At 71.0% G+C, this 56738-nt stretch carries 51 protein-coding genes and 3 tRNA genes (2 of these 54 cut by a window edge); 40 read left to right on the plus strand and 14 right to left on the minus strand.

The features are described from left to right. Nucleotides 1–1137 carry the 5' portion of an ABC transporter ATP-binding protein gene (locus Q9S36_RS25985; RefSeq protein WP_311287728.1) on the minus strand. The gene continues 747 nt to the left of window position 1, outside the view, so the window shows 1137 of its 1884 coding nt (coding positions 1–1137); it begins with the start codon at nucleotides 1135–1137; its stop codon lies beyond the left edge, outside the window. A gap of 71 nt (nucleotides 1138–1208) precedes the next feature. Next, a complete protein-coding gene (gene nemA, locus Q9S36_RS25990; protein ID WP_311287729.1) occupies nucleotides 1209–2303 on the minus strand; it encodes an N-ethylmaleimide reductase in 1095 nt (364 codons plus the stop codon). Nucleotides 2304–2448: 145 nt separating this feature from the next. Between nemA and Q9S36_RS25995 the strand changes: the two genes are divergently transcribed. Both Q9S36_RS25995 and Q9S36_RS26000 read left to right on the plus strand, forming a co-directional pair. Beyond that, nucleotides 2449–3390 (plus strand): pirin family protein, encoded by a 942-nt coding sequence (locus tag Q9S36_RS25995; RefSeq protein WP_311287730.1) that lies wholly within the window; start codon nucleotides 2449–2451, stop codon nucleotides 3388–3390. 4 nt (nucleotides 3391–3394) lie between these two features. Beyond that, the gene (locus tag Q9S36_RS26000; RefSeq protein WP_311287731.1) at nucleotides 3395–3979 is read left to right on the plus strand and encodes a DNA-3-methyladenine glycosylase I; all 585 of its coding nucleotides are present in this window, start codon (nucleotides 3395–3397) and stop codon (nucleotides 3977–3979) included. Between the two features lie 21 nt (nucleotides 3980–4000). Here Q9S36_RS26000 and Q9S36_RS26005 read toward each other — a convergent pair whose 3' ends face one another. Next, nucleotides 4001–4732 carry a class I SAM-dependent methyltransferase gene (locus tag Q9S36_RS26005; RefSeq protein WP_311287732.1) on the minus strand — a complete coding sequence of 244 codons (732 nt, stop codon included), beginning with the start codon at nucleotides 4730–4732 and terminating at the stop codon, nucleotides 4001–4003. Nucleotides 4733–4818: 86 nt separating this feature from the next. Between Q9S36_RS26005 and Q9S36_RS26010 the strand changes: the two genes are divergently transcribed. From Q9S36_RS26010 to Q9S36_RS26040, 7 genes are all read left to right on the plus strand, one after another. After that, nucleotides 4819–6225, plus strand: coding sequence for an amidase (locus tag Q9S36_RS26010; protein ID WP_311287733.1), 1407 nt, complete (start codon nucleotides 4819–4821; stop codon nucleotides 6223–6225). Between the two features lie 59 nt (nucleotides 6226–6284). Further along, a tRNA-Thr gene (locus Q9S36_RS26015) sits at nucleotides 6285–6357 on the plus strand. 35 nt (nucleotides 6358–6392) lie between these two features. After that, nucleotides 6393–6469 (plus strand) — tRNA-Met (locus tag Q9S36_RS26020). A gap of 47 nt (nucleotides 6470–6516) precedes the next feature. Next, nucleotides 6517–6687, plus strand: coding sequence for a 50S ribosomal protein L33 (rpmG, locus tag Q9S36_RS26025; protein WP_311287734.1), 171 nt, complete (start codon nucleotides 6517–6519; stop codon nucleotides 6685–6687). An 88-nt stretch (nucleotides 6688–6775) separates the two neighbouring features. Further along, a complete protein-coding gene (locus Q9S36_RS26030; RefSeq protein WP_311287735.1) occupies nucleotides 6776–7189 on the plus strand; it encodes a MaoC family dehydratase N-terminal domain-containing protein in 414 nt (137 codons plus the stop codon). Then, the gene (locus Q9S36_RS26035) at nucleotides 7186–7584 is read left to right on the plus strand and encodes a MaoC/PaaZ C-terminal domain-containing protein (RefSeq protein ID WP_311287736.1); all 399 of its coding nucleotides are present in this window, start codon (nucleotides 7186–7188) and stop codon (nucleotides 7582–7584) included. The genes Q9S36_RS26030 and Q9S36_RS26035 overlap by 4 nt, the downstream gene beginning before the upstream one ends. Continuing rightward, nucleotides 7577–8629 (plus strand): UDP-N-acetylmuramate dehydrogenase, encoded by a 1053-nt coding sequence (locus Q9S36_RS26040; protein WP_311287737.1) that lies wholly within the window; start codon nucleotides 7577–7579, stop codon nucleotides 8627–8629. The genes Q9S36_RS26035 and Q9S36_RS26040 overlap by 8 nt, the downstream gene beginning before the upstream one ends. On the opposite strand, the gene Q9S36_RS26045 is transcribed toward Q9S36_RS26040, so the two are convergent. After that, nucleotides 8630–9670 carry an adenosine deaminase gene (locus Q9S36_RS26045; RefSeq protein WP_311287738.1) on the minus strand — a complete coding sequence of 347 codons (1041 nt, stop codon included), beginning with the start codon at nucleotides 9668–9670 and terminating at the stop codon, nucleotides 8630–8632. A gap of 129 nt (nucleotides 9671–9799) precedes the next feature. On the opposite strand from Q9S36_RS26045, the gene Q9S36_RS26050 reads away from it, so the two are divergent. From Q9S36_RS26050 to Q9S36_RS26075, 6 genes are all read left to right on the plus strand, one after another. After that, nucleotides 9800–9872: transfer RNA gene (locus Q9S36_RS26050), tRNA-Trp, on the plus strand. Between the two features lie 43 nt (nucleotides 9873–9915). Next, entirely contained in the window at nucleotides 9916–10173 is a 258-nt protein-coding gene (gene secE / locus Q9S36_RS26055; protein WP_311287739.1) for a preprotein translocase subunit SecE, read from the plus strand. A 51-nt stretch (nucleotides 10174–10224) separates the two neighbouring features. Continuing rightward, entirely contained in the window at nucleotides 10225–11055 is an 831-nt protein-coding gene (nusG, locus tag Q9S36_RS26060) for a transcription termination/antitermination protein NusG (RefSeq protein WP_311287740.1), read from the plus strand. Nucleotides 11056–11275: 220 nt separating this feature from the next. Beyond that, nucleotides 11276–11704, plus strand: a complete 429-nt coding sequence (rplK, locus tag Q9S36_RS26065) for a 50S ribosomal protein L11 (protein ID WP_056907132.1) — start codon at nucleotides 11276–11278, stop codon at nucleotides 11702–11704. 63 nt (nucleotides 11705–11767) lie between these two features. Beyond that, complete coding sequence (gene rplA / locus Q9S36_RS26070) at nucleotides 11768–12490, plus strand: 50S ribosomal protein L1 (RefSeq protein ID WP_311287741.1); 723 nt, start codon at nucleotides 11768–11770, stop codon at nucleotides 12488–12490. 172 nt (nucleotides 12491–12662) lie between these two features. Then, nucleotides 12663–13520: a hypothetical protein gene (locus Q9S36_RS26075; protein WP_311287742.1), complete on the plus strand. Its 858-nt coding sequence runs from the start codon at nucleotides 12663–12665 to the stop codon at nucleotides 13518–13520. Between the two features lie 37 nt (nucleotides 13521–13557). On the opposite strand, the gene Q9S36_RS26080 is transcribed toward Q9S36_RS26075, so the two are convergent. Further along, a complete protein-coding gene (locus tag Q9S36_RS26080; protein ID WP_311287743.1) occupies nucleotides 13558–14547 on the minus strand; it encodes a DnaB-like helicase C-terminal domain-containing protein in 990 nt (329 codons plus the stop codon). 286 nt (nucleotides 14548–14833) lie between these two features. Between Q9S36_RS26080 and rplJ the strand changes: the two genes are divergently transcribed. The 3 genes from rplJ to Q9S36_RS26095 all read left to right on the plus strand — a co-directional run bounded on the left by rplJ (nucleotide 14834) and on the right by Q9S36_RS26095 (nucleotide 16943). Beyond that, the gene (gene rplJ / locus Q9S36_RS26085; protein ID WP_311287744.1) at nucleotides 14834–15484 is read left to right on the plus strand and encodes a 50S ribosomal protein L10; all 651 of its coding nucleotides are present in this window, start codon (nucleotides 14834–14836) and stop codon (nucleotides 15482–15484) included. A 77-nt stretch (nucleotides 15485–15561) separates the two neighbouring features. After that, nucleotides 15562–15957, plus strand: coding sequence for a 50S ribosomal protein L7/L12 (rplL, locus tag Q9S36_RS26090; protein ID WP_311287745.1), 396 nt, complete (start codon nucleotides 15562–15564; stop codon nucleotides 15955–15957). A gap of 143 nt (nucleotides 15958–16100) precedes the next feature. After that, nucleotides 16101–16943, plus strand: a complete 843-nt coding sequence (locus Q9S36_RS26095; RefSeq protein ID WP_311287746.1) for a methylenetetrahydrofolate reductase — start codon at nucleotides 16101–16103, stop codon at nucleotides 16941–16943. Here Q9S36_RS26095 and Q9S36_RS26100 read toward each other — a convergent pair. From Q9S36_RS26100 to Q9S36_RS26120, 5 genes are read right to left on the minus strand one after another with little or no spacing between them, the layout of a single operon-like run. Then, entirely contained in the window at nucleotides 16940–17533 is a 594-nt protein-coding gene (locus tag Q9S36_RS26100) for a DUF1638 domain-containing protein (protein WP_311287747.1), read from the minus strand. The two genes, Q9S36_RS26095 and Q9S36_RS26100, sit on opposite strands and share 4 nt — an antisense overlap. Continuing rightward, nucleotides 17526–19514: an ASKHA domain-containing protein gene (locus Q9S36_RS26105; protein WP_311287748.1), complete on the minus strand. Its 1989-nt coding sequence runs from the start codon at nucleotides 19512–19514 to the stop codon at nucleotides 17526–17528. The genes Q9S36_RS26100 and Q9S36_RS26105 overlap by 8 nt, the downstream gene beginning before the upstream one ends. Beyond that, nucleotides 19511–20392, minus strand: coding sequence for a dihydropteroate synthase (locus Q9S36_RS26110; RefSeq protein WP_311287749.1), 882 nt, complete (start codon nucleotides 20390–20392; stop codon nucleotides 19511–19513). The genes Q9S36_RS26105 and Q9S36_RS26110 overlap by 4 nt, the downstream gene beginning before the upstream one ends. Continuing rightward, complete coding sequence (locus Q9S36_RS26115) at nucleotides 20389–21054, minus strand: corrinoid protein (protein WP_311287751.1); 666 nt, start codon at nucleotides 21052–21054, stop codon at nucleotides 20389–20391. The genes Q9S36_RS26110 and Q9S36_RS26115 overlap by 4 nt, the downstream gene beginning before the upstream one ends. Then, nucleotides 21051–21854, minus strand: coding sequence for an IclR family transcriptional regulator (locus tag Q9S36_RS26120; RefSeq protein ID WP_311287752.1), 804 nt, complete (start codon nucleotides 21852–21854; stop codon nucleotides 21051–21053). Before Q9S36_RS26120 ends, Q9S36_RS26115 begins: the two co-directional genes overlap by 4 nt. 42 nt (nucleotides 21855–21896) lie before the next feature. Here Q9S36_RS26120 and Q9S36_RS26125 point away from each other — a divergent pair, with 42 nt between their 5' ends. Further along, nucleotides 21897–23468, plus strand: coding sequence for a trimethylamine methyltransferase family protein (locus tag Q9S36_RS26125; protein WP_311287805.1), 1572 nt, complete (start codon nucleotides 21897–21899; stop codon nucleotides 23466–23468). A gap of 214 nt (nucleotides 23469–23682) precedes the next feature. On the opposite strand, the gene Q9S36_RS26130 is transcribed toward Q9S36_RS26125, so the two are convergent. Continuing rightward, nucleotides 23683–25362, minus strand: coding sequence for a formate--tetrahydrofolate ligase (locus tag Q9S36_RS26130; RefSeq protein WP_311287753.1), 1680 nt, complete (start codon nucleotides 25360–25362; stop codon nucleotides 23683–23685). A gap of 37 nt (nucleotides 25363–25399) precedes the next feature. Beyond that, on the minus strand, nucleotides 25400–26248 hold the full coding sequence (gene purU / locus Q9S36_RS26135; RefSeq protein WP_311287754.1) for a formyltetrahydrofolate deformylase: 849 nt from the start codon (nucleotides 26246–26248) through the stop codon (nucleotides 25400–25402). A 110-nt stretch (nucleotides 26249–26358) separates the two neighbouring features. Here purU and Q9S36_RS26140 point away from each other — a divergent pair, with 110 nt between their 5' ends. The 12 genes from Q9S36_RS26140 to Q9S36_RS26195 all read left to right on the plus strand — a co-directional run bounded on the left by Q9S36_RS26140 (nucleotide 26359) and on the right by Q9S36_RS26195 (nucleotide 44241). Continuing rightward, nucleotides 26359–27132, plus strand: coding sequence for an IclR family transcriptional regulator (locus Q9S36_RS26140; RefSeq protein WP_311287755.1), 774 nt, complete (start codon nucleotides 26359–26361; stop codon nucleotides 27130–27132). Nucleotides 27133–27222: 90 nt separating this feature from the next. Continuing rightward, nucleotides 27223–28701 carry an aldehyde dehydrogenase family protein gene (locus Q9S36_RS26145; RefSeq protein WP_311287756.1) on the plus strand — a complete coding sequence of 493 codons (1479 nt, stop codon included), beginning with the start codon at nucleotides 27223–27225 and terminating at the stop codon, nucleotides 28699–28701. Next, the gene (gene betA, locus Q9S36_RS26150; protein WP_311287757.1) at nucleotides 28698–30410 is read left to right on the plus strand and encodes a choline dehydrogenase; all 1713 of its coding nucleotides are present in this window, start codon (nucleotides 28698–28700) and stop codon (nucleotides 30408–30410) included. Before Q9S36_RS26145 ends, betA begins: the two co-directional genes overlap by 4 nt. Nucleotides 30411–30456: 46 nt before the next feature. After that, nucleotides 30457–32493: a choline BCCT transporter BetT gene (betT, locus tag Q9S36_RS26155; protein ID WP_311287758.1), complete on the plus strand. Its 2037-nt coding sequence runs from the start codon at nucleotides 30457–30459 to the stop codon at nucleotides 32491–32493. Nucleotides 32494–32799: 306 nt separating this feature from the next. After that, the gene (locus Q9S36_RS26160; protein ID WP_311287759.1) at nucleotides 32800–33825 is read left to right on the plus strand and encodes a glycine betaine/L-proline ABC transporter ATP-binding protein; all 1026 of its coding nucleotides are present in this window, start codon (nucleotides 32800–32802) and stop codon (nucleotides 33823–33825) included. Next, complete coding sequence (locus Q9S36_RS26165) at nucleotides 33822–35918, plus strand: ABC transporter permease subunit (protein ID WP_311287760.1); 2097 nt, start codon at nucleotides 33822–33824, stop codon at nucleotides 35916–35918. The genes Q9S36_RS26160 and Q9S36_RS26165 overlap by 4 nt, the downstream gene beginning before the upstream one ends. Nucleotides 35919–35954: 36 nt before the next feature. After that, nucleotides 35955–36947 carry an ABC transporter substrate-binding protein gene (locus tag Q9S36_RS26170; RefSeq protein WP_311287761.1) on the plus strand — a complete coding sequence of 331 codons (993 nt, stop codon included), beginning with the start codon at nucleotides 35955–35957 and terminating at the stop codon, nucleotides 36945–36947. Nucleotides 36948–37082: 135 nt separating this feature from the next. Continuing rightward, nucleotides 37083–38819, plus strand: coding sequence for a BCCT family transporter (locus Q9S36_RS26175; protein ID WP_311287762.1), 1737 nt, complete (start codon nucleotides 37083–37085; stop codon nucleotides 38817–38819). A 125-nt stretch (nucleotides 38820–38944) separates the two neighbouring features. Further along, the gene (locus tag Q9S36_RS26180) at nucleotides 38945–41485 is read left to right on the plus strand and encodes an FAD-dependent oxidoreductase (protein WP_311287763.1); all 2541 of its coding nucleotides are present in this window, start codon (nucleotides 38945–38947) and stop codon (nucleotides 41483–41485) included. Beyond that, complete coding sequence (locus Q9S36_RS26185; protein ID WP_311287764.1) at nucleotides 41482–42252, plus strand: electron transfer flavoprotein subunit beta/FixA family protein; 771 nt, start codon at nucleotides 41482–41484, stop codon at nucleotides 42250–42252. Before Q9S36_RS26180 ends, Q9S36_RS26185 begins: the two co-directional genes overlap by 4 nt. Continuing rightward, nucleotides 42249–43232 carry an electron transfer flavoprotein subunit alpha/FixB family protein gene (locus tag Q9S36_RS26190; protein ID WP_311287765.1) on the plus strand — a complete coding sequence of 328 codons (984 nt, stop codon included), beginning with the start codon at nucleotides 42249–42251 and terminating at the stop codon, nucleotides 43230–43232. Before Q9S36_RS26185 ends, Q9S36_RS26190 begins: the two co-directional genes overlap by 4 nt. A gap of 40 nt (nucleotides 43233–43272) precedes the next feature. Beyond that, nucleotides 43273–44241 (plus strand): hypothetical protein, encoded by a 969-nt coding sequence (locus Q9S36_RS26195; RefSeq protein ID WP_311287766.1) that lies wholly within the window; start codon nucleotides 43273–43275, stop codon nucleotides 44239–44241. 47 nt (nucleotides 44242–44288) lie between these two features. Here the strand turns inward: Q9S36_RS26195 and Q9S36_RS26200 are convergent, their stop codons facing one another. Continuing rightward, nucleotides 44289–45644 (minus strand): DUF222 domain-containing protein, encoded by a 1356-nt coding sequence (locus Q9S36_RS26200; RefSeq protein ID WP_311287767.1) that lies wholly within the window; start codon nucleotides 45642–45644, stop codon nucleotides 44289–44291. A gap of 438 nt (nucleotides 45645–46082) precedes the next feature. Beyond that, a complete protein-coding gene (locus Q9S36_RS26205) occupies nucleotides 46083–46637 on the minus strand; it encodes a hypothetical protein (protein WP_311287768.1) in 555 nt (184 codons plus the stop codon). 409 nt (nucleotides 46638–47046) lie between these two features. Between Q9S36_RS26205 and Q9S36_RS26210 the strand changes: the two genes are divergently transcribed. The 9 genes in view from Q9S36_RS26210 to Q9S36_RS26250 are tightly spaced (at most 7 nt apart) and all read left to right on the plus strand, a layout consistent with a single transcriptional unit that may run on beyond the window. Then, on the plus strand, nucleotides 47047–48003 hold the full coding sequence (locus Q9S36_RS26210; RefSeq protein ID WP_311287769.1) for an ABC transporter ATP-binding protein: 957 nt from the start codon (nucleotides 47047–47049) through the stop codon (nucleotides 48001–48003). Between the two features lie 6 nt (nucleotides 48004–48009). Beyond that, on the plus strand, nucleotides 48010–48795 hold the full coding sequence (locus tag Q9S36_RS26215; protein WP_311287770.1) for an ABC transporter permease: 786 nt from the start codon (nucleotides 48010–48012) through the stop codon (nucleotides 48793–48795). After that, nucleotides 48792–49622 (plus strand): MlaE family ABC transporter permease, encoded by an 831-nt coding sequence (locus Q9S36_RS26220; RefSeq protein WP_396653850.1) that lies wholly within the window; start codon nucleotides 48792–48794, stop codon nucleotides 49620–49622. The genes Q9S36_RS26215 and Q9S36_RS26220 overlap by 4 nt, the downstream gene beginning before the upstream one ends. A gap of 7 nt (nucleotides 49623–49629) precedes the next feature. Continuing rightward, on the plus strand, nucleotides 49630–50904 hold the full coding sequence (locus Q9S36_RS26225; RefSeq protein WP_311287772.1) for an MCE family protein: 1275 nt from the start codon (nucleotides 49630–49632) through the stop codon (nucleotides 50902–50904). Beyond that, a complete protein-coding gene (locus Q9S36_RS26230; protein ID WP_311287773.1) occupies nucleotides 50901–51938 on the plus strand; it encodes an MlaD family protein in 1038 nt (345 codons plus the stop codon). The genes Q9S36_RS26225 and Q9S36_RS26230 overlap by 4 nt, the downstream gene beginning before the upstream one ends. Further along, nucleotides 51935–52897 carry an MCE family protein gene (locus tag Q9S36_RS26235; protein ID WP_311287774.1) on the plus strand — a complete coding sequence of 321 codons (963 nt, stop codon included), beginning with the start codon at nucleotides 51935–51937 and terminating at the stop codon, nucleotides 52895–52897. The genes Q9S36_RS26230 and Q9S36_RS26235 overlap by 4 nt, the downstream gene beginning before the upstream one ends. A gap of 2 nt (nucleotides 52898–52899) precedes the next feature. Then, entirely contained in the window at nucleotides 52900–54045 is a 1146-nt protein-coding gene (locus tag Q9S36_RS26240) for an MCE family protein (protein WP_311287775.1), read from the plus strand. Further along, nucleotides 54042–55484: an MCE family protein gene (locus Q9S36_RS26245; RefSeq protein WP_311287776.1), complete on the plus strand. Its 1443-nt coding sequence runs from the start codon at nucleotides 54042–54044 to the stop codon at nucleotides 55482–55484. The genes Q9S36_RS26240 and Q9S36_RS26245 overlap by 4 nt, the downstream gene beginning before the upstream one ends. Further along, nucleotides 55481–56738, plus strand: partial view of an MlaD family protein gene (locus Q9S36_RS26250; RefSeq protein ID WP_311287777.1) — the 5' portion only. 56 nt of this gene lie beyond the right edge of the window; only the first 1258 of its 1314 coding nucleotides appear in the window; the start codon lies at nucleotides 55481–55483; its stop codon lies off the right edge, out of view. Before Q9S36_RS26245 ends, Q9S36_RS26250 begins: the two co-directional genes overlap by 4 nt.

The raw sequence follows: 56738 nt of genomic DNA on the forward strand, positions 1-56738 counted from the left end.
CACCGCGCTCACCACGACGGTGAGCAGCCCCGGGGTCACCGTCAGCCCGCTCGCGGCGTCGTGCAGCGCGGCCGTGCCGTCGAGCGCCACCGGGTCGGCGGGGTCGCGCCACGGAGGACGCTGCTCGAAGATCGCGATCGCCTTGCGGGCGCTCACCAGCGAGCGGACGCCCTTCTGGGCGAGCTCGAAGAAGGTCCGGATCGGGCCGACCATGAACAGGCCGTAGCCCAGGAAGGTGACGAGCTGGCCGACGGTGAGGTCGCCCGCCTGCACCTCGCGGGTGCCCAGCCAGACCAGGGCGACGAGGAAGAGGCCCGACAGCAGCACGCCGACGGCCTCGACCACCGCCTGCCAGATGCCCGCGGCGACGCCGGCGTCCCGGGCGGACCGGGACTGGCGGTCGTAGTTGGCGCCGAAGGTCTGCTCACCGCCGATGCCGCGCAGGATCCGGAGCCCGGCGACGATGTCCGTGGCGAGCGAGGTGAGGTCGGAGGTCCGGGACCGCTCGACCTGCTGGCGGCGGTGGAGCGGGCGCAGCAGCGGCAGCGCGGCACCCACCAGCACGGGCGCGGCGACCAGCGTGAGCAGGCCGAGCTGCCACGACATCGTGAGCACGATGAAGGCCACGGTGAGGTACGACGCCAGCTGGCCCGCCGCGCGCGCCACGATCTCGGTCAGCGCGCCGAACTCGTCGGAGTCGCTCGACGCGACGCTGAGCACCTCGCCGGTGGGGGAGCGGCGCGGGAGCACGTGCCCCATCTGCGCCACCTTGCGGGTGACCATCTCGAGGGTCCCGTAGAGGCCGACCAGCCAGCTGCGGACCACCAGCGTGTGGGACACGATGCCGAACACCGACCCGACCACGACGACGGCGAGCAGCAGCGCCGCCCAGCCGGCGAGCGCCGTCGTCGAGCCGCCGACGATGCCCTGGTCCACCGCCCGTCCGAAGATCCACGGTCCGAGCGTCATCGGCAGGAACCACAGTGCGTAGCACAGCGAGGAGAGGGCGATCAGCGCCTTCTGCTGGCCGAGGACCCAGCGGAGGAACGCCGCGGGTGACCGGGTGTCGGGGTCCGGGGTGGGGGCGTCGTCCGTGCCGGTGAAGAACGTCGCGATCCGGGGAGGGAAGTCCTGCATGTCGTGGATGACCCTAGGCGCCGGACCCACGTCGGCTCGACGCAATATCCGGCTGCCCGTGCGGTCTCCGCTCAGGCCGCGCCGTACGTCGGGTAGTCGGTGTATCCGGACTGGTCCCCGCCGTAGAAGGTCTCCGGCTGGGGCACGTTCAGCGGCAGCCCGTCGGCGAGGCGGCGCGGCAGGTCCGGGTTGGCGATGAAAGAGCGGCCGAAGGCCGCGGCGTCGACCAGCCCGGCCCGGAGCAGCCGCTCGGCCTTCTCGCGGTCGTAGTTGCCCGCCCCGACGATCGGTCCGGGGTGCGCCTCGCGGAGCGCACGCCGGTAGTCCTCGTCCAGCACCGGGCCGCCGGCCCAGTCGGGCTCGGAGAGGTGCAGGAACGCCAGGCCGCGCGCCCCGAGCTCGCGGGCGACGTACAACCCGGCCTCGGCGCCATCGGGGTCGGTCGTGCCGTTGAACGAGCCGACCGGCGAGATCCGCACCGCGACCCGGTCCGCCGACCAGGCGCCGATGACGGCGTCGGTCACCTCGAGCATCAGGCGGGCGCGGTTGGCGAGCGAGCCGCCGTACTCGTCCGTGCGCTGGTTGCTGTCGGCGGCGAGGAACTGGTGGAGCAGGTAGCCGTGGGCGCCGTGGATCTCGACGAGGTCGAACCCGGCCTCGCGGGCGTTCACGGTCGCGCGGCGGAAGTCCTCGAGCAGCCGGGGGATCTCGTCGAGCCCCAGCGCCCGCGGGGTCGGGCAGGCCACCCGGGTCGGGCGGCCGTCCTCCCCGCGCACGGTCGTGCGGTTGCGGTAGGGGAGCGCGCTCGCCGACACCGGCAGCGCGCCGTCCTGCAGCGACTCGTGCGAGACGCGGCCGACGTGCCACAGCTGGGCCGCGATCAGCCCGCCCGCCTCGTGGACGGCGTCGGTGATCCGCCGCCACCCCGCGACCTGCTCGTCGCTGTGGATGCCCGGGGTGTCCATGTAGCCCTTGCCCTCCGGGCTGACCTGCGTGCCCTCGGAGATCAGCAGTCCCGCACCGGCCCGCTGCACGTAGTACTCGCGCATCAGGTCGTTGGGCACGTCACCGGGGGCCGTGGCGCGCATCCGGGTGAGCGGCGCCATGAGGACGCGGTTGCGGGCGCGCACCGCGCCGAGGGTCAGGGGCTCGAAGAGGGAGGGCACGAGGGCTCCCAACCGGGGTCGCGCACCGGCTATTCCACCGTTCGTGCCCGGTGGGACGCAGGTCACGGCGGCCGGGCTGCGACCAAAGTCGGGGTTGCCCGGACTCTCCCCCACGGATTGCCGAGGCCGGGTACCGTGGCGGTCGATGACGGACGTCGAGGTGCTCACTCCGCGCGAGGTCCCGCTGGGCGGTCCCCGGGCGATGCGCGTACGACGCACGCTCCCGCAGCGCCACCGCTCGCTGATCGGCGCGTGGTGCTTCGTCGACCACTACGGCCCCGACGAGGTCGACGAGACCGGCGGCATGGTCCTCCCCGCCCACCCGCACACCGGCCTGCAGACCGCGAGCTGGCTCTTCGACGGCGAGCTCGAGCACCGCGACTCGGTCGGCAGCCTCGCCACCGTCCGGCCGGGTGAGCTCAACCTGATGACCGCCGGCCGGGGGATCAGCCACACGGAGGTCTCCACCCCCGGCACGTCCGTGCTGCACGGCGCACAGCTGTGGATCGCGCTCCCCGACGAGAGCCGCCACGTCGAGCCGCGCTTCGAGCACTTCGTCCCCGAGCCGGTGCGCGGCCCCGGCTGGGAGGCCCGCGTCTTCATCGGCTCGCTCCTCGGCGCCTCCTCGCCCGTCGTCACCCACACGCCGCTCCTCGGGGCCGAGCTCATGCTCGCCCCGGGCCGGACGCTCGAGGTCGACGTCGACGAGACGTTCGAGCACGGTGTGCTGCTCGACGTGGGCGCGATCGACGTCGACGGCCAGGAGCTCGCCCCGAGCGACCTCTGCCACGTCCCCGACGGTCGCTCCACGATCACCGTCACCGCCCACGAGGAGGCGCGGCTGCTCCTCCTCGGCGGCCCGCCCTTCGGCGAGCCCATCGTGATGTGGTGGAACTTCATCGGCCGCAGCCACGACGAGATCGCCGGCTACCGCCAGGAGTGGCAGGAGCAGATCGCCGCCGGCGGCGGCGACGTCGTCGCCGACGGGCGCGAGGTCGCGGTCGGGCGCTTCGGCGTGGTCGACCTCGAGCTGCAGCCGATCCCGGCGCCGGCGCTGCCCAACGTCCGCCTCAAGCTCAGGCACTGACCGCGTGGGGACACCCGCGGTCGTCGGTGACGACGGCGTCGCCCGCTGCCCGTGGGGCGCCGGCGACCCGGTCAGCCGGGCCTACCACGACACGGAGTGGGGGATGCGCGTCTCGGGCGAGGCGGCGCACCTCGAGCGGCTGACGCTCGAGGCGTTCCAGTCGGGGCTCTCGTGGCTGACGATCCTCAACAAGCGCCCGGCCTTCCGCGCCGCCTTCGCCGGCTTCGACGCCGACGTCGTCGCGGCCTACGGACCGGCCGACGTCGAGCGGCTGATGGCCGACGCGGGCATCGTGCGCAACCTGCGCAAGGTCGAGGCGGCCATCACCAACGCCCGCGCCACCGTCGCGCTGCGCGAGCAGGGCGGCCTCGAGGCCTTCCTCTGGTCGTTCCGCCCCGAGCCCGGTCCGGCCCCCGTCACCACGGCGGACGTGCCCACCACCTCCCCGGAGTCGGTGGCGATGTCCAAGGCGCTGAAGAAGGCCGGCTTCGCCCACGTCGGGCCCACCACGATGTACGCCCTGATGGAGGCCATCGGCCTCGTCGACGACCACCTCGCCGGCTGCCACCGCCGCGGCTGCGCGGGCTGACGCCGGCAGGGTCGGCGTACGTCAGGCGGGCCTGCGCCACACCGACACGTGGCTCTCGCTGTCGTTGGTGAACGGCGCACCGTGCCAGTCCGCGACCCGTCGCTCGAGCTCCATGCCGGCGAGCTGTGCCATCAGGTCGCACTCGGCGGGCCAGATGTAGCGGAAGTTGCTCTCCCCGTAGGTGACCGTGCCGTCGTCGTGCCGGCGGTAGTGGTGCGACGTGCCCTGCTGCGTGGTCATGTCGTAGGTGTCGAAGCCGACGTGGTGGCGCCCGACGTGGAACGGCACCGCGGCCTGGCCCGGCGGGAAGCGCCGGATGCCGGGCACCCAGAGCTCGACGACGAACCGGCCGCCGGGCGCGAGGTGCCGGGCGGCGTTGCGGAAGGTCGCCACCTGCTCGGCCTGGGTGCGGACGTTGCCGATGCTGTTCCACACGACGTAGACGAGGCTGTACTCGCCCTCCACGCGGGTCGTGGCCATGTCGCCGACGGCGACCGGGAAGCCGGGGCGCTTGCGGAGGAGCTCGTCGGTCATCGGCTGCGACAGCTCGATGCCGGTGACCCGGACGCCGCGGTCGGCCAGCGGGATGGCGACGCGGCCCGTGCCGATGGCGAGCTCCAGTGCCCTGCCCTCGCCCGCCAGTGCGGCCAGGAAGTCGACCGCCGGGTCGAGCACCTCCGGGTCGAACATGAACGCCGAGTCCTCGTCGTACGTCGCCGCGGTCTCCGCGGTCCAGTAGTCGCTGCTGCTCATGGCGACCACGCTGCCCCAGGCGGTCGCCGGACTCCACCGAATTCACCCCTGCCGCACCGCCGCGGCAGTCCGTAGGCTGCGCGTCCATGACCCGCCTGCACGCCTTCTCCGCCGACGACGCCCTCGCCGAGCTCGACGCCACCGGGCTGGTCGAGGCGCTGCGCGCCGGCACCGTCTCGGTGCCCGACGTGGTGGAGGCCGCCATCGCCCGGACGGAGCAGGTGGACAAGGCGCTCGGGGCCGTGGCGTACGCCGCCTACGACCGGGCGCGCGAGGAGGCCCGGAACCCGCGCGGCGGCTGGTTCGCCGGGGTGCCGACGTTCGTCAAGGACAACGTCGACGTGGCGGGCATGCCGACCCAGCACGGAGCCGACGCCTTCACCGCGGCGCCGAAGGAGGCCGACGGCGACTTCGCCCGGATGTACCTCGCCACCGGCCTGATCCCGCTCGGCAAGACGCAGCTCTCCGAGTTCGGCTTCTCCGGCGCCGCCGACCACGTCCGACTCGGTCCGGTGCGCTCGCCGTGGAACCCCGACCACTACGCCGGCGCCTCGTCCGCCGGGTCGGCTGCCCTGGTCGCGGCCGGGGCGGTGCCGATCGCGCACGCCAACGACGGCGGTGGCTCGATCCGGATCCCCGCCGCTGTCAACGGCCTGGTCGGGCTCAAGCCCACCCGCGGCCGGCTGGCGCAGGACCGGATGATGCGCGACATGCCGGTGCGGATCGTCTCCGACGGCGTGCTGACCCGCACGGTCCGCGACACGGCCGCCTTCTACCGCGAGGCCGAGAAGGTGTGGCGCAACCCGTTGCTCGCGCCGGTCGGCGACATCGCCCGCCCGAGCCGCGCGAGGCTGCGGATCGCGGTGGTCACCCAGGGCATCGGGCGCGACTGCAGCCCCGAGGTGCGGGAGCTGACGCTGAGGACGGCGGCGCTGCTGGAGTCGCTCGGCCACCACGTCGAGGAGATCGACAACCCGGTGCCGGCGAGCTTCCCCGACCACTTCGTGCGCTTCTGGTCGATGCTGGCGCTGGTGATCGTGCGGCGCGGCAAGAAGGACTTCGGCCCGTCGTGGGACCCCACCAGGCTCGACAACCTCACGCTCGGGCTCGCCCGTCACGCCGCCCGCAACCTCCACAAGCAGGCCCTGTCGATCGCGGTCCTGCGCGCCTCGCAGAAGGTCGCCGCCCGCCACCGGGCCCAGTACGACGTCACGCTGACGCCGACCCTCGCCACCGAGACCCCCCGCGTCGGCCACCTGCGCCCGGACCAGGACTACGACGAGATCATGGACCGGCTGATGGACTGGGTGGCCTTCACGCCGCTCCAGAACGCCACCGGCGAGCCCGCCATCTCCCTGCCCCTGGCGACGACCGCGGCGGGGCTGCCCCAGGGCATGATGCTGGGCGCCGGTGCGGGCCGCGAGGCGAGGCTCCTCGGCCTGGCCTACGAGCTCGAGGAAGCCGTCGGCTGGCCCCGGATCCAGGCCGTCTGAGGAGGGTGCAGGAGCCGATTTCTCATCCGTCGTGGGCCTGTGTATCGTTCTCCGTCGTTGCCCCTTTAGCTCAGTCGGCAGAGCGTCTCCATGGTAAGGAGAAGGTCTACGGTTCGATTCCGTAAAGGGGCTCTGGGTCGGACCCCCACGGGGCGTCCGTCCTCCGCGGCGGGGTAGCTCAGGTGGTTAGAGCACACGGCTCATAATCGTGGTGTCGCGGGTTCGAGTCCCGCCCCCGCTACCACCAAGTCGGCAAGCCTCCGCACCACCCGCAACGAAAAGGTTCTTCCCATGGCCAGCAAGTCTTCTGACGTTCGCCCCAAGATCACGCTCGCGTGCACCGAGTGCAAGGAGCGCAACTACATCACCAAGAAGAACCGTCGCAACGACCCCGACCGGATCGAGCTGAAGAAGTTCTGCCCGCGCGAGCGCAAGCACACGATCCACCGCGAGACCCGCTGACGCCGTTCCTCGTCGCACCCGACCCGTCCGAGCACTCGGACGGGTTGTCGTGTTTGTGGGCCCGCCCCCCGCGACTAGGGTCGTGACCATGCCCGTCGACCAATCCCTGGTGGGACGTGAGTTCCCCGCGCCGGCACCCCTGACCGTGACCTCCGAGCGGGTCGGCGCCTTCGCCGCGGCCGTCGGCCACCCCGGTGACGGCCACGACCCGGTGCCGCCGACCTTCCCGATCGTCCTCGCCTTCGACGCGATGCAGGCCTTCCTCGACGCCGAGCAGATCGACCTGCACCGCATCGTCCACGGCGAGCAGCGCTTCGCCTACGTGCGGCCGCTGGCCGTCGGCGACGAGCTGAGCGCCACGCTCACCGTCACCGGGCTGCGCCAGATCGGCGCCGCCGACATCATCGCCACCACCAGCGAGATCACCGACGCCAGCGGTGCCGTGGTCTGCACCGGCAAGGCGACCCTCGTCCACGCGTCCGGGGCGGGGGCCGACCAGTGACCGCCCTCGAGGCCGGCCACGCCCTGGAGCCGCGGACCTTCACCGTCACCCGCGCGGACCTCGTCGCCTACGCCGAGGCCAGCGGCGACCACAACCCGATCCACCAGGACGAGGACGTCGCACGCAGCGTCGGCCTGCCCGGGGTGATCGCGCACGGCATGTACACGCTCGCCCTGGTCGGGCGCGCCGTGGCCGAGTGGACCGACGGCGCCGAGGTCGTCGACCTGGGGGCGAAGTTCACCAGCCCCGTCGTCGTACCGGCCGAGGGCGGCGCCGAGGTCGTCGTCGCCGGCACGGTGAAGTCGGTCGCCGACGGGCTCGTCACCCTCGTGCTCGAGGTGACCTGCGAGGGCCAGAAGGTGCTGGGCATGCCGAAGGCGGTCGTGCGTGCCTGAGGCCCTCAGCGCGCACACCTCGCTCCGTCTCGGCGGACCCGCACAGCGGTGGGTCCGCGCCACCACCGAGGACGAGCTGGTCGCCGCGGTCGGCGAGGCCGACGCAGCGGGCGAGCCCGTGCTCGTGCTCGGCGGCGGGTCCAACCTGGTCGTCGCCGACGAGGGCTTCCCCGGCACCGTCGTCGAGGTCGCGACGCGTGGCATCACCGCCGACGTGGACCGCTCCGGCGACCCCTCCTGCTCGGGGGCGACGGTCACCGTCGCGGCGGGCGAGTCGTGGGACGACCTGGTGGCCGAGGCCGTCGACCGCGGCTGGATCGGCGTCGAGGCGCTGTCCGGCATCCCCGGCTCGGTCGGCGCGACCCCCATCCAGAACGTCGGCGCCTACGGCCAGGACGTTTCCCAGACCATCGCGCGGGTCCGGGTCTGGGACCGGGTGCTGCGCGGCGTGCGCACCTTCGCCGCCGCCGACTGCCACTTCGGCTACCGCACCAGCCGGTTCAAGGCCGACCCCGGCCGCCACGTCGTCCTCGACGTGACCTTCCAGCTCCGCCAGGGCGTGCTCGGCGCCCCGGTCGCGTACGCCGAGCTCGCCCGCACGCTCGGCGTCGCGGAGGGCGGGCGCGCCCCGCTGCGCGACGTGCGCGAGGCCGTCCTCGGGCTGCGGCGCGGCAAGGGGATGGTCCTCGACCCGGACGACCACGACACCTGGTCGGCGGGGTCGTTCTTCACCAACCCCTTCCTCACGCCCGAGCAGGCCGCCGCGCTGCCCGCCGAAGCACCCCGGTGGGAGCAGCCCGACGGGACCCTCAAGTCGAGCGCGGCGTGGCTGATCGAGCGCTCCGGCTTCGGCAAGGGCTACACCAGCACGGCCGCAGGGGACCGGGTCGGCCTCTCCACCAAGCACACCCTCGCCCTCACCAACCGCGGCGGCGCGACCACCGCCGAGCTGCTGACGCTGGCCCGAGAGATCCGCGACGGCGTCGAGGCGTCGTACGGCGTCCGGCTGGTCAACGAGCCGGTCACCATCGGCTGCACCCTCTGACTACCCGGCGAGCCAGGCGGCGATGTCGCGGCGGGCGGCCTCCCGCACCTCGGGCGGCGCCTGGGAGGCCTCGAACGACATCGTCGCCAGCCGGGCGAGGGTGGCGTCGTCGAGGTCGTGCGCGGCCCGCATGGTGGCGTACTGCCCCGCGAGCCGCGAGCCGAACAGCAGCGGGTCGTCGGCGCCCAGGGCGACCGTCGCGCCGGCGGCGAGCAGGTCCGGGAGCGGGACCGAGGTGAGGTCGGAGTAGACGCCGAGCGCCACGTTGGACACCGGGCACACCTCGAGCGCGACGCCGGCCTGGACGATCCGGTCCAGCAGGTCGGGGTCCTCGGCGCTGCGCACGCCGTGCCCGAGCCGCTGCGCGCCGAGGCGGTCGAGGCAGGTGCGGATGTGCTCCGGGCCGCGCAGCTCGCCGCCGTGCGGGACCAGCAGCAGGCCGGCTCGCTCGGCGATCCGGAAGGCACCCTCGAACTCCTCGGTGCGGCCCCGGCGCTCGTCGTTGGACAGCCCGAAGCCGACGACGCCGCGGCCGGCGTACTGGCTCGCGAGCCGGGCCAGCGTGCGGGCGTCGAGCGGGTGCCGGGTGCGGTTGGCGGCGATCACCACCGCCATCCCGAGGCCGGTGCGCTCGCTGGCGTCGCGCACGCAGTCCAGGACGAGGTCGGTGAAGGCGGTGATCCCGCCGAAGCGCGCGGCGTACCCGCTGGGGTCGACCTGGATCTCCAGCCAGCGCCCGCCGTCGCGGACGTCGTCCTCGGCCGCCTCGAGCACGAGCCGTCGTACGTCGTCGGGCGTGCGCAGCACGGAGCGCGCCACGTCGTAGAGGCGCTGGAACCGGAACCAGCCCTTCTCGTCGGCGGCGCTGAGCTGCGGGGGCCAGTCCTCGACCAGGGAGTCGGGCAGGACGATCCCGTCGCGCTCGGCGAGCTCGAGCAGGGTGCCGTGCCGCATCGAGCCCGTGAAGTGGAGGTGGAGGTGGGCCTTCGGCAGCTGCGACACCTCGCGCCGGTGGTCGCCGCCGACGGCCGGAGTCCCCATGCGGGCATCGTAGGTGGACGTCGGTGGGATCCCTCGGTTCGACTCGGCTGGATCGGCCCCGTATGCTTCCCGATTGGTGGTTTCGCCAGATGCTTCGGCATGCCCGCACCGTCGGGCGGAGACCACCGGAGGGCACTAGCTCAACTGGCAGAGCATCGGTCTCCAAAACCGAAGGTTGGGGGTTCAAGTCCCTCGTGCCCTGCGAGGAAACACTGCACAGCAACCCGGACGAGAAGGTGGATGACGTGGCCGACGGCAACGCGGTTCAGGACGCGCGGCGCGACTCGCGCGGCGACGACCGTGGGCGCACCAGCCCCGTCACGTTCCTGCGCCAGGTGGTCGCCGAGCTCCGCAAGGTGGTGTGGCCCACCCAGCAGCAGCTGATCACCTACTTCTTCGTGGTGCTGGTCTTCGTCACCGTGGTGATGGCGCTGGTCTCGGTGCTCGACCTGGCTTTCGGAAAGCTGGTCTTCGAGATCTTCACCGGCAGCAACACCCAGTGACGTCCGGGGCAGTGGATCCCCGCCCCCCAGCAACGAAGTACGGAGTGAGACGTGTCGGATAGCAATGACGTGGACCAGGTCGAGGACCAGGTCGAGTCCGTCGACGAGGCGGCCCCCGAGGACGCCGACCTGACCGTCGACGAGAGCGCCGACGAGGCCGGCGACGCCGAGCAGGCGGACGAGTACGCCGACGAGGCTGACGAGGCCGGCTCCGACGAGGTCGTCGCCGAGGCTGACGAGGCCGAGGCCGACGCCGAGGAGAACGACCCGCTCGAGGCGTTCCGCCGCGAGCTGTGGGCCAAGCCCGGCGACTGGTTCGTCGTGCACACCTACTCCGGCATGGAGAAGCGGGTCAAGCACAACCTCGAGAACCGCATCATCTCCCTCAACATGGAGGACTACATCCACGAGATCGTGGTCCCCACCGAGGAGGTCGCGGAGATCAAGAACGGCCAGCGCAAGATGGTCACCCGCACCGTCCTCCCCGGCTACGTCCTGGTCCGCATGGACCTCACCGACGAGTCCTGGTCGGCCGTGCGCCACACGCCGTCGGTCACCGGCTTCGTGGGCCACAGCCACCAGCCCGTGCCGCTGAGCATGAGCGAGGTCGAGGACATGCTGGCCCCGGCCGTCGTGGCCGTCGCCGAGGCCGAGGCCGCCGCGTCGGGCGAGAAGGGCTCCGCCACGACCCCGCGCAAGCCGGTCGAGGTCGCCGACTTCGAGGTCTCCGACTCCGTGATGGTGGTCGACGGCCCGTTCGCCACGCTCCACGCGACGATCACCGAGATCAACGCCGAGTCGCAGCGCGTCAAGGCGCTCGTCGAGATCTTCGGCCGCGAGACCCCGGTCGAGCTGTCGTTCAGCCAGATCCAGAAGGTCTGAGCCCCGAAGTCCGAGCCTGCGAGGACTTCGCAGGGCGAAGAGGTTGAGGAGCGTCGACCCGGACGCGCTGCGAAGCGAGCGGCCGGGTGACGCGTCTCGAAACCCACCTGAACGGCCCGATTTCACGAGTGGCCGCTCAGAAGCGACAATGAAGTAAGCAACAACCCGTGGCAGAGGACGTCCGTCCTCGTCGTGACCACAGAGAAGAGAGAAGAAGGCAATGCCTCCCAAGAAGAAGATCGCCGCGCTCGTCAAGGTGCAGCTGCAGGCCGGCTCGGCCACCCCGGCCCCGCCTGTCGGTACGGCGCTCGGCCCGCACGGCGTCAACATCATGGACTTCTGCAAGGCGTACAACGCCCAGACCGAGTCCATGCGCGGCAACGTGATCCCCGTCGAGATCACCATCTACGAAGACCGCACCTTCGACTTCATCACCAAGACCCCGCCGGCCGCCGAGCTGATCAAGAAGGCCGCCGGCCTCTCCAAGGGCTCGGGCGTGCCGCACAAGGACAAGGTCGGCAAGCTGACCAAGGACCAGGTCCGCGAGATCGCGACCACCAAGCTGCCCGACCTCAACGCCAACGACATCGACGCGGCCATGAAGATCGTCGAGGGCACTGCGCGCTCGATGGGCGTCACGACCGACTGAACCGTGGGAGAGCCGCGCTGGCTCGCGTAACCACATCCTTCGCACCACAGAAACGAGAAGACAATGCAGCGCAGCAAGACCTACCGCGCGGCCGCCGAGACGTTCGACAAGGACGAGCTCTACGCCCCGCTGGCCGCCATCAAGATCGCCAAGGGTGGCTCCAAGAAGAAGTTCGACGAGACCGTCGACGTCGTCATGCGCCTGGGTGTCGACCCGCGCAAGGCCGACCAGATGGTCCGCGGCACCGTGAACCTGCCCCACGGCACCGGCAAGACCGCGCGCGTCCTGGTCTTCGCCAACGCCGACAAGGCCGAGGCTGCCCGTGAGGCCGGCGCCGAGTTCGTCGGCGGCGACGAGCTGATCGAGAAGGTCGCCGGCGGCTGGCTCGACTTCGACGCCGTCGTGGCCACCCCCGACATGATGGGCAAGGTCGGCCGCCTCGGTCGCGTCCTCGGCCCCCGCTCCCTCATGCCGAACCCGAAGACCGGCACCGTGACGCCCGACGTCGCCAAGGCCGTCACCGACATCAAGGGCGGCAAGATCGAGTTCCGCGTGGACCGTCACGCCAACCTGCACTTCATCATCGGCAAGGCGTCCTTCTCCGAGGTCCAGCTCGCGGAGAACTACGCCGCCGCGCTCGAGGAGGTGCTGCGTCTCAAGCCGGCCAGCTCCAAGGGCCGCTACATCAAGAAGGTCACCGTCTCGACGACGATGGGTCCCGGCATCCAGGTCGACCCCAACCGCGTCAAGAACGTCGCCTCCGAGGACGAGGCCGTCCAGGCCTGATCCACCGGCAGCAGCCGCATCGGCCCGGTCGCCCCGCAGGGGGCGGCCGGGCCGATCCGCATTTCGGGGCGCTGCCGTCGTTTCGCTGAGGGGCCATCGGGTAGGAAGGGCTTGCACGCTTACCGCCCGGCCGCCCGGCCGCACCGCCCGTACGCCAGCACCAGGAGACCCCATGCGCGTCACGTCCCTCGCCCGCCGACTCGGCTCCGCCGCCCTGGTCCTGAGCGTGGGTGCCGGCCTCGCGGCCTGCAGCGACGACTCCTCGGGGTCCGACTCCTCCAGCTCCGCGACCGACCGCGGCGCCGACGAGGCGTCCGAGAGCGAGGAGCAGACCGAGACCGAGGAGGCGGACGCGCCCACCGAGCTCGACGCCGCCGGCTTCTACCCCGCCGTCATGGAGGCGATGCGCGAGGCGGAGACCTTCAACTTCCAGACGGTCTCGGAGTCCGGCGGCCAGTCGCAGACGATGGAGGGCCAGGCCCGGTTCGGCGACGAGGGGGTCGAGATGAAGGCGTCCAGCACGGGCGCCCAACCGATGGAGCTGATCCTCATCGACCAGGCCATGTACCTCAAGTCGGCCGACCTCGGCACCGGCGACAAGTGGCTCAAGGTCGACCTCAGCGACCCCAACTCGCTGTTCGGCATGATCGGCAAGGCCACCGACCCGGAGGTCATGTTCAAGGCCATGGAGGCGCCCAAGAAGCTCGAGCTCGTGGGCACCGAGGAGGTCGACGGGGTGGAGACCAACCACTACCGGATCACCATGGACCCGACGAAGTACCTCGAAGCGATGGAGTTCCCGCCCGCGATGGCCGACATGATGCCCAAGGAGCTCGTCACCGAGATGTGGGTGGACGGCGACGACCTGCCGCGCAAGTTCTCCCAGTCGCTCGAGGTGCCCGCGATGGGCGGCGGCAAGCCGACCTCCACCTCCAGCGAGGGCACCTACTCCGACTTCGGCACCGACGTCGAGATCGAGGCCCCGCCGGCCGACCAGGTCACCGAGGACATGTTCCCCGGCGCCGCCTGAAGCCCCACGCGCACGTCGTCCGCGATCGGCGGGCGGGTCACTCCCGGAAGACCCGCTCGTCGATCAGCTGCTCCTTGACCTCGAAGCCCTCGGGCTCGTAGCGGCCCTGGTCGAAGCGCGTGCGGAACTGCAGCGTGACGCCGTCGCGACCGAAGCGGTTCTTCTCCACCGTCAGCACGGCGTAGTCCTTGAACCGCTCGGCGTTGGTGAGGTCGTAGGTCAGGTGGTGGCGCGCGACGATGTCGTACTTGTTGTTGAGCACCATCACCACGTCGGCCTCGTACGCCAGCGCGCTCGAGCCGCGCAGGTCGCTCGCTCGCATCCGCTTGCCGGTGCGCAGTGCGTCCTTGTCGGCCGCGGCGATGGCGAGGATCGGCGCGCTGATGTCGATCGCGAGGTCCTTGAGGCCCTCCACGATCTCGGTGGAGCGGGTCTCCTCGTCGAGGTGGGTGGACTTCACCTTCTGGAGGTAGTCCACGACCACCAGCGGGGTGGTTCCGGCGTGCTGGCGCACCGCCTCGATCGCCGCCTGGATCGCGGCCAGGTCGGTGCGGGTGCCGGTGGAGCGGTGCACGAAGAGGTGCTCGGAGTAGTGCTCGACCCGCTTGAGCGCGTCGACGCCGGAGGGCACCGACTCCAGCCGGTGCTCGAGCGAGCTGACCCACAGGTCGTCGAAGATCGAGCGGATGCTGTTGACCCGCACCTGGTCGGACTCGTCGAGCTCGCCGGCCTCCATCGCGATGAGCTTCTGCGTGAGGTCCTCGGCGTCGTGCTCGTAGGAGAAGTAGAGGACGGGGCGGCCGGTGGCGGCGTTGTTGCGGGCCATCTGCAGCGCGAAGGTCGACTTGCCGAGGCCCTGTGGTCCGGCGAGCAGGAGGAGCGAGCCCGCGCGCATGCCGCCGCCGATGAGCGGGTCGAGCCCGGCGAAGCCGGTCTTCCAGACCCGTCCGGCGGCGTTGCGTCCGGTGAGCATGCGTTCGTCGCTGCGGGCCAGGGAGGCCCCGACGGTCATGAGCTGGTGATCCACGCGCACCATGGTCCCAGCGATGCACCTCCGCGGCAGGCGAATGCGGCGTTTGCCGTGGGCGGTGCACCGATTTGGCGGGCCCGGCGCGAGCGCGTACTGTTCCATCTCGAAACCAGAGACCGCAGGTTGTCATGGGCTCCACGTCCGTGACCGAAGGTCCGCAGCAGCGGGCGGCCGGCGCAGGTGACAGAGCAGCGGCACCCGCCGCATCCACGCCCTGAGCCTGTGCTCAGGGCGTTCGTCGTCTGTGGGCCCGACGCCGGTGGTCAACCCCGGAAGGAGACCCATGGCGCGGCCAGAGAAGACTGCCGCCGTTGCAGAGATCGTTGAGTCCTTCAACGACTCCGCCGGCGCTGTGCTGACCGAGTACCGCGGGCTCACCGTGAAGCAGCTGCAGGACCTGCGGCGCTCCCTCGGCGAGAACGCCAACTACGCCGTGGTCAAGAACACGCTGGCCAAGATCGCCGCCTCCGAGGCCGGCATCGAAGGCTTCGACGACCTGCTCAACGGCCCCACCGCCATCGCCTTCATCAATGGAGACGTGGTCGAGGCCGCCAAGGGTCTGCGTGACTTTGCCAAGGCGAACCCCGCCCTTGTCATCAAGGGTGGAGTCCTGGACGGCAAGCCGCTCGACGCGTCCGAGGTGGCCAAGCTGGCCGACCTCGAGTCGCGCGAGGTGCTGATGGGCAAGCTGGCGGGCGCGATGCTCGCGAGCCTCTCCCAGGCCGTCTACCTGCTCAACGCGCCGATCGCCCAGGCCGCCCGCCTCGCGGGTGCGCTCCAGGCCAAGGCCGAGCAGGACCCCTCGATCCTCGCAGGTGGTGCCGGCACGCCGGCCGCTGCCGAGGACGCCCCGGTCGACGAGGCCCCCGCGGCCGAGGAGACCGAGGCGACCGACGAGGCTGCCGAGCCGGCCGCCGAGTCGACCGACGCCTGACCAGGCCGACGTACACCACCTGAAACCCGGTACGACGCACCACCGCGCTCGTGCCACACACGGAAGGAACCGCCACCATGGCGAAGCTCAGCACCGACGAGCTCCTTGACGCGTTCAAGGAGATGACCCTGATCGAGCTCTCCGAGTTCGTCAAGCAGTTCGAGGACACCTTCGGCGTGACCGCCGCCGCCCCCGTCGCCATGGCTGCCGCCCCGGCCGCCGGTGGCGCTGCCGGTGGCGACGCCGCCGCCGCGGAGGAGAAGGACGACTTCGAGGTCGTCCTCGAGGCCGCCGGCGACAAGAAGATCAACGTCATCAAGGAGGTGCGCGCCCTGACCTCCCTCGGTCTGAAGGAGGCCAAGGACCTCGTCGAGGCCGCCCCCAAGACGATCCTCGAGAACGCCAACAAGGAGACCGCGGACAAGGCGAAGGAGGCCCTCGAGGCCGCCGGCGCCACCGTCACCGTCAAGTGACGATCCGCTAGTCGCACGCCGAGGGGCGGCCACCGTGAGGTGGCCGCCCCTCGTCGCATTTCCCCACCCAGGGGTTCTGTCGCCGTGCGCCCCGAGCGATTAGAGTGGGCGAACTCGATGCGCATCACGAAACGAGTTGCTCCATGCGCAACAAGCGTCACGCCGCGACCCTGACCCGCCTGCTGGCCAACGCCCGGTACGAGGTGCTGCCCACCGCGTCCACCGAGGACAAGGTCCTCGAGCACGTCCCGCGCGAGCGGACCATCACGGTGACCGCCTCCCCGTCCAAGGGCCTCGAGGCGACCCTCGACCTCGCCGAGCGCCTGCACGGGCACGGGTACGGCGTCGTGCCGCACCTGGCCGCGCGTATGGTCAGCGGCCGCTCCGAGCTCGAGGAGATCGTCGACCGCCTGGTCGGCAAGGGCATCGTCCGCGTCTTCGTCCCCGGCGGCGACGCCGAGCCCGCGGGCGACTACCTCGACGCCCTCGGCCTGCTCGAGGACCTCGCCGCGATGGGCTCGCCGTTCGCACACGTCGGGATCACCGGTTACCCCGAGTCGCACCCCACGATCCACGACGACCTCACCGTGCAGTCGATGTGGGACAAGCGGCGCTACGCCACCCACATCGTCAGCAACCTGACCTTCGACCCGGCGGTGGTGCGCGACTGGGTGCGCCGGCTGCGCGCCCGCGGCGTGACCATGCCCCTGCTCCTCGGCCTCCCCGGCCCGGTGGAGCGGGCCAAGCTGCTCGGCATGGCCACGAAGATCGGGGTCGGGGAGTCGACCCGCTTCCTGGCCAAGAACAAGGGGCTCTTCGCGAGGCTCGCCGCGCCCGGCGGCTTCACGGGCGAGAGCTTCCTGGAGAAGTGCGCCCCGGCGCTCGGCGAGGGTGCGCTGGTGGAGGGACTGCACGTCTTCACCTTCAACCAGATCGCCGAGTCCGAGGCCTGGCGCACCGGGATGCTCGAGCGCCTGCAGTCCTAGCCCGCGCCGACGAGGTCGGCCAGTGCCCGGTCCAGGCCCACCGTCCCGGTCTCCACCACGGTCAGCGGCAGGCCGATGCTCGCGGCGGCCTGCTCGGCGAGCGCGCGCAGCTCCGCGTCGGGCTGCTGGGCCAGCCACACCACACGCGTGTAGTGGCCGAAGTAGGTGTCGCGCAGCTCCGGGTAGCGGTCCAGGCCGAGCTCCTGCAGGACCGTGCGGGCGAAGGAGCGGGCCAGGAAGTCGGTCAGCACGTAGGTGCCGGGCTGCTCGGCGAAGAGCCGTTCGAGCCGCTCGCTGCCGGCGTACAGGTCGTAGCAGTGGAGACCCGGCAGCCGCTCGAGGCCGAGGGCGTCGCAGACCCGGTCGAGGGCGCCGTACGTGCCGCAGTCGGCGTAGCCGATCGCCACCCGTGCGTACGACGCCCGCAAGCGCTCGGCGAGCGTGCGCACCTCGTCGGCGATCCGCTCGGGGTGGTTGTGCAGCAGCGGTGGGAGGGGGTGCACGTCGACGGGCCACCGGTGGCGCTCGACCGCGCCGGCCGCGGGCTGGGCGAGCGCGCCGCACGCGATGAGGGCGATCCGCTCACCCACCGAAGGCGAGCTGCTCGACGAAGGCGTCGTTGAAGTCGGGGCGGTCGGAGAGCTCGACATAGGTCACCTCCTCCAGCAGAGCCAGCGCACCGGCCCGCTCGCGGACCGAGAGCAGCGCCATCTTGGCCCCCTCGCCCGCGACGTTGCCGGCCGCGACGATGCGCAGCACCGGGAGCCTCGGCACCAGCCCGATCCGGACCGCGGAGGCCGGGGAGAGGTAGCTGCCGAACGAGCCGGCGAGCAGCACCTGCTGGACATCGCGGTGCTCGAGACCGAGCTCCTGGAGCAGCAGCGACCACCCCGTGGAGATGGCCGCCTTGGCGAACTGGAGCTCGCGGACGTCGCGCTGGGAGAGATACACGCACTCGGCCGGCTCAGCCTCGGGAGTGGGGCGGTGCAGGACGAAGACCCGCTCCTCGCCGATCCGCGCCAGCCGGTCGGCCAGCGCCGGGGCGATCTCTTTGGCCGCCTCGTCGCTCACCAGCCGGCCGGTGCCGTCGAGCAGGCCGACCCGGACCAGCTCCGAGACCGCGTCGACCAGGCCCGACCCGCACAGCCCCTTCGGCTCGACGTCACCGATCACGCCGAGGGTGACCGCCGGGTCCTCCGACGCCGCGTGCGGGTCGACCTTCACCACCTCGACGGCGCCGTCGGCGGCGCGCATGCCGCAGCGGATGGCGCCCCCCTCGAACGCCGGCCCGGCGGGCGCGGCGGTGGACACGATGCGGTCACCGTCGCTCAGCACGATCTCGCAGTTCGTGCCGACGTCGATGAACAGGCGCACCCGCTTGTCGCGGTCCATGCCGGTGGCGAGCATGCCGGCCACGATGTCGCCGCCGACGTAGGCACCGAGCGCCGGGAAGAAGAAGGCCCGCGCCCGGGGGTGCAGCTCGAGCCCGATGTCGGCGGCGAGCACGGTGGGCGGTTGGGCGACGGGCATCACGAAGGGGGCGACACCGAGCGGCTCGGGGTCCACGCCGAGCACGAGGGAGGTCATGGTGGCGTTGCCCGCGATCGCCACCTCGTAGACGTGGCCGGGCTCGACGCCGGCCTCGCGGCACACGCGGGCGGCGAGCTCGGCGAGCGTCGCGCCCGCCGCCTCGCGCAGCCGGTCGAGCGCCTGGTCGTCCATCATCGTCGCGCTGATCCGGGTGATGACGTCGCCGCCGAACGGCTGCTGGCGGTTGAGCGTCGAGGCGACCGCGAGGGGAGTGCCGGTGCCGACGTCGAGGAGCGTGCCGACCACCGTCGTCGTACCGAGGTCGAAGGCGATGGCGTACCTCGTGGCGGTGGTGTCGCCGGGCTCGACGTCGACGAGGTCCTCGTCGACCACGACCGCGGTGACCTTGAAGTCGGACTGGCGGAGCACGGTGCCGAGGCGTCGCAGGGCGTGCACGTCGGCGGTCACCTCGAGGTCGTCGATCGCGTCGGTGAGCCGGGCCAGGTCGGTGCGCTGGTCGGAGAGGGTGGGCTCCTCGAGCTCGACGTAGCGCTTCTGCACCGCCGGTCGGAGGATGACCTGGCGGCCGATGCCGACGGTGGCCGCCTTCGGCCGGGTGGTGAGCGGGGGCACCTCGACCGCCAGGTCGCGCGTCGCCTGCACCAGGCAGCCGAGCCGCCAGCCGTCGTCGAGCTGGGCGGGCGTGAACGTCCGGGCGTCGTGGCGTGTGACCGGCAGCTCGGTGGCGGAGGTGACGCGCACCTTGCACTTGTGGCAGGTGCCGTGGCCGCCGCAGGTGGAGTCGATGGCGATGCCGTTCCACGAGGCCGCGTCGAACACCGTCACGCCGGGTGGGACGCGTACGTCGCGCTGCGTGGGGGGCAGCTCGGCGCCGTCCTCGGCGCGGCCCGCCACGGTGAACGCGAGGTCCACGCGACCGGTGCCGTCGTGCGGCGCGGGCTCGGCCCCCGGTCGCTCGATGAGGCCCTCGCGGGCGACGTCCGCCAGGGAGAAGTCGGGTCCCTCGGGCGGTCCGCTCACCCCGCGGCCGCCGCCTGCTTGGCGCGGTGCGCGGAGATCCACGCCATGCCCCAGTCGTCGTGCCCGAGGAACACGTCGGCGGCCTTGACCGCCTCGACGATCGCGGGCGTGCGGGTGTCCATGATCGCGCTGGTCAGCCCGGAGGTCATCGCCATCGGCAGCCACGTGGCGTTGAGCGTGTGGCGGTCGGGCATGCCGAAGCTGACGTTGGAGGCACCGCAGGTCATGTTGACGCCGAGCTCGTCGCGGATGCGGCGCATCACCTCGAAGGTCACCAGGGACGTGGTGGTGTCGGCGCCGATCGGCATCGCGAGCGGGTCGATGACGATGTCGGCCTGCGCGATGCCGTACTCCTCGGTGGCGACCCGCACGATCTTGCGGGTCAGCTCGACGCGCTTGTCGGCCTCCATCGGGATCTCGTCGTGGTCGTTGGGCAGCGCGATGATCGCGGCGTCGTGCTTCTTGACCAGCGGGAGGATGAGCTCGAGCCGGTCGTCCTCGGCGGTGACGGAGTTGACCAGCGCGCGGCCCTCGTAGACCGACAGGCCGGCCTCGAGCGCCTCGACCACCGAGGAGTCGATGCAGATCGGCAGGTCGGTGAGGCCCTGGACCATCGTGATGGCCTTGGCCAGAAGCTCGGGCTCGTCGGTCAGTGGCACCCCCATGTTGACGTCGAGCACGTCAGCACCGCCCTCGACCTGTGCCCTGACGTCACGCTCGATGGCGGACATGTCGCCCTCGCGCAGCTGCTCCTGGAAGATGCGCCGGCCGGTCGGGTTGATGCGCTCGCCGATGAGGCAGAAGCGGTGCTCGTGGCCGATCACGACCTCCTTGGTCGCGGATCGCAGGACGGTGCTCAGCGGCTCGGCGGTCGTCATGCCGGCACCTTCGCGCGCTTCTCCTCGAGCAGGCTCTTGGCGCGCTTGACCGTCTGCGAGGCGTCCGCGGCGTACCCGTCGGCCCCGACCGCGTCGGCGTACTCCTGGGTGACCGGTGCGCCACCCACCATGACGATCACGCTGTCGCGGATGCCGGCCTTCTCGAGGGCGTTCATGTTGGCCTTGAACATCGGCATCGTGGTGGTGAGGAACGCCGAGAAGCCGACGATGTCAGGCTGGTGCTCGTCGATCGCGGCGACGAACTTCTCGGGCGCGACCTGGACGCCGAGGTCGATGACCTCGAAGCCGGCACCCTCGAGCATGATGTTGACGAGGTTCTTGCCGATGTCGTGGACGTCGCCCTTGACCGTGCCCATCAGGAACTTGCCGATCGTCTGCACCCCGGTCTCGGCGAGCAGCGGCCGCAGCCGCTCCATCGCGCCCGCCATGGCGCGGCCCGCGATGAGCATCTCGGGGACGAAGAAGTCGCCGCGCTCGAAGCGCGCGCCGACCTCCTCGAGCGAGGGGATGAGCGCGTCGAAGAGCAGCGTCTGCGGCTCCATCGAGGCCGAGAGACCCTCCTCGGTCAGCTCGAGCACGCGAGGTGCGTTGCCGACGAGCGTCTCGTCGTAGAGGGCTTGGAGGATCTCCTCGGGGGTCATGCGACCACCTCCTGGGCTCGTGCCGGTGTCCGGGGTTCTCGGGTCTTGTGGGGCGCCGGTCCGCGCAGCAGGGACGACAGCGCGGTGGCGTGGTCCAGGAGGCTGCGGCCGAGGTCGTCGAGCCGCCCCTCCAGGCGAGGGGTGGGTCCGGAGATCCCGAGCGCCGCGACGACGTCGCCGCGAGTCCCGTGGACCGGGACCGCGACACCGGTGAGCCCGATCTCGAGCTCGTCGGCCGTGACCGCCCAGCCGCGCTCGCGCGTGCGGACGCAGTCGCGCTGAAGGGCGGCGCTGTCGGCCAGCGTCTCGGGCGTCGGCCGCTCGAGGTCGCCGTCGGGGACCTCGAGCGCGTGCCAGGCGTAGAGCACCTTGCCCAGCGCGGAGCAGTGCGGCGGCACCTCGATCTCGGTCCAGTCGCGGGTGCCGAGGAGGTAGCGGGAGTCGACCTGCGCCACCTGGACCACGCGCTCGCCGCGCGCGACGCTCAGGTGGACGGTCTCCCCGGTGGCCTCGCCGATCGCGTCCATCGCCGGTCGCGCCAGCCGGACCAGCTCGTCCCACGGGTCGTGCCGGGCGGCGTAGAGCCAGAACAGCCGGCCGGCGACGTAGGACCCGGCGGCGTCGCGCTCGAGCAGGCCGCTGCGCTCGAGCGCGGTGAGCATCCGCGACGTCGTCGACTTCGCCAGCCCGCTCGCGTCCTGGAGGTCGGCGAAGGTCATTGGCTCGTCGGCGTGCACGACCGTGGCGACCAGGTCCGCGGCGCGGTCGAGTGCGCGGGTGCCGGGGGCTGCGTCGCCCACGTGTGGCTCCCTTCGCCGGAGGGGTTCCCAAGCAGTTCCATGATGTGGAACCTTGTTCCACATCATGAGGCTAGAAGCCGGGTCTGGCTGCGGTCAAGCGTCCTGCGCGTCGCCGCCCGTCCCGGACCGGCCCCGCCAGAGCTCCGCCAGACCCGCCAGACCCAGGAGGACCCCGTGTTCCGCAACGTGATGCCCCGCTACGAGGTGCTGTCCCAGGACGCCATGGCGACGCTCGACCAGGGGTGGCGGCGGCTGATGACCGAAATCGGCGTCGAGTTCATGGACGACCGCGCCCTCGACCTGTTCCGCGCCGCCGGGCAGAAGGTGGAGGACCGCACCGTCTTCCTCGACCCCGACTTCGTCCTCGAGCAGGTCGCCAAGGCGCCGCGCGAGTTCGACGTGCAGGCACGCAACCCCGAGCACTCGATCCACATCGGCGGCGACGCGATGGCGTTCGGTGCCGTCTACGGCCCGCCGTTCGTCCGCGAGGGGGAGGTGCGCCGCGACGCGACGATGGACGACTTCCGCCGCTTCACCCAGCTCGCGCAGTCCTACCCGGTGCTCGACTCCGCCGGCGGGGTGATCTGCGAGCCGAACGACACCCCGCTCGACAGCCGCCACCTCGACATGACGTACGCGCTCCAGACGCTGACGGACAAGGTTTACATGGGCAACGTGGTCTCGGGCGTGAACGCCGCGGACACCATCGCGATGACCTCGATCCTCTTCGGCTCGCGCGAGGCGATCGAGGAGACGCCGGCGACGATCTCGCTGATCAACTGCAACTCGCCCCTGCGCTGGGACGACCGGATGCTCGAGGCGCAGTTCGAGTACTCCGCGGCCGGCCAGCCGGTCGTGCTCACGCCCTTCATCCTGATGGGCGCGATGTCGCCCGTGACCATCCCGGCCGCGCTCGTGCAGCAGATCGTGGAGGCGCTGTCGGGCATCGCGCTCTCGCAGCTCATCCGTCCCGGGACCCCGGTGATCTTCGGGTCGTTCCTCTCCAACATCGACATGCAGTCGGGCTCGCCGACCTTCGGTACGCCGGAGTCCGGTCTCGGCCTCCTGTGCACGGGCCAGATCGCCCGGCACTTCGGGCTGCCGTTCCGCACCGGCGGCGGGCTGACGTCCTCGCAGGTCGCCGATGCCCAGGCCGGCTACGAGGCCCTGATGACCCTGATGCCGACCTTCCTCGCCGGCGCCAACTGGGTGATGCACTCGGCCGGGTGGCTCGAGGGCGGTCTCGTCGCCGGCTACGAGAAGTTCATCGTCGACATCGAGCTGCTCCAGATGCTGCGCCACGAGTTCACCCCGCTCGAGATCGACGAGGCCTCGATGGCCTTCGACGCGCACCAGGAGGTCGGTCACGGCGGTCACTTCCTCGGCGCGATGCACACCATGGAGCGCTTCCGCACGTGCTTCTACCGCCCCCTGCTCTCGTCGTCGGAGAACTACGAGCGATGGATGCGCAACGGCGGCAAGGACGCCAACGAGCGCGCCGCCGAGGCGTACCAGAAGACCCTGGCCGACTACGAGGAGCCGCCGCTCGACGACGCGATCCGCCAGGAGCTCCAGGAGTACGTCATCCGCCGCCGAGCCGAGCTCGGCGACTGAGCTGCCGCTGGTCGAGGTGCGAGCGCAGCGCCCTCGCTGGTTGAGGTGCGAGCGCAGCGCCGTCCTCGCTGGTTGAGGTGCGAGCGCAGCGAGCCTCGAAACCTCGACGAGCGGTTTCGAGGCTCGTCGCTGGCGCTCCTCGCACCTCAACCGGCAAGGGGTCGCTGGCGCTCCTCGCCCCTCGACCAGCAACGGGGTCGCACCTCGGCGGTGATCAGCTGAGGCCGAGGATCGTCCCGTCGTCGAGGAGGTCGATCCGGCCGGCCGAGGGGTCGCGGGGGAGGCCGGGCATGGTCATCATGTCCCCGCAGACGACGACCACGAACCCGGCTCCGGCGGAGAGCCGCACCTCGCGGACGTGGAGCTCGTGCCCGGACGGGGCGCCGAGGCTGGTCGGGTCGGTCGAGAAGGAGTACTGGGTCTTGGCCACGCAGACCGGCAGCCCGCCGTAGCCGTCCTTCTCGATGCGGAGCAGCCGCCGGCGGGCCCGCGCCTCCCAGGTGACCAGCCCGGCGCCGTACAGCCGGGTCGCGATCGCCTCGACCTTCTCCGTCAGCGACAGGTCGTCGTCGTAGGTGAACGAGAACTCGTACGGCGACGGCTCGTCGAGCGCGGCCAGGACGCCCTTGGCCAGGTCCTGCGCCCCGGTGCCGCCGTCGGCGAAGTGGGTCGCGGGGAAGGCGCGGACCCCCTCGGCGCCGACGAGCTCGACGACCCTGGCGACCTCCAGGTCGGTGTCGGTGGGGAAGCGGTTGACCGCGACGACGGCCGGGATGCCGTAGACGTCGCGGATGTTGTCGAGGTGGCGGCGGAGGTTGACCATGCCCGCCTCGACCGCGGCGAGGTCCTCGGTGCCGAGGTCGGCCAGCGCGACACCGCCGTGGTACTTCAGCGCCCGCACCGTGGCCACGACCACCGCCACGTCGGGGCGCAGGCCGGACTTGCGGCACTTGATGTCGACGAACTTCTCCGCGCCCAGGTCGGCGCCGAAGCCGGCCTCGGTGACGACGATGTCGGCCAGGCGCAGCCCGGCACGCGTCGCCATCACCGAGCTGCAGCCGTGGGCGATGTTGGCGAAGGGGCCGCCGTGCACGAAGGCGGGGGCGCCCTCGAGCGTCTGGACCAGGTTGGGCGCGAGGGCGTCGCGCAGGAGCGCAGCCATGGCGCCGTCGGCGCCGAGCTCGCGCGCGGTCACGGGCGCCATCGCCCGGGTGTAGCCGACGACGATGTCGCCGATGCGGCGCTTGAGGTCGCCCCAGGACTCGGTGAGGCAGAAGATCGCCATCAGCTCGGAGGCGACCACGATGTCGAAGCCGTCCTCGCGCGGGAAGCCGTTGGCGTGCCCGCCGAGGGCGACGGTCACCTCGCGCAGCGCCCGGTCGTTCATGTCGAGCACGCGCTTCCACGTCACGCTCCGGACGTCGATGTCGAGCTCGTTGCCGTGGTGGACGTGGTTGTCGATCAGCGCCGCCAGGAGGTTGTTGGCCGCCGCGATCGCGGCGAAGTCCCCGGTGAAGTGCAGGTTGATGTCGGTCATCGGCACGACCTGGCTGTAGCCGCCGCCGGCCGCGCCGCCCTTCATGCCGAAGACCGGGCCCATCGAGGGCTCACGCAGGCAGGCGACCGTGCGGTGGCCCAGGCCGTGGAGCGCGTCGGTGAGGCCGACGGTCGTGGTGGTCTTGCCCTCGCCCGGCGGGGTCGGCGACAGCGCCGTCACCAGCACCAGCCGCCCGAGCGGCCGGTCCGCCAGCGAGGCGACGTACCCGAGGTCGACCTTGGCCTTGTAGTGGCCGTAGGGGACCAGGCTCTCCTCGGGGATGCCGAGCGTGGTGTCCGCGATGTCGCGGATGGGGCGCAGCACGGCCGCGTTGGCGATCTCGATGTCGGACAGCATGGGTGGTCCCTCCCGTTGTGTGGCCGTGGTGCGCCGCCTACCTGAAGACGACGGTCCTCTCTCCGTTGAGCAGCACCCGCGACTGGGTGTGCCAGCGCACGGCGCGCGAGAGCACCTGCGCCTCGACGTCGCGCCCGGCGGCGACGAGCTGGTCCTGGTCGTAGCTGTGGTCGACCCGGATCACGTCCTGCTCGATGATCGGGCCCTCGTCGAGGTCGGCGGTCACGTAGTGCGCGGTCGCACCGACGAGCTTCACGCCCCGGTCGAAGGCCTGGTGGTAGGGCCGGGCGCCCTTGAAGCTCGGCAGGAACGAGTGGTGGATGTTGATGGCGCGACCCGAGAGCTGGCGGCAGAGGTCGTCGGAGAGGACCTGCATGTAGCGCGCCAGGACGACGAGGTCCGTGCCGGTCTCCTCGACGACCTCGAGCAGGCGCCGCTCAGCTGCGGGCTTGGTGTCGGGCGTGACCGGCAGGTGCAGGAAGTCGATGCCGTAGGAGCGGACCAGCGGCTCGGCGTCGCGGTGGTTGGAGACCACGACCGGGATCTCGACCTGCAGCGCCCCGGTGCTCGCCCGGAAGAGCAGGTCGTTGAGGCAGTGCAGGTGCTTGGAGACCATCAGCAGCGTGCGGTACGGCGCCTGCGCCGACCACAGCTCGTACTCCATCCCGAAGCGCTGGGCCACCGCGCCGAACGCCGCGTGCAGCGAACCCGCGTCGTGGCCGTCGCCGGCGGTGAAGCCGATGCGCATGAAGAAGCGGTCGGTCAGGCTGTCCCCGAACTGCTGGCTCTCGACGATGTTCGCGCCGTGCTCGACGAGGAACCCCGACACGGCGTGCACGATGCCCGGCCGGTCGGGGCACGAGAGGATGAGGACGAAGTCTCCCAAGGCTGCTCCTTCGATGGTGCGGTCGATGACGGCCCCATTGTCGGCTGGATTGTTGCGCTTGACGAAACGCAGTCTGCGATACGCAACAGCTTGTGCGCTAGTGTCGCGCCATGCGCAACGCTGCCGAGGCCGGCACCGGGGTCCAGTCCGTCGACCGGGCGCTCAGCATCCTGGAGGTCCTCGCGCGCACCGGCGAGGGCGGGGTCACCGAGATCGCGGCCGAGCTCGGCGTGCACAAGAGCACCGCGTTCCGCCTCGTCGCGACCCTCGAGGCACATCGCCTCGTCGAGCAGACCGGCGACCGCGGGCGCTACCGCCTCGGCGTGGGCATCCTGCGCCTGGCCGGCGCCACCACGGCGCGGCTCGACCTGGTCCAGGAGGCGCGCCCGGTCTGCCGCCAGCTCGCCGCGGAGACCGGCGAGACGGTCAACGTGGCGGTGCTGTCGGACGGGTCCGCGCTCTACCTCGACCAGGTGGCCGGGTCCTCGGCGCTCCAGCCGCACAACTGGGTCGGCCAGCACATCCCCCTGCACGCGACGAGCAACGGCAAGGTGCTGCTCAGCGGCCTGGACGACGACGCGCTCGACGCCGCCCTGGGCACGCTGTCGACCTACACCGAGCACACGATCACCCGGCGGGCGAAGCTGCGCGAGGAGCTGGCCCGCGTGCGGGAGCAGGGGCACGCGCTGGCCGTCGACGAGCTCGAGGTCGGGCTCACCGCGGTCGCGGCCCCGGTCCGCAACGCGCACGGCGACGTGGTGGCCTCGATGAGCGTCTCGGGACCGACCTTCCGGCTCGGCGCCGACCGCCTCGACCATGTCGTCACCCTCACGATGGCCGCCGCCTCCGAGGTCTCGCACCGACTCGGCTGGGGCCATCGCTGAGCGCTGCCGGTGCCGGTGCGCCGACCGGACGGAGCCTTGACGCCCGACCCGGGCCACAGCATTCTTCCGAACGAGGAGAGGGAGGCACTCGTGCCCGACCTGTACATCGACGGCAGCTGGGTCGACGCCCGCGCGGGGGAGCGGCGCGAGATCCGCTGCCCTGCTGACGGGAGCCTCGTCGCGGAGGTCGCCGAGGCCGGCCCGGACGACACCGAGGCCGCGATCGCGGCGGCGTACGCCGCCTTCCACGAGGGCCCGTGGCCACGGGAGTCGAGCCGGGACCGGGGTGACCTGCTGCTGCGCCTGGCCGACCTGCTCGAGCGGGACGCCGACGACGTGGCGCGGATGGAGTCGCTCGACACCGGCAAGCGCTTCGTCGAGAGCCAGTACGACGTCGCGGATGTCGTGTCGGTGTTCCGCCACTACGGGCGGATCGCGGCGGAGGAGTCGGGCCGGGTCGTCGACACGGGCAACCCCGACGTGGTCAGCCGCATCGTGCACGAGCCGATCGGGGTGTGCGGGCTGATCACCCCGTGGAACTACCCGCTGCTCCAGGTGTCGTGGAAGGTCGCTCCCTGCCTCGCGGCCGGGAACACCTTCGTCCTCAAGCCGAGCGAGCTGACGCCCCACTCGGCCATCCACCTGATGCGCCTGCTCGAGGAGGCGGGGCTGCCGCCAGGGGTGGGCAACCTCGTGCTGGGCGCGGGCGCGAACGCCGGGGCGCCGCTGTCCTCCGACCCGCGCGTCGACATGGTGTCGTTCACCGGCGGCCTGGAGACCGGACGGCGGATCGGTGCCGCCGCGGCGGCGACGGTGAAGAAGGTCGCCCTCGAGCTGGGCGGGAAGAACCCCAACATCGTCTTCGCCGACGCCGACCTCGACGTCGCGCTCGACTACGCGCTCACCGCCGTGTTCCTCCACTCCGGCCAGGTCTGCTCGGCCGGCGCACGCCTGCTGGTGGAGCGCTCGGTGCACGACCGCTTCGTCGACGCGCTGGTCGAGCAGGCGGGGCGGATCCGCCTGGGCGGCCCGTTCGACGACGCGGCCGAGACCGGGCCGCTGACCAGCGCCGCGCACCGGGACAAGGTCGAGGCCTACGTCGCCCGCGGGCTCGAGGAGGGTGCGGTCCTGCGCTGCGGTGGCGCCCGCCCCGACGACGAGGCGCTGTCGGACGGCTTCTACTACCTGCCCACCGTCCTGGACGGCTGCACGTCGTCGATGTCGGTGACCCAGGACGAGTCCTTCGGCCCCGTGCTCACGGTCGAGACCTTCGACGGCGAGGACGAGGCCGTCGCGATCGCCAACGACAGCATCTACGGCCTCGCCGGCGCGGTGTGGACCCAGGACGCCGGGCGCGCCCAGCGGGTGGCGGCGCGGCTGCGGATGGGCACCGTGTGGATCAACGACTACCACCCCTACGTCCCGCAGGCCGAGTGGGGCGGTTACAAGCAGTCCGGGACCGGCCGCGAGCTCGGCCTGGCCGGCCTCGACGAGTACCGCGAGACCAAGCACGTCTGGCACAACATCCGCCCGGCGGCACAGCGCTGGTTCGGAGGTGACGGGGCATGAGCAGGGCCTACGACTACGTGATCGTCGGCGGCGGCTCCGCCGGCTCCGCGCTGGCCAACCGCCTCTCGGCCGACCCCTCGACCCGGGTGCTCGTGCTGGAGGCCGGTCGCACCGACCGCTTCGACCCCCTGATCCACGCGCCGGCGGCACTGCCGTTCCCGATCGGGAACCCGCTCTACGACTGGCGCTACGAGACGGAGCCCGAGCCCGCGATGGGCGGTCGCCGGGTCTACCACGCCCGGGGCAAGGTCCTCGGTGGCTCGTCGTCGATCAACGGCATGATCTTCCAGCGCGGCAACCCGATGGACTACGAGCGGTGGGCGGCCGACCCGGGGATGGAGGCGTGGGACTACCTCCACTGCCTGCCGTACTTCAAGCGGATGGAGTCGCTGATCCTCCCGGACGGGATGGTCGGCGCCGACGCCTGGCGCGGTGGCTCCGGACCGCTGAAGCTGGAGCGGAGCCCGGCGACCAACCCGCTGTTCAGCGCCTTCTTCGAGGCGGCCCAGCAGGCGGGCTACCCGCTGACCGACGACGTCAACGGCTACCGCCAGGAGGGCTTCGGGCGCTTCGACCGCAACATCGTCAAGGGCGTGCGGATGTCCGCGGCCCGCGCCTACCTCCACCCGGTGATGGGCCGCAAGAACCTCACCGTCGAGACGTTCGCGCACGCGACGAAGGTCCGCTTCGACGGCAGGAGGGCGGTCGGTGTGGAGTACCTCCGCGCCGGTCGCAGGCACGAGTACGCCGCTGCGGGCGAGGTGATCCTCTGTGGGGGTGCGATCAACTCGCCACAGCTGCTCCAGCTCTCGGGCATCGGCAATCCCGATCACCTGCGCCCGCTGGGGGTCGAGATGGTGCACGACCTCCCGGGCGTGGGCGAGAACCTCCAGGACCACCTCGAGGTCTACATCCAGTACGCCTCGCTGCAGCCGGTGTCGATCGTCGAGGGCCTCAAGTGGCGCAACCGCCCGCTGGTGGGGCTCGAGTGGCTGCTCCGGCGCACCGGCACCGCGGCCTCGAACCACTTCGAGGGCGGCGGCTTCTGCCGGTCCAACGAGGACGTGGACTGGCCGAACCTGATGTTCCACTTCCTGCCGATCGCGATCCGGTACGACGGCTCGGCGCCGGCCGGGCAGGACCGCTACGCCCACGGCTACCAGGTCCACATCGGCCCGATGTACGCCGACACCCGGGGCTGGGTGCGCATCGCGTCCACCGACCCGCGGCAGAAGCCGAGGATGCTCTTCAACTACCTCTCCACCGCCAACGACAAGCGGGAGTGGGTCGAGGCGGTGCGCGTGGCGCGCGACATCCTCAACCAGCCGGCCTTCGCCCCGTTCAACGGCGGCGAGCTCTCGCCCGGCCCCTCGGTGGAGTCCGACGAGGAGATCCTGGAGTGGGTCCGCAAGGACGCCGAGACGGCCCTGCACCCGTCGTGCACCGCGAAGATGGGCACCGACGACATGTCCGTGGTCGACCCCGCCACCATGCGCGTGCACGGCACCGACGGCCTCCGGGTCGTCGACGCGAGCGTCTTCCCCTACGTCACGAACGGCAACATCTACGCCCCGGTGATGATGGTGGCCGAGAAGGCCGCCGACCTGATCCTGGGCAACACCCCGCTCCCCGCCGCCGACGTGCCCTACTACCGGCACCGTGACGAGAGCCCGCTCCACCCGCCCGGAGACGCCCGCAACGCCACCTGACAGCCGCGGCGGTCGTGCCGGGCCGCCCACCGAGACCGGAGGCACCATGACCGCTCAGCTCGACGCGCCCGCGCCCGCAGACGCCCCGGAGGTGCCCCGGCCCGCCGTCCGCTGGCCGGTGTTCATCACCTCGTTCGTCGGGGTCTGCGCGATCACGCTGTGGGCGATCGTGGCGCCGACCAACGCCGAGGAGGTCATCGGGGATCTGGTGAGCAGGGTCGGCACCGGCTTCGGCTGGTTCTACGTCGCGCTGGCCACCGCCATCGTGGGCTTCGTGATCTTCCTCGGCGCCTCCCGCTACGGCAGCATCCGGTTGGGGCCCGACCACTCGCGCCCGGAGTTCTCCACCTTCGCGTGGGCGAGCATGCTCTTCGCCGCCGGCATCGGCACCGACGTGATGTTCTACTCCGTCATCGAGCCGGTCTCGCAGTACACCGCGCCACCGGTGGGGGAGCCCGGCACCGTGGACGCCGCGCGCGACGCGACCGTGTGGACGCTCTTCCACTACGGGATCACCGGGTGGGCGATGTACGCGCTCATGGGCCTGGCGCTGGCGTACTTCTCCTACCGCAAGAACCTCCCGCTCGCGGTCCGCTCGGCACTCCACCCGGTGTTCGGCAAGCGCGTCGACGGTGCCCTCGGGCACGCCGTCGACACGGCCGCGGTGCTCGGGACCATCTTCGGTGTCGCGACCAGCCTGGGCATCGGCGTCGTGTTCCTCAACGTCGGGCTCAACGTCATCTTCGGGGTCGACGTCTCCACGGGTGCGCAGGCCGCGCTGGCCGTCCTGGCCGTCACGATCGCCGCGATCTCGGCGACCACCGGCGTCGACAAGGGCATCCGCTTCCTCTCCCAGCTCAACGTGGTCCTCGCCCTGGCGTTGGCCGGATGGGTGCTGGTGACCGGCAGGACGTCGTTCCTGCTGAACGCGGTGGTGATGAACGTCGGCGACTTCGTCCGGTCGTTCCCGGCGAAGACCCTCGAGACCTTCGCCTTCACCGACACCCAGGAGTGGATGCAGCTGTGGACGCTGTTCTTCTGGGCCTGGTGGGTCGCGTGGGCGTCCTTCGTCGGGCAGTTCCTGGCGCGCATCTCGCGGGGTCGGACCATACGCCAGTTCGTCCTCGGCACGATGGTGATCCCGTTCAGCTACATCGTCATGTGGATCTCGATCTTCGGCAACGCCGCCATCGACAAGGTCCGCAACGGGGGTGACGAGGGCTTCGCCGAGCTGGCGGTCGACTTCACCGGGCTCGGCTTCTACGAGCTCCTGAAGGACTACCCCCTCGCCAACGCGGTCATCTTCGTCGCGTTCCTGGTGGGCCTGCTCTTCTACATCACGTCCGCCGACTCCGCGGCCCTGGTGATGGGCAACCTGTGCTCCGAGCTCCACGACGTCCAGCAGGACTGTGCGGCATGGCTGCGCATCTCGTGGGCGAGCATCACCGGTCTGCTCACCGTCGCCATGCTGGCCGTCGGGGGCATCCTGGCGCTCCAGTACGCCACGATCATCATGGGCCTGCCCTTCGCCTTCGTCCTCGTGCTGGTCATGTGGGGGCTGTTCCGATCGCTGCGGGGCGAGGGACGCAAGGCCGAGGCCGTGCGCGGCATCGCGCCACTGCTCTCCGCGCGCACCGGGTCGACCGAGGACAACCGGAAGGCGTGGAAGGCCCGGCTCGCGCGCGCCACCAACTTCGTGGACGACGACGCCGCCGCGACGTACCTCCGGTCCACGGTCGAGCCCGCGCTTGTGGAGGTCGCCGAGGAGCTGACCTCGATGGGTGTTCCCGCCGCGGTGCGCGACGGTGGCGCCGTGGCGTCCGAGACGCTCCCGTGGGTGGAGCTCGCCACCGACCAGGGGGAGGCGGACGCGGGGTTTGTCTACCGCGTCGTCGTCCGCCGCTCGCCCGTGCCGACCTACGGCGGGCGGATGATCGGCAACCGCGACCAGTACGCCCGGCTCGAGGTGCACCTCGCCGACGGCGGACAGGACTACGACGTCATGGGCTACACGCCGGAGCAGGTGATCCACGACTGCCTCGACCAGTACGAGCGCCACCTGGAGTTCCTCCGCACGGTCTGACGCGGCACCCGGAGCCGGTCATCGCGAGGTCACGGTCTCGTCGCCACCCTTGACCGGGAGGGCCTCGCGCAGGATCCTTCGCTAGTCCGACTGGTTGCGCTCGGAGCACCCGGTTGCGGCATACGCAACAGTGCTCGAGGGCGGAGACATCGTGCGGGACCTACGCGTCAGCGGTGCTGACCTCATTCTGGGTATGTCCGCGCGCGTCGGCGCCAGCCTCCCGGCCACGCGGCACCGTCGTGGCGTGCCAGCCAGCCCCCGGAGCGTGCGCCCCGCTGCCGGGACCTCCACCCCCGAGGAGTCCGCATGACGGCAGCCCTGTTGGTCGACAGTCTCTGGAAGATCTTCGGACCGCGCTCCGACAAGGTCATCGGCACTCCCGACGCAGAGCTCTCCCGCGCCGAGCTCAAGGCCAGGACCGGCAACGTCATCGGCGTCAAGGACGTCTCATTCGAGGTCGCACCCGGCGAGGTGTTCGTGGTGATGGGGCTGTCCGGGTCGGGCAAGTCGACGCTCGTGCGCCTGCTCACCCGCCTCATCGAGCCCACCAGCGGCACGATCTCGCTGGGCGGCGTCGACATCACGAGCGCGTCGGCGGCCGAGCTGCGCGACGTACGTCGCGAGAAGGTCTCGATGGTGTTCCAGCACTTCGGGCTGCTGCCGCACCGGCAGGTGATCGACAACGTCGCCTACGGCCTCGAGGTGCGCGGCGTGGGCAAGAAGGAGCGCCGGGCCAAGGCGGCGGAGGTCGTGGACCTCGTCGGCCTCGCCGGCTACGAGCGGTCCTACCCCGACCAGCTGTCCGGCGGCATGCAGCAGCGCGTCGGCCTGGCCCGGGCGCTGGCCGGCGACCCGGAGATGCTGTTGTTCGACGAGCCGTTCTCGGCGCTCGACCCCCTGATCCGGCGCGACATGCAGAACGAGGTGATCCGGCTCCACAGCGAGCTCGGGAAGACGATGGTGTTCATCACCCACGACCTCGCCGAGGCGCTCAAGCTGGGTGACCGGATCATGATCCTCCGCGACGGCGAGATCGTGCAGATCGGCACGCCCGACGAGGTGGTGGCCAAGCCCGCGGACGACTACGTCAAGGACTTCGTCTCCGAGGTGCCCAAGGCCCACGTGCTCACGCTGAAGTGGGTGATGCGCGACCCGCGGCCCGGTGAGGCCACGGACGGACCGACCCTGCCGGTCACCACGGTCGTGCGCCACGCGGCGCGCACCGCGATCGCCTCGGACGCGCCGATCCGGGTGATGGACGGCGACACCCTCGTCGGGGTCGTCGACGAGGAGGACATCATGCGGGTCGTCGTGGCCGAGGAGGAGTCGTGAACGACCTCGGCCCGCCCCTGGCGAACCGCGACGCCGCGCCCGGCGCCACTGCGACGAAGGAGCGGCGACCCGTCGAGCCAGGAGCGCAGCCGCCGCCGGTCGTCGAGGACTCCGGCATCAGCCGGTGGATCCCGGCACTGGGGGTCGTCCTGGTCTGGATCGTGGTCTGGGCGTTCACCAAGGGCAACAACACCCTGGCCCTGCCGGGGCGTGAGCACACCGACCTCCACCAGTCGCTGACGGACTTCAACAACCGGTTGCTCGCGGGCCGCGAGACCAACCCGATCATGCAGCTCACCAACGGCATCTCAGACGTCCTGCGCACGATCTTCGACTGGCTGCAGCGGCTGTTCGTCCGGCCCAACCTGCCGCGGCCGGTGCCCGAGATCGGGTGGCTGGGCATCGTGGCCGTGGCCACCTGGGTGGGCTACGCCATCGCCAGCTGGCGCATCGCGCTCCTGGTCCTGGCGTCGTTCCTCTCCTTCGGGGTCTTCGGCTACTGGGAGGACTCGCTCGACCTGCTGATCGTCACCGGCATGGCCGTCGGCATCTCGCTCCTGGTCGGGCTGCCGCTCGCCGTGCTCGCCGGCACCAACGTGCGCGCCAACAAGGCGATCACCATCGTGCTGGACTTCATGCAGACGATGCCGACCTTCGTCTACCTCGTGCCGATCGTCCTCTTCTTCGGTATCGGCGTCGGTGGCGCCGTGGTCGCGACGCTCGTGTACGCCGTCCCGCCGCTCGTGCGCATCGGGGGCTTCGGCATCCGTGAGGTGTCCGCCACGACCATCGAGGCCACCGACTCGGCCGGGCAGACCTTCTGGCAGCGGCTCTTCAAGGTCCAGCTGCCGATGGCCCGCCGGACGATCATCGTCGGCCTCAACCAGACGACCCTGGCGGCGCTCTCGATGGCGACCATCGCCGCCTACATCAACGGACCCGGCCTCGGGAAGCCCGTCATCAACGCACTGGTGGCCAACGACTTCGGCGGCAGCTTCGTGCCCGGCGTGCTGATCGTCGTGATGGCGGTGATGCTCGACCGCACGACCACCGCTGCGAGCGAGCGCTCGGAGCGCGTCGCGCGCGGAGGTGGTGGCAACGTCCGGGTCCACAGGATCGTCCTCGCGGTCACCGGCGCCGTCGCGCTCGTCGCGGTCTGGATGTCGCGGCGCGACCTGAGCCTGGCGGAGTTCCCGGAGTACACGATCGGCAGCAAGGTCTCCGACGCAGCCGACAGCGCGATGGACGGCATCGTCGACCTCGTCGGCGGGTTCGCCGGGGGAGTGAAGGACGCGATCAGCTACGGCTTCCTCAACCCGATGCAGTCCCTGCTGGCCGAGTCCCCGTGGTGGCTCGCGGCGCTGGGCATCCTGGCTCTCGCGGTCGTGTTCGGCGGCGTCCGCGCGTTGCTCACCACCGTGGTCTGCCTCGCCGGGATCTGGTACCTCGACCTGTGGCACGACGCGATGCTGACGCTCACCATGGTCCTCGTCGGCACGGTCCTCGTGATGCTGCTCGCCCTGGTCTTCGGCGTCTCGATGGCACGCAACCGGTGGGTCGACCTCGGCATCCGGCCGCTGCTCGACGCAGGGCAGACGATCCCGCCCTTCGTCTACCTGATCCCGGTGCTCGCGCTCTTCGGCTCGAGCCGCTTCACCGCGATCGTCGCCGGTGTGGTGTACGCCGCCCCGGCCGCGATCAAGCTGGTGGCCGACGGCGTGAAGGCGGTGTCCCCGACCACCATCGAGGCAGGCCGCTCGACGGGCCAGACCACCTGGCAGGAGATCACCAAGGTCCAGCTGCCCATGGCCAAGGGCTCGCTCGTGCTCGCCACCAACCAGGGCCTGCTCTACGTCCTGGCGATGGTCGTCATCGGCGGGCTCGTCGGCGCGCAGGCGCTCGGCTACGACGTCGCGCTGGGCATCTCCCGCAGCGAGGAGTGGGGCAAGGGCGCTGCCGGCGGCCTGACCATCGTGCTGCTCGGCGTGATGCTCGACCGGATCACGCGCGCGGCCGCCGACGTACGCCGCGACGACGGTCCGGGACCCCGCCGCGCATTCAACGTCCGACTGCCCATCGGACCGCCGTCCTGAGTTTGTCGCACCACCCGAGATGAGGAGAACCGCACCATGAGACCAGTCCGGAGCAAGGGTGTGCGCCTGGGGGCCATCACCGCCGTCGCCGTCGTCCTGCTGTCCGCCTGTGGCGGTGGTGGCGACATCGAGGAGCAGACGAAGGCCAACGAGGAGAAGGCGGCCGAGAGCGGCGGCGAGTGCGGCGACCTCAACATGGCCGTCAACCCGTGGGTCGGCTACCAGGCCAGCGCGTACGTCGTCGGCACCGTCGCCAAGCAGGAGCTCGGCTGCACCGTGAACTACAAGGACCTCAAGGAGGATGTCTCCTGGCAGGGCTTCGGCACCGGCGAGGTCGACGTGGTGATCGAGGACTGGGGCCACCCCGACCTGGAGAAGAAGTTCTTCGCCGAGGAGGGCGACGGCACCGCCGAGGACTTCGGGCCGCAGGGCAACGTCGGCATCATCGGCTGGTTCGTGCCGCCGTGGCTCGCGGAGGAGCACCCGGACATCCTCGAGTGGGAGAACCTCAACAAGTACGCCGACGAGTTCGCGACGTCGGAGTCCGGCGGGCAGGGCCAGTTCCTCGGCGCCGACCCGTCGTACGTGCAGTTCGACGAAGCGATCGTGAGCAACCTCGACCTCGACTTCAAGGTCGTCTTCTCCGGCAGCGAGGCCGCGTCCATCGAGGCCTTCCGCAAGGCGGAGGAGAACAAGGAGTGGGTGATCGGCTACTGGTACGAGCCGCAGTACTTCAACGCCGAGGTGCCCATGCAGCGCGTCTCGCTGCCGCCGTACGAGGAGGGCTGCCAGGACGACCCGCAGGAGGTCGCCTGCGACTACCCCGAGACCGAGCTGAAGAAGATCGTCGGCACGGAGTGGGCGGCGTCCGACTCGACGGCCGTCGACCTGGTCAGGAACTTCACCTGGACCAACGAGGACCAGAACCTCGTCGCGGGCTACATCGCGGCCGACGGCATGTCTCCCGAGGACGCCGCCACCAAGTGGATCGAGGAGAACCAGGACAAGGTCGACGCCTGGCTCGAGTGAGCCAGGTGGTCGGCGCGGCCGTGCCTGCCCCCGGATGAGCCTTGACACCCATCCGGGGGCGGAGCACTGTGACCCCAACCTGTGTTGCAGATCACGCACGTCGTTGCGCTCAGCGCAACCGGACCGGGAGGCGCCATGGCGACCAAGGATCCACTGCACACCCATCGCGACCATGTCGTGCCGCCACCGGCCGAGGGGGAGACCCGCTTCCCGCTCGACAAGGTGACCTTCGGCGTCGCCGCCGCCCTCGCCATCGCGTTCCTCCTCTGGGGCACCGTCGACTCCGAGGGCATGGGCACGACGACGGGGGAGTGGCTGGGCACGCTGGAGAAGTACTTCGGCTGGTTGTTCATCCTCGTCAGTGCCGTGTTCCTGATCTTCTCGGCCTACCTCGCGGTCACCCGCTACGGCAACATCCGGCTCGGCCCCGACGACTCCGAACCGGAGTTCTCCACCTTCTCGTGGGTCTCGATGATGTTCGCAACGGGGATGGGCATCGGGCTGATGTTCTGGGGTGTCGCCGAGCCGCTGACGTACCTCACCGCCACCGACGCGAGCAGCATCCCGCCGGGACGCGGTGACCCGTCGACGCCGGACAGTGCGCGGGTGGCGATGGAGTACGCCTTCTTCCACTGGGGCTTCCACCCGTGGGCGATGTACGCCGTGATCGGCCTGGCCATCGGCTACTTCGCCTACCGCAAGGGCACCGGCAACCTCGTCTCGGGCGCCTTCGGCCCGCTGCTGGGCCGGCACGCGAAGGGCGGCCCCGGCAAGGCGATCGACGTCATCGCCATCTTCGCGACGCTCTTCGGCTCCGCCACCTCGCTCGGGCTGGGGGCCCTGCAGATCACCGGGGGGCTCGACGACGTCTTCGGCAGTGGCCGCTCGAAGTGGCTGACCGTCGCCGTCATCGGCGTGCTGACGCTGTGCTTCGTGATCTCGGCCATCACCGGCATCGAGAAGGGCGTGCAGCTGCTCTCCAACGCCAACGCGGTCGCCGCGGTGCTGCTGGCGTTCTTCCTGTTCGTCGTCGGTCCGACGGTGTTCATCCTGAGCACCTTCACCGAGTCGCTGGGTGGCTACCTGACCCACCTGCCCACGATGGCATTCCGGACCGGCGCGTTCGGCGGCAGCGAGTTCCTCAACGCGTGGACGATCTTCTACTGGGCGTGGTGGATCTCTTGGACCCCCTTCGTCGGCATGTTCATCGCGCGCATCTCCAAGGGCCGCACCATCCGCCAGTTCGTGATCTACGTGATCCTGGTGCCGAGCCTGGTGTCGTTCGTGTGGTTCTCGATCCTCGGTGGCTCCGCCTTCGACCTGCAGCTCTCCGGGGCCCGGGACTTCACCGACGACCTCGCGGCCGGGAGCGAGGGCGCGCTGTTCGCGATGCTGCGCGAGTACCCGCTCTCGAGCATCACCGTCGTGCTGGCGGTCTTCCTGGTGGCGATCTTCTTCATCACCGGCGCCGACTCGGCCTCGATCGTGATGGGCATGCTCAGCCAGCACGGCAAGGAAGAGCCGATGCGCTGGCTGATCATCTTCTGGGGCGTCGCGCAGGGTGCCGTGGCTGCCGTGCTGCTGTTCTCCGGGGGCCTCAGCGCGCTGCAGACCCTGGTGATCATCGTGGCGGGGCCGTTCATGCTGGTGATCTGCGCGATGTGCGTCTCGCTGCTGAAGTCGCTGCGCGCCGAGCCCTACGAGTCGACGCTCCCCTCGCGGGTGCGCAAGGCGGTGCTGCACGCCCAGCACTACGACTCGATGGAGAACCAGACCGTCGCCCTCGCGGCCCTCGGTGCCGACCCCGAGGACGTCACCGGGGACCCGATGCCGGACGTGCCGCCCGACACGCGGCCGATCAGCGGCTCGTGAGCCTGCGACGGCGCCCCCGGACTGCTTGACAGCGGCCGGGGGCGCCGACGTAGATTTCTGCATGTCGCACATAGCGCAACAAGTTGCGTGATACGCAACATTCTCACCCGCCGCAGGAGGCAGCCATGGCCGAGGTCCCCGCGACCGCCGACGTCGTCGTGATCGGGGCCGGCATCGTCGGCAACAGCCTGGTCCACCACCTCACCCGGCTGGGGTGGAAGAACGTCGTGCAGATCGACAAGGGCCCCCTGCCCAACCCCGGCGGGTCGACCGGGCACGCCTCCAACTTCATCTTCACCGTCGACCACTCGCGCGAGATCACCGACATCACGCTCGACTCGGTCGAGCAGTACAAGGAGATGGGCGTGTTCACCGAGTCCGGCGGCTTCGAGATCGCCCGGACCGAGGAGCGCATGGAGGAGCTGCGGCGCCGCATGTCCAGCGCGAAGGCGTGGGGCATCGAGGCCGAGCTGGTCGAGCCGGCGTTCGTGAAGGAGAAGGTCCCCTTCATCGAGGAGGACCAGTTCATCGGAGCCTTCTGGACCCCGGGCGTCGGGGTCGTCGACTCGCTGCGCGCCGGCACGATCATGCGCGAGCGCGGCCTCGCCACCGGGGAGCTGACCGTCGTACCCACCGTCGAGGTGGTCGGGCTCGACACCGAGGAGGGCCCGCACGGCCGTCGCCGCATCACACGGGTGCGCACGACCGGCGGGGACATCGAGGCGAAGACGGTCGTCATCGCGGCCGGCGTGTGGAGCCCCAAGCTCGGCGACATGGCGGGGATCAGCATCCCGCTCACCCCGGCGGTGCACCAGATGATCAGCGTCGGTCCCTGCCCGCAGCTGGCCGAGAAGGAGGGGGAGATCTCCTTCCCGATCGTCCGGGACATGGACACCTTCTGCTACGAGCGGCAGCACGGCGCCGACATGGAGGTCGGCTCCTACGCCCACCGGGCGATCCTGCACGAGCCCGAGGACATCCCCTCGATCGAGCAGGCCAAGCTGTCGCCGACCGAGATGCCCTTCACCTCCGACGACTTCGACCCCCAGCTCGAGCAGGCCTACGAGCTGATGCCCGAGCTGCTCGGCGCCGAGGGCGCGGAGATGCGCTACGCCATCAACGGCCTGCTCTCGTTGACCTGCGACGGCAACCCGATCCTCGGCGAGAGCGAGGTGGCCGGCCTCTGGACGGCGGCCGCCGTGTGGATCAAGGAGGGGCCCGGGGTCGGCCGCGCGGTCGCCGAGTGGATGACGCACGGCCACTCCGAGATCGACCTGCACCACAGCGACATCGCCCGCTTCCACCAGCACCAGAAGCGTCGCGAGCACACCCGCCTGCGCACGACCGAGTCGTTCATCAAGACCTACGGCATCGTGCACCCCGCCGAGCAGTACGAGTCCGACCGCGACCAGCGGCTCTCGCCGATGCACGACTCGCAGCAGAAGCTCGGCGCGGTGTTCTTCGAGACCGCCGGGTGGGAGCGGCCCTTCTGGTACGAGTCCAACGCCGGCCTCCTCGAGCAGTACGGCGACGCGGTGATGCCGCGCGAGCACGAGTGGGACGCGCGCTGGTGGAGCCCGATCATCAACGCCGAGCACCTCCGGATGCGCGAGGCGGCCGCCGTCATCGACCTCTCGGCCTTCTGCATCTTCGACATCGAGGGTCCCGAGGCGCTCCAGGTCGTGCAGACCACCTGCGTCGCGCAGTGCGACGTCGCCGTCGGCAAGGTCGTCTACACGCCCGTGCTCGACGCGAAGGGCGGCTTCCGCTCCGACCTCACCGTGATGCGGCTCGGCGACGACCACTTCCGCGTCGTCACCGGCGGCGCCCACGGCATGGCCGACCGGGCGTGGTTCTCCGGGCAGCTGCCCGACGAGGGCACCACCACCCTGACGGACCTCACCGACGACGTCTCCACCATCGGGATCTGGGGTCCGCGGGCCCGCGACGTCGTCGCCTCGCTGACCTCCGACGACGTGTCCGACGCCGGGTTCGGGTTCCTCACCTGCCGCGAGGTCGACCTGGGCGACGTGCGTGTCCTCGCTTCCCGGATCTCGTACGTCGGTGAGCTGGGCTGGGAGCTCTACGTCCCGATGGACCGGGCGGCCGAGCTCTGGGAGAGCCTGCTGGAGGCGGGCGCGCCCCACGCCGTCGTACCGGCGGGGATCGGGGTCTACGGCACCACCGGCCGCATCGAGAAGGGCTACCGCGCCTACGGCGCCGAGCTCGACAGCGAGCGCACCATCGTCGAGGCCGGCATGCAGCGGCCCAAGGTCAAGGCCGCCGACTTCATCGGCAAGGAGGCCTACCTCGCCCAGCGCGCTGCGCTGGATTCCGGGCAGGCGCCGCAGGCGGTGCTGTGCACGCTGACCGTCGACGACCACACCTCGGCGTCGGGGATGAAGCGCTACATGCTCGGCGGCGAGCCGATCCTGACCCGCGACGGCGGCACGCTCACCGACGGCCACGGCCATCACCCCTACGTCACCAGCGCGGGCTCCGCCCCCTCCCTCGGCAAGCACGTCCTGCTGGCCTACCTGCCGCCGGAGGAGGCGGTGATCGGCAACGAGCTCGCCGTGTCCTACATGGAGGAGCTCTACCCCGTCACCGTCGGCTCGATCGACGCCACGCCCCTCCTCGACCCCACCAATGAGCGCATCCGATGAACCCCCTCGTCTGCATCAAGCGCGTCGTCGACGCGTCCAGCGAGATCGTGCTGACCGAGGACGCGCAGGGCGTCGACGGCCGCTACGCCGGCTTCACCACGAGCGCCCACGAGGAGTGCGCCGTCGAGATCGCGGTGCAGGTCGCCGCGTCGGGCGGCGGCAGCGCCACGGTCCTCACGCTGGGCGACGCGGACGCGGTGGAGCAGCTGCGGTCGGCGCTGGCGGTCGGCTGCACCTCCGCCACCCACGTCGTGGCCGACGCGCAGGCCTTCGGCCCCGCCGACGTGGCCCGCGAGATCGCGGCCGTGGTGCGTGACTACGCCGAGGCCGGCACCCCGCACGACTTGGTCCTGCTCGGCAACGACGCCGCCGACAGCGGCGACTTCCAGGTGGGCATCCGGCTCGCCTACGAGCTGGGGTGGCCGGTCGTCAACGGCGTCAGCACCGTCAGCGTGGCGGACGGCCACGTCACCGCCGGCGGCGACGGCCCCGACGGCCACGAGACCTACCGCGTGCCGCTGCCGGCCGTCGTCACGGTGCTCGAGGGCGGGGTCGAGCCGCGCTACCCGACCGTGCCGGGGCGGATGAAGGCCAAGAAGGTGGAGATCGAGGAGCGCACGCCGACGGCAGACCCCGCGGGCCCCTCGCGCGTCCGCCTGGTCCTGCCGCCGCCCGCGCCGTCGTCGGTCCAGGTCCTCGGCACCGGTGCCGCCGCGGCGCCCGCCGTCGTCGACCTCTTCGAGGAGCTGGGGGTGCTCTCGCGATGATCCTGGTGCTCGTCGAGGTCACGCCCGAGGGCGAGGCCGTGGAGACCTCCCGCGAGGCGATCACCTTCGCCCGCGACCTGTCCGCCTCCGGCGGAGGCGTGCCGATCGACGCGGTCGTCGTCGGCCAGCCCGCCGACGGCCTCGTCGGGGTGCTCGCCTCCTACGGCGTGCGCCGCGTCCACGCGCTCACCGGTGCGGCGTACGACGCCTACGCCGGCGCCGCTTGGGCCGCCGGCGTGCTCGCCGTCCGGGAGTCGTCCGGCTCGGTCGTCGTGATGGCCGCCGGCACCTCGCGCGGCAACGAGGTGATGGCCCACGTGGCCGCGCGCAGCGGCGTCCCGATGGCCGCCAACGTCCTCTCCTTCGGCGGCCTGTCGCCCTTCACCGTCACCCGGCAGGTCGTCGGTGGGGCCGCGCTCGAGGAGATGCAGCTGGCCGCCCGACCCGCGGTGTTCACGGTGGCCGGCCACGCCGTGCAGGCGCAACCCGCCGACGCCCCGGGCGCCGGCGAGCTGGTGGTCGAGACCCCCGACGTGGCCGAGGCCGACCTCCTCGCGCGCGTGGTCTCCACCGAGGAGCCGGAGCCCGACCTGTCGGGCACCCTCAAGTCCGCCAAGGTCGTCGTCGGCGCCGGTCGTGGGGCCGGCTCCGCCGACGGCTTCGGTGACATCCTCGAGCTCACCGAGCTGCTGGGCGCCTCGCTGGGCGTCTCCCGCGTCGTGACCAGCCTGGGCTGGCGGCCGCACCACGAGCAGGTCGGCCAGACCGGCAGCCGGATCTCGCCCGACCTCTACATCCCGTGCGGCATCAGCGGCGCCATCCAGCACTGGGCCGGGTGCAGCAGCGCCAAGGCGATCCTCGCGATCAACACCGACGCCGACGCCCCGATGGTCACCAAGGCGACCCACGCGGTCATCGGCGACCTCCACGAGGTCGTGCCGGCGATCAACGCCGAGATCCGGCGGCGCAGGGGAGCCTGAGCCCGCCGGCCGTCTCGCCCCCGGTGGCACCATGATGGGCATGCGCACGCGCGGGGTGTCGTACATGTCGGGGGTGCACGAGCCCGACGAGGTGGCCCGCATCATGCGGACCATTCGTCACGACCTGTCCTGCACGAGCGTGATGGTGGTCGACAGCGACGTCGACAGCCTCGTCGAGGCCGCCGCGATCGCTCTGGCCGAGGGCCTGGACGTCGTCGTTCGACCCCACCCCGGGAACGTCCGGGCGCGTGCGTTGCTGGATCACCTGCGCACTGCCGCGGTGGCGGCCGAGGGCCTGCGTGCCTCGGCGCCCGGGAAGGTCAGCCTGATCGTCGGCAACGAGCTGTCGATGACCACACCCGGGATCGTCCCCGGCCTGGGCGAGCTGTCACGGCTCATGGTGATCCTGCGAGCCCGCTCGCTGCTCCGACGCCGCATCAGCCGGCGCGTGAACCAGCTGCTGGTCCGTGCGGCGGAGGTGGCGCGCGGTCACTTCGGCGGCCCGATCGGCTACTGCGCCGCGATGTGGGAGGAGGTGGACCACGGGCCGTTCGACTTCGTCGGGGTGAACCTCTACCGCACCGGCACGGACGCCGCCGGCTACCGGCGGCGCGTGGCCGACCTCGTCGCGTCGGCTGGGAAGCCCGTGGTGATCACCGAGTTCGGCTGCGGGGCGCAGGTCGGCGGTGACGTGCGCGGCCCCGGTTCGTTCCTGATGGTCAACTGGCTGGTCGACCCGCCGCGCATCAAGGGCGGGGTCGAGCGCGACGAGTCCGTTCAGGCGGCCTACCTCGCCGAGCTCGTGGACGTCTACGACGACGTCGGTGTGGACGGCTGCTTCGCCTTCACGTTCTGCATGGCCGACTTCCCCCACCGTCCCGAGGATCCGGCGCACGACCTGGACCTGGCTGGGTTCGGCCTGGTGGCTGTCCCGCCCGACGACGTCGCGAACTGGCGTCCCAAGGAGGCGTTCCACGCACTCGCCCGGGCGTACGCCGCCCTGGCGTGACCGACGAGCAGACGCGGCCCCCGGGAACGCACTTCCTCAGTGCGTGCTCACGTCCGCCGGGTGAAGGTGACCTTGTTGTCGGCGTGGACAGTCATGGCGTAGCGGGCGTCGTGGGCGAGGCGGTGGTGGCGGGGGCACAGGAGGCGGCCGTTGGCGAGGTCGGTGCGGCCGCCGCGGGACCAGGGGTCGTCGTGGTGGGCGTGGCACCCCGACGCGGTGGTTTCGCAGCCGCGGGCGGTGCAGCCGCGGTCGCGCAGGCCGAGGGCGATGCGCTGGGCCTTGGTGAACAGCCGCCGGGTGCGGCCCAGGTCGAGGACCTGGCCTTCGCCGTCGAGGACGGCGGGGATGATCCCGGCCTCGCACGCCAACCGCCGCGCCTGCCCGGCACTCATGCGGGTGCCGTCGTCGAGGAGTGCGGTGGCGTGCTCGCCGAGGAGCTGCTCGAGGGTCATGGTGATCACGACGGTGGCGCTGACGCCGGCGGTCTGGGGTGTGGCGTCGGAGGGGTAGCGCTCGACGTACTCGATCAACGCCTCGCCGAGGCGCCGGCGCAGCGGCTTCCAGCCGCCGGTCTCGTCACGGAGCTCGGCCTCGGTGTGGCGGGCGGGGTTGGCCAGGGCGAGGAGGTGGCGCTTGAGCATGGCGCCGATGTGGGAGGGCAGGGTGAACCGGCCGTGGCAGCGACCGTGGCCGTCGTCGACCATGGTGAAGCCGACGCTCGCGGCGGCGCGGGTCTCCTCCCTCGTCAGGGTGGCGGCTTCCTGGGCCTCCCCGAGCTCGGCGGCGACCACGTCGAGGATCCGCCGCCCGAGGCGGCGCAGCGCCTTGGCGTCGTGCTCGGCCGCGGCGGCCAGCAGGTGGTCGCGTGCCTGCTCCCGCACTCCTGGACCGATGATCCGGGTCACCCCGTCGGCGGTGCGGACGGACGTGGGGATCGCGTCGACCGCGTCGACGATCACCCGGGCCTGCTCCACCCGCAGCTCGCCCGCCGCGAGCGCACGCGCGGTCGGCGCGTGCAAAGGCTCTTCGAGTGCCCGCGCCAGCCTGCTCAGCCGGGCCGCGTCGGCGTGCGTGTGACGACTACGCCCAGCCCACCACTGGTGGACATGGCGGGCGCCGGTCGCGTCCTGGAGCCGCCGGCGGTCGGCCTCGGCCACCACCCGGCACAGCTCCCGGGTAACGCGGCTCGACGCTGCAGTGAGCCCGTCGAGCAGCCGCATCACGTCGCCGTCCGAGAAGCCTCCGAGCGACACCTCACCCACCTCGGCCAGCTCGCTCAGCGACGCGTGCACCCGCGCCAGCGCCTGGTCCACCACCGCCGACGCCACCGGCTGCGTTCCCGGCGCACGCCACCCACCCTCGCGTGAACCCGCGTGGGGCTGCTCGGCAGGTACGGCGCTCACTGACTGACCCTCCCGCGCCACCCTTGGGCGCACCGACAACTACGGACGGGGCCAGCAACAGAGAGGTGGGTACAGCCGGATCATCGGCTTCAGGAAGGGCCCGAGCTCGCTCGCTCGAATCTGTCTCCGACTTTAGCCGTCACCACCGACATCGGGCCGGTGCCCGGACGGGGACAGCAGTCTTGACTGCGGCTTACGCGGCGCAATGTCGCGGTGCGTGGACATCCCGACGCTGCATACGCGTGGCCGGATTCGTTCGTTCGTCGTGTGGACCAGACGCACCTTCACACGAGGATTGCGCGCCAGCTCGAGCCCTGAGCAAGCCGGCAGGCGCCCCGCGGGATCACATCGTTCCGGCGGCGCTGGCACTGTGGCGTGGCTACCCACCTGGTTGGCCAGGTCAGGGGTCGACCCAGCGGCCCCTTGTCCACGTCGGTGCTAGCGAAGCAGGAAGCCCTTGCCCTTGGTGACCAGTGCGTCCCCCGTGAACTGCGTGGCGCTCGATGCTTGCAGGCTCACGTAGAGGGAGCCGACGAATGAGCCGCGGGTGAATTCGCCCATGCACGTCCAAGGGAGCGTGATGGAGAGGTTCTTGGCGCCGTACTTCACGACCGATCGGCATCGGGAGCTCGGGGGCACGCCGTTTCCCTGCATCCGCACCTTGCCATCGGTGTTGCGGAACTCGAACGAGCGATAGTAGGAGAACCCATCGACGATGCGATCGAAGGAGAAGAGGAACGACTGACGGGTTGCGTTCTGAGCGCTGCCATCTCGATGCACCGCGCCCACACGCACGGTGACGGTGATGGTCTTGTCGCCCGGCGCGAGCGTCACCTTGGTCAGCTCCCCGGCTGCCTTGAGACCCGCGTCCACCTCCGGGCCGTTCGACATGCCCCCGTCATTGCTCGGATCGATCTTGGTGACGTCCGCGTGCGCGGGCGCTGCGCTCAGGGCCAAGGCGGCGGCGACGAGGGCGGCGGCGAGCTTCTTCAAGGTGTGGTCTCCATCGGATGGCCTAGACAGGTCGCCCAAGGGTGCCAGCGGTGCTCTCGGCGCGCTGCGTAATGGCGAAACGGGTGGTCAGTCCTCAGCCATGTGCGTGTGGCCCGGCTCGTGCCTGGTGACCGTCACACCAGCGCGGCCGTCGGTAGGAGGTCCCTCGGCATCATTCGAACGGACTGCCGACACGGTGCAGGACATGGCCGCGGCCAGGGCCCCAGGACGCATCCGTGCCGAATGCCGAGGCCGACCACCCCTGCCCGTCCACACCCCCACCCGACTCGCCCACTCGGGCGAGTGACGAGCGTCGCACCGGGGCGTAACCTCTCGCGCAGTCCGGCGTTGGACTACCCAGTAGTAGCCACGTCAGCACCACCGGGGGAGGGAAGGGGAACCGCCGCGCATGGGTGTCGAGATCCAGGTCACCGACCTCACCAAGTCGTTCGGCAAGCAGCTCATCTGGGGCGACGTCACCCTGACCATCCCCGCCGGTGAGATCTGCGTGATGCTCGGCCCCTCGGGCACGGGCAAGTCGGTCTTCCTCAAGACCCTCATCGGCCTGATCAAGCCCGACAAGGGCTCGATCGTCATCGAGGGCACCGACATCGCCAGCTGCTCGGAGCGCGAGCTCTACGAGATCCGCAAGCTGTTCGGCGTGCTGTTCCAGGACGGCGCGATGTTCGGCTCGATGAACCTCTACGACAACGTCGCGTTCCCGCTGCGCGAGCACACGAGGAAGTCCGAGTCCGAGGTCCGCGACATCGTCATGGAGAAGATGGACCTCGTCGGCCTCCTCGGCGCCGAGGACAAGCTGCCCGGCGAGATCTCCGGCGGCATGCGCAAGCGCGCCGGCCTGGCCCGTGCGCTCGTGCTCGACCCCGAGATCGTGCTCTTCGACGAGCCCGACTCCGGTCTCGACCCGGTCCGCACGGCGTTCCTCAACCAGCTCATCGTCGACCTCAACGCCCAGATCGACGCGACGTTCCTGATCGTCACCCACGACATCAACACCGCGCGCACCGTGCCCGACAACATCGGGCTGCTCTACCACCGCCACCTCGCGATGTTCGGCCCCCGCGAGCAGCTGCTCAGCTCGGAGGAGCCGGTCGTACGCCAGTTCCTCAACGCCCAGCGCGTGGGGCCGATCGGCATGTCCGAGGAGAAGGACGCCGACGAGCTCGCTGCGGAGGCCGGCCAGGAGCTGCCGCCGCTGCCCCCGATCCCGCTCCAGCTCGACCCGTCCAACGGCGTCCCGCGCCGCAGCCAGCGGCCGGCGGGGGAGTGGTGCCGCGAGCACGGCGTGACGCCGCCCCCGGGCTCGTTCGAGTCCAGCAACGCCGGCCTGGCACCGGGGGTCTGACGCGCTGTGGCCACCTCCCTGACCTCGCGTGCCCTGGCGCCCATCGGCGTCGCCGGCAACCTCTTCGCGTTCGCGCTCGACGTCTTCCGCGGGCTGTTCCGGCGACCCTTCCAGCTGCGGGAGTTCATCCAGCAGTCGTGGTTCATCGCCTCGGTGACGATCATCCCGACGGCGCTGGTCGCCATCCCCTTCGGTGCCGTCATCGCGCTGCAGGTCGGCGGGCTGATCAAGCAGTTCGGCGCGCAGTCCTTCACCGGGTCGGCGTCGGTGCTGGCCGTGATCCAGCAGGCGGCGCCGATCGGCACCGCCCTGCTCATCGCCGGCGCCGGCGGCTCCGCGATCGCCGCGGACCTCGGTGCTCGCAAGATCCGGGAAGAGCTCGACGCGATGATGGTGCTGGGCATCGACCCCATCCAGCGCCTCGTGGTGCCGCGGGTGCTCGCCTGCATGCTCGTCGCTTTCTTCCTCAACGGCATGGTCAGCGTCGTGGGCGTGACCGGCGGCTACGTCTTCAACGTGATCCTCCAGGACGGCACCCCCGGCGCCTACCTCGCCAGCTTCACCGCCCTCGCCCAGCTGCCGGACCTCTGGATCGGCCTCATCAAGGCGCTGGTCTTCGGGCTGATCGCCGCGATCGTGGCGTCCTACAAGGGCATGAACGCCAACGGCGGCCCGAAGGGCGTGGGCGACGCGGTCAACGAGTCGGTGGTCATCACGTTCCTGCTGCTCTTCGTCGCCAACTTCGTCCTGAGCATGATCTACCTGCAGGTCGTGCCCCCGAAGGGCGGATGACGATGGCCCTCAAGGACGTCTACGCCAAGCCGCTCGCCTCGCTCGACAGCCTCGGCGAGCAGCTCGCCTTCCACCTCGGCGTGCTCAAGGCGGTGCCGCGCTCGGTCACCCGCTACCCCCGCGAGATCATGCGGATCCTCGCCGAGGTGACCTTGGGCTCGGGCGCGCTGGCCGTCATCGGCGGCACCGTGGGCGTCATCATCGGGATGACGTTCTTCACCGGCGCGCAGGTCGGTCTCTCCGGCTACGCCGCGCTCAACCAGCTCGGCACGGCCGCCTTCTCCGGCTTCGTCTCCGCCTACTTCAACACCCGCGAGATCGCCCCGCTCGTCGCGGGCATCGCGCTGGCCGCCACCGTCGGGTGCGGCTTCACCGCCCAGCTCGGCGCGATGCGGATCTCGGAGGAGGTCGACGCGCTCGAGGTGATGGCGATCCCGTCGATGCCGTTCCTGGTGGCCACCCGCGTCATCGGCGGCCTGATCGCGATCATCCCGCTGTACGTCGTCGGGCTGCTGTCGTCGTACTTCGCCAGCAGGCTCGTGGTGACCCAGATCTACGGCCAGTCCTCGGGCACCTACGACCACTACTTCAACGCGTTCCTGCCGCCCGGCGACGTGCTGTGGTCCTTCGGCAAGGTGCTGGTCTTCGCCGTCACCGTCATCCTCATCCACTGCTACCACGGCTACACCGCCTCCGGCGGTCCCGCCGGCGTCGGCGTCGCCGTCGGTCGCGCGGTGCGCACGAGCATCGTCGCCATCAACGTGCTCGACCTGTTCCTGTCCATGGCCATCTGGGGCGCGGCCACCACCGTGCGGCTGGCGGGGTGAGCGGGCGATGAGGCGCAAGTCCCTGGGAGTCGTCTTCCTCGTGCTGATGCTGGCCGGCGCGTGGGCGACCTACGGCGTGTTCACCCAGAAGTTCAGCGACTACGACGAGGTCGTCGTGCACGCCTCGCGCATCGGGCTCCAGCTCCCGCAGCGCGCGGACGTGAAGATCAAGGGGGTCATCGTCGGCGAGGTGCTCGACTACGAGCCCACCCCCGACGGCGCCGACGTGACCCTCGGCCTCTACCAGGACCGCACCGCCGAGATCCCCCGCGACGTCACCGCCTCGATCCTGCCCAAGACGCTGTTCGGTGAGAAGTTCGTGTCGCTCATCGTGCCGGAGGGTGGGTCCTCGGCGCCGCCCATCGAGGACGGCGACGAGATCCGGCGCACTGACCTCTCGATCGAGGTCGAGCAGGTCCTCAGCGACCTCTACCCGCTGCTGCGCGCCGTCCAGCCGGCCGACCTCAACACCACGCTCAACGCCATCGCGACCGCCCTCGAGGGTCGCGGCGAGCAGCTCGGCGAGAGCCTGGAGACGCTCGACGGCTACCTCACCAGGTTCAACCCCGAGCTCCCCGGGCTGATCGAGGACCTGCGCCTCACCGCCGAGGTCTCCGACACCTACGCCGACGTGCTCCCCGAGGTCGCCACCATCCTGCGCAACACGATCACCACCACCAGCACGCTGGAGGACCGCGAGGACAAGCTGAAGGCGCTGTTCAACGACGTCTCGAGGTTCGCAGCGGTCGCCGAACGGTTCACCCGCGACAACGGCGACAACCTGGTGCGGCTCGGCGACCTCGCGTCGGCGCAGCTCGAGGTCTTCGCCCGGTACGCCCCCGGCTACCCCTGCCTGCTCGGCGGCATCGTCGGAGCCGGCAAGCTCCAGGCGGAGGCCTTCCGCGGGTTCACGCTGCACATCGTGCTGGAGACCCTGCCCAACCAGCCCCGCGCCTACGGCCCGCAGGACGCGCCGGTCTACGGCGACAAGCGCGGCTACTACTGCGGGCGGCTGCCCACCCCGCCGTGGTCGCAGAGCAACCCGGTCACCCACCAGCCCAACTTCGTCGACGGCGTGGACGAACCCACGGGCAAGGGCACCAGCCGGGTCGGTCCCGGGTGGTCCGGCACCGCCGCCGGGTACGCCGGCGGCCGCGACGAGTCGGCCCTGCTCAAGGCGCTGCTCGCGCCCGGTCTCGGCGTCGGCGCGGACGACGTACCGGACCTGGGCGTGCTGCTCGTCGGCCCGATGGCGCGTGGGGCGGAGGTGTCGCTGCGATGAGCCGCATCCTCGACGCCAGGACCTCCGTGGACCTGGTCAAGCTCCTGGTCTTCGTGGTGGTGACCTCGCTCGCCACGACGGTGCTGGTGGTCACCATCGGCAACATCGGCTTCGGGTCGTCGCGCGAGTACCGCGCCGAGTTCACGGATGCCACCGGGGTGAACAAGGGCGACGACATCCGGGTCGCCGGTGTCCGCGTCGGGACGGTCAGCGAGGTCGAGATCGTCGACCGCACCCGCGCCCTGGTCACCTTCTCCGTGGACGAGGAGACCGCGGTCAACGGGGGGACGAACGCCGCCATCCGCTACCGCAACCTCGTCGGCCAGCGCTACATCTCGCTGACCCAGGAGGTCGGCGACACCCGGCGGCTGCCCGCCGGCTCCACCATCCCGGTCTCGCGCACCCACCCGGCGCTCGACCTCACCGTCCTGTTCAACGGCTTCAAGCCGCTGTTCCAGGCTCTCTCGCCCGAGGACGTCAACCAGCTCTCCTACGAGCTCGTCCAGGTCTTCCAGGGCGAGGGCGGGACGCTCGAGGGTCTGCTCGCGCACACCGCCTCGGTCACCTCGACGCTGGCGGACCGCGACGAGGTGATCGGCGACCTGATCGACAACCTCTCGCTGGTCCTCGACCACGTCGCCGACCGCGACCAGCAGCTCACGCGGCTCATCGACTCCTTCCGCACCCTCGTCGGCGGGCTGAAGAAGGACCGCAACGCGATCCTGGACTCCCTCGAGGACGTCTCGGCCCTCTCGGTCGAGACCGCCTCGCTCATCGACGGGATCCGCGAGCCCTTCGTCAAGGACATCAAGGAGCTGCGGGCCGTCGCGGGCAACATCGACAAGAACAAGGCCGAGCTCGACCGCGCCCTGCAGGTCCTGCCGATCAAGCTCAACAAGATCGGTCGTACGGCGATCTACGGCTCGTTCTTCAACTTCTACCTCTGCGAGTTCCAGGGCCGGGTCAACCTGCCCGCCGGGGCCTCGATCCCGGTGAAGTACAACACCGGCTCCGACAGGTGTGATCTCGGATGACTCCCTTCCGCGAACGCAACCCCGTCGTCGTCGGCGCCGTGAGCCTGGTCGTCCTGGCGATGGTGATGGTGGCCGCCCTGCGCGCCGACGACCTCCCCGTGATCGGCGGCGGCGACACCTACCACGCCATGTTCACCGAGGCCGGCGGGCTCAAGGTCAACGACGAGGTCCGCATCGCCGGCGTACGGGTGGGCAAGGTCGACGAGATCGAGCTCGACGACGGCCAGGTCAAGGTGAGCTTCAAGGTCGACGACGCCGCCGACTTCGGCAGCGAGACCCGGGCGGCGATCAAGGTCAAGACGATCCTCGGCTCGATGTTCCTCGCGCTCGAGCCGGCCGGCGGCGGCCAGCTCGACGAGGGCGCCACCATCCCCGCGGCGCGGACGTCCTCGCCCTTCGACGTGGTAGAGGCGTTCGAGGGCCTCGCCTCGACCTCCGAGCAGATCGACACCGACCAGCTCGCCGAGTCGCTGACCACGCTGGCCGACCTCACCCGCAACACCCCCGAGGAGTTCCGCGGCGCGCTGGGCGGGCTCAGCCGTCTCTCGGCCAACGTGGCCGCCAAGGACGAGCAGCTCAACACCCTGCTGCAGAACCTCGAGCGGGTCTCGAAGGTCCTCGACGCCCGCGACGAGGACATCATCGCGCTGATGCGCGACAGCGACGTGCTGTTCCGTGCGCTCGTCGCGCGGCGCGACGCGGTGCACGACCTCCTGGTGTCCAGCACCACCCTGTCCAAGGAGCTGACCGCCCTGATCGAGCAGTCGCGCGCGGACCTGAAGCCGGCCCTGGCCCACCTCGAGAACGTCGTCGCGGTCCTCAACAAGAACGAGGACAACATCGACGCCAGCCTCCGCCTGATGGCGCCGTTCTACCGGGTGTTCGCCAACACCCTCGGCACCGGGCCGTGGTTCGACACCTGGATCTCCAACTTCCCCCCCGTCCCGCAGGTGGGCTGACCATGGACCTCGTCAAGCGTCTCCTCGTCCCGCTCGTGGTGCTCGGCTTCGTGGCCGCGGCCGCCGTCAGCGTCCTCGGCGGCGACAGCACCAGGACCGTCGTGGCGCACTTCCCGCGCACCATCTCCGTCTACGAGGGCAGCGACGTCCGGGTCCTCGGCGTGCCCGTCGGGACGGTGACCCGGGTCGAGCCCACGGGCACCGACGTCACCGTGACGATGGCGTACGACGACACCGTGAAGCTGCCCGCCGACGCCAAGGCCGTCATCATCGCGCCGTCCGTGGTGGGCGACCGCTACGTCCAGCTCACCCCGGCCTACACCGGGACCGGCGACGTGCTGGCCGACGGCGCCGAGCTGGGCGTCGAGCAGACCTCCGAGCCCCTCGAGCTGGACCAGATCTACGACAGCCTCGACCGGCTCAACGTGGCGCTCGGCCCGCGAGGCGCCAACCGCACCGGCGCGCTCTCCGACCTGCTGTCGGTCACCGCCGACAACTTCGGCGGGCAGGGCACCACCTTCCGCCAGACGATCAAGGACTTCTCCCGCCTCAGCTCCACGCTCGCCGGCAACAAGGAGGAGCTGTTCGGCTCGGTCGAGGCGCTGGAGGGCTTCATGGAGACCCTCGCCGACAACGACCAGACCGTCCGGCAGTTCAACCAGTCGCTCGCGGACGTCTCCACCATGCTGAGCGGCGAGCGCCAGGAGCTCGTCGCGGCGACGAAGAACCTGTCCGTGGCGCTGACCGCGGTGAAGGGGTTCGTGGAGGAGAACAAGGGCTCCCTTAGCCGCAACATCTCCGGGCTCAACCGCGTCTCGAAGGTGCTCGTGCGGCAGCGCGACGCGCTCGACGAGATCCTGCACGTCGCGCCGGGTGCGCTGAACAACCTCGCCCTCACCTACAACCCGCAGGCCGGCACGCTCGACACCCGGGCCAACTTCGGTGAGTCGATCCACCAGCTCGAGGCCGACCCCGCCGCCTTCCTGTGCGGCTTCGTCGGGCAGGTGGAGCGCTCGGGCCAGGTGTGCAACCAGATCACCCGACTCCTCGACAGGAGCCGCCCGGGCGCGCTGGGTGGGGCCGGCCGGCTGCCGGCGCAGGACGTCTTCGACCCCACCCTCGGTGGTCTCGTGGAGGTGGAGCGGTGAAGCGCATCAAGGTGGTCGTGCTGGGCGTGCTGGTGGCGATGGTCCTCTCCGCCTGCGACTTCAGCGTCTACGGCCTGCCGCTGCCCGGCGGCCCCGACGTCGGCGAGAACCCGATGACGATCAAGGTCGAGTTCGCCGACGTCCTCGACCTGGTTCCCCAGTCCACGGTCAAGGTCAACGACGTCAGCGTCGGCAAGGTGACCGACATCGACCTCCAGGGCTACCAGGCACTAGTGACCCTGCAGGTGCGCCGCGACGTCGACCTGCCCGGCAACGCGGTCGCCGAGCTGCGCCAGACCAGCCTGCTCGGCGAGAAGTTCGTCGAGCTGAGCGCGCCCGAGCAGGGCGCCATCGACGACCGGCTCTCCGACGGGGCGACGATCCCGATCGAGCGGGCGGGCCGCAACCCGGAGGTCGAGGAGGTGCTCGGCGCGCTGAGCCTCCTCCTCAACGGCGGTGGCGTGGCCCAGCTCAAGACCATCACCCAGGAGCTCAACGCCGCCCTCGACGGGCGCGAGGACTCCGCGCGGTCGGTCCTGCGCAACCTGCGCACCTTCATGGGCCAGCTCGACGACAACAAGGCCGACATCGTCCGTGCGATCGAGCAGCTCAACCGCCTCGCGATCGCCGCCGAGAAGCAGCTCCCCACCATCGACAAGGCGCTCGACGAGCTGCCCAGCGCGCTCGAGTCGATCGACCGGCAGCGCGACGACCTGGTCGAGATGCTCGGGGCGCTCGACCAGCTGTCGTCGGTCGCCGTCGACGTCATCGCGCGGTCCAAGGACGCAACCATCACCTCGCTGCGCCGCCTCAACCCGGTGCTCACCCAGCTCGCCGCGTCGGGCGACGACTTCACCAACGCCTTCCACGTCTTCTTGACCTACCCGTTCGTGGACGAGGTGGTCGGTCGCGACCCGCAGGTCGCACGCAACCTGCACATGGGCGACTACACCAACCTCTCCATCACGCTCGACGTCGACCTGACGAGCGTGCCGACGACGATCCCCACCACCCTGCCGACCGAGGCCTGCATCCCCCTGAGCGCCCTCCCGCAGGACGGCCCGCTGCCCGACTCGAGCCGGCTGTGCCAGGACGCGCTCGACGCCATCAACGACTGCCTCGAGGGACTGCGCCGCGGTGACGTCACCGCGTGCATCGGGCTGCCGGGATCCGTCATCAGCGCCGTGTGCCAGCAGTACCCCGTCCCCGGCCTGTGCGGCGGCTCGGGCACCCCGACCGTCCCGCTGCCCACCCCGACCCTGCCCACCGTGCCGGTGCCCACGCTCCCGACGATCACACTGCCGGGCCTGCCGCGCCCCGGGACGTACGACACCCAGCCACCCCCCGATCCACGGCGGGGGCCGACCGTGCGCCAGCTGACCGAGATGTACGACCCCGCCCTCGTCAGCCTCCTCGTCCCCGGGATGGTGCAGCGATGATCACCCGTCGGACCAAGGTGCAGCTGCTGGTCTTCGCCCTCATCACGCTCGTCGGCGTCAGCTTCGTCGGGGCTCGCTACGCGCGGCTCGACCGCCTGCTCGTGGACCAGAGCTACACGGTGGTGGCGCACTTCGCCGACTCCGGCGGTGCCTTCGCCGGCGCCGAGGTGTCCTACCGCGGGGTCCGGGTGGGCGAGGTCGACGAGCTCCGGCTCACCGACGACGGCGTGGACCTCGTGCTCGAGATCGACGACGAGTTCGACCGGATCCCCGCCGACGCGCACGCGCTCGTCGGCAACCGCTCCGCGGTGGGCGAGCAGTACGTCGAGCTCCAGCCGCAGAGCGACCGGGGCCCGTACCTCCAGGACACGTCCGAGATCGCGCGCGACCGGACCACCACCCCCATCCAGACCGACACCCTCCTGACCCACCTCGACGAGACCGTGCGCAGCGTCGACCAGGACGACCTGCGGACGGTGACGTCCGAGCTCGGCCAGGCCTTCGGGGGCGCGGGGGAGGACCTGCAGACGATCCTCGACAGCAGCAACGCGTTCATCACCGCCGCCGACCAGAACTTCGGCGTGACGGTCGACCTGATCCGCGACAGCAACACGGTCCTGAAGGGCCAGATCGCCTCGGAGGGCGCGTTCCGCCGCTTCGCCCGCGACCTGTCGACGTTCACGACGACCGTTGCGTCCCACGACAAGGACCTCCGCAAGCTCATCGAGGACGGGTCGGTGGGCGCCAACGAGCTGCGCACCTTCCTCGAGGACAACGAGGTCGAGCTCGGCGAGCTGATCAACAACCTGGTCACCACAGGTGAGGTCGTGGTCAAGCACCTCGACGGCGTGGAGCAGCTGCTCGTGCTCTACCCGTACGTCGTCGAGGGCGGCTTCACCGTCGTCTCGAAGTCGCCCGGCACCGGGCTCTACGACGCCCACTTCGGCATGGTGCTCACCAACGAGCCGCCCGTGTGCCTCCAGGGCTACGAGGGCACCGACCGCCGCTCGCCCCTCGACGGCAGCAACCGCGCGATGAAGGAGGACGCGGGGTGCACCGCTCCCGCGTCGCAGACCAACGCCCGGGGCGCCCAGAACATCCAGGCGCCGCGCGCCGCGACCGGGTGGGGGGACCCGGACCTCGCCTACGACCCGGCGACCGGCACGCTGACCTCCGATCCGGCGAAGGTCCAGCGCCTCGTCGGGCCGCGGGTGGCCTCGCCCCGGACGCTCGGCCAGGACAGCTGGAAGTGGC

This window comes from Microbacterium sp. ARD31, from assembly GCF_031844425.1.

Coding starts and splice junctions, on each gene's coding strand:
- rplL (WP_311287745.1), top strand. CDS start 15,562: ATGGCGAAGCTCAGCACCGACGAGCTCCTTGACGCGTTCAAGGAGATG.
- Q9S36_RS26185 (WP_311287764.1), top strand. CDS start 41,482: ATGAACCCCCTCGTCTGCATCAAGCGCGTCGTCGACGCGTCCAGCGAG.
- Q9S36_RS26045 (WP_311287738.1), bottom strand. CDS start 9,670: ATGGGGACTCCGGCCGTCGGCGGCGACCACCGGCGCGAGGTGTCGCAG.
- Q9S36_RS26115 (WP_311287751.1), bottom strand. CDS start 21,054: ATGACCCCCGAGGAGATCCTCCAAGCCCTCTACGACGAGACGCTCGTC.
- rplA (WP_311287741.1), top strand. CDS start 11,768: ATGCAGCGCAGCAAGACCTACCGCGCGGCCGCCGAGACGTTCGACAAG.
- Q9S36_RS26130 (WP_311287753.1), bottom strand. CDS start 25,362: ATGCTGTCCGACATCGAGATCGCCAACGCGGCCGTGCTGCGCCCCATC.
- Q9S36_RS26225 (WP_311287772.1), top strand. CDS start 49,630: ATGAGGCGCAAGTCCCTGGGAGTCGTCTTCCTCGTGCTGATGCTGGCC.
- Q9S36_RS26160 (WP_311287759.1), top strand. CDS start 32,800: ATGACGGCAGCCCTGTTGGTCGACAGTCTCTGGAAGATCTTCGGACCG.
- Q9S36_RS25995 (WP_311287730.1), top strand. CDS start 2,449: ATGACGGACGTCGAGGTGCTCACTCCGCGCGAGGTCCCGCTGGGCGGT.
- rpmG (WP_311287734.1), top strand. CDS start 6,517: ATGGCCAGCAAGTCTTCTGACGTTCGCCCCAAGATCACGCTCGCGTGC.
- Q9S36_RS26140 (WP_311287755.1), top strand. CDS start 26,359: ATGCGCAACGCTGCCGAGGCCGGCACCGGGGTCCAGTCCGTCGACCGG.
- Q9S36_RS26220 (WP_396653850.1), top strand. CDS start 48,792: ATGACGATGGCCCTCAAGGACGTCTACGCCAAGCCGCTCGCCTCGCTC.
- Q9S36_RS26190 (WP_311287765.1), top strand. CDS start 42,249: ATGATCCTGGTGCTCGTCGAGGTCACGCCCGAGGGCGAGGCCGTGGAG.
- Q9S36_RS26230 (WP_311287773.1), top strand. CDS start 50,901: ATGAGCCGCATCCTCGACGCCAGGACCTCCGTGGACCTGGTCAAGCTC.
- Q9S36_RS26075 (WP_311287742.1), top strand. CDS start 12,663: ATGCGCGTCACGTCCCTCGCCCGCCGACTCGGCTCCGCCGCCCTGGTC.
- Q9S36_RS26005 (WP_311287732.1), bottom strand. CDS start 4,732: ATGAGCAGCAGCGACTACTGGACCGCGGAGACCGCGGCGACGTACGAC.
- rplK (WP_056907132.1), top strand. CDS start 11,276: ATGCCTCCCAAGAAGAAGATCGCCGCGCTCGTCAAGGTGCAGCTGCAG.
- Q9S36_RS26180 (WP_311287763.1), top strand. CDS start 38,945: ATGGCCGAGGTCCCCGCGACCGCCGACGTCGTCGTGATCGGGGCCGGC.
- Q9S36_RS26210 (WP_311287769.1), top strand. CDS start 47,047: ATGGGTGTCGAGATCCAGGTCACCGACCTCACCAAGTCGTTCGGCAAG.
- Q9S36_RS26125 (WP_311287805.1), top strand. CDS start 21,897: ATGTGGAACCTTGTTCCACATCATGAGGCTAGAAGCCGGGTCTGGCTG.
- Q9S36_RS26095 (WP_311287746.1), top strand. CDS start 16,101: ATGCGCAACAAGCGTCACGCCGCGACCCTGACCCGCCTGCTGGCCAAC.
- Q9S36_RS26110 (WP_311287749.1), bottom strand. CDS start 20,392: ATGACGACCGCCGAGCCGCTGAGCACCGTCCTGCGATCCGCGACCAAG.
- rplJ (WP_311287744.1), top strand. CDS start 14,834: ATGGCGCGGCCAGAGAAGACTGCCGCCGTTGCAGAGATCGTTGAGTCC.
- Q9S36_RS26030 (WP_311287735.1), top strand. CDS start 6,776: ATGCCCGTCGACCAATCCCTGGTGGGACGTGAGTTCCCCGCGCCGGCA.
- Q9S36_RS26240 (WP_311287775.1), top strand. CDS start 52,900: ATGGACCTCGTCAAGCGTCTCCTCGTCCCGCTCGTGGTGCTCGGCTTC.
- Q9S36_RS26195 (WP_311287766.1), top strand. CDS start 43,273: ATGCGCACGCGCGGGGTGTCGTACATGTCGGGGGTGCACGAGCCCGAC.
- Q9S36_RS26235 (WP_311287774.1), top strand. CDS start 51,935: ATGACTCCCTTCCGCGAACGCAACCCCGTCGTCGTCGGCGCCGTGAGC.
- Q9S36_RS26170 (WP_311287761.1), top strand. CDS start 35,955: ATGAGACCAGTCCGGAGCAAGGGTGTGCGCCTGGGGGCCATCACCGCC.
- Q9S36_RS26010 (WP_311287733.1), top strand. CDS start 4,819: ATGACCCGCCTGCACGCCTTCTCCGCCGACGACGCCCTCGCCGAGCTC.
- betT (WP_311287758.1), top strand. CDS start 30,457: ATGACCGCTCAGCTCGACGCGCCCGCGCCCGCAGACGCCCCGGAGGTG.
- betA (WP_311287757.1), top strand. CDS start 28,698: ATGAGCAGGGCCTACGACTACGTGATCGTCGGCGGCGGCTCCGCCGGC.
- Q9S36_RS26175 (WP_311287762.1), top strand. CDS start 37,083: ATGGCGACCAAGGATCCACTGCACACCCATCGCGACCATGTCGTGCCG.